Raw genomic sequence first — 40415 nt, forward strand, 5'->3', positions numbered from 1 at the left:
TGCAAAAGTCGCGAGGCGGTGGATACCCTGTGCAACCTGGCCCGGCAGGAGGGTTGCCTACTGCAAGATCCGCAAGATTCTGGCTACCCGGTGGGCTACTGGGCCTTTTTGCGCGACCCCGATGGCCACACGTTGGAACTCTCCTATGGGCAAGAGGTTGGGCTAACCGTGGAGAGTAGCTGACGCAACCTTAGGCTGCTTGGTCTGTAGCTACGGCGGTGGCAGTTAGGGGAATAACCATGGCATCGTTAAGTGGGAGGTTGAAACTATCCCACCGATGCAGATATTGAGTCAGGTGATGGTCGCCTTGGGCAATGCGATCGCCCACCATTCGCCGCACCCGCTCTTCTTCCTCCATGAACTGCTCCTCGTTAAAGAACCCAGCGAACCGCGCCGTCCGCAGCCATAGCAGATAGGTACTCAGCGCATCGAACTGACTCTGCGCCGCGATCGCTCGCAAATCCCCCTCAACCCACCAATCCACCACATCATGGGGTTGCGCCCCCACCTGGCCCGGAATCCCCATCGCCGCCGCTAGTTCGTGCAGAGTAGGTGTAGCAATCCCCCAGCCGCTGAGAATACTTTTCAAATCAATATGGGCATCGCCGTGGCGGCTAAAGTAGTCGCTGCCCCAGCCCTTATCGGCCCGGCGGCAAAACTCTGCTGCCGAGACACCTGCCACCAGTCCACGCTGAAGCAAGATTGGCAGGTCAGCGGTTTGAGAATTAAAGCCCACCAGCTGAGGATGGTGCTGCCCCAAATAGCCCAGAAAAGTAGAAATCAGTTCGCCTTCATCCATCAAGCGATCGATCTGTCTGGGCAAAGTGGTTAACCGCAGGCTAATCTCCCCGTTGTTTTGCTGCTCTCGCACCACCGCCGAGACAGCGACCACACGGCACAGTGCCGTTTTAAGATGAGGCCGAGGTTTTTCTGCCGTAGCTCCAGCCTTAGCCCACATCACCTCAAACACCTCAACATCCGGTAGCGCTGCGGGCAGGCCATACACTCGCCGCCCCGATGTCGGGTCAGGCACCCACTCCAAGTCAAAGGCGCACACGTGCCGACTGACGGATTTAAACATGGCTGCTCCCTGGGCTGCGTTAAAGACTTACCTAGGCCGCTGCCCAGGCGCTTCTTTAAGCATTCCCAGCGCAATTAGATAAGCAGCTAGGGCACCTGCCAGGCCCGCTGATGGTAATCGTCGGGTTCGGGAAAGAGATCTACGGGTTCGCCATGGTGGTGATGTCCGTGATCGTGAGCCTGTCCGTGGTCATGGCCATGCCCGTGATCGTGAGCGTGTCCGTGATCGTGGCCGTGCTGACCACCCCCGGCAGCCAGGCGGAATTTACACATTTCGCAGTTCATTGCTACCTGGCCCAGGTGGGTTTCAATTTCGCGATCGCGCAAAATCTGCATCAACTGAGGATGGCTACCCATCTCCGGCAGGTAGCTCACCAGCTGTTCTGGATGGGCCGCCTGCTCCTGCTCACAGATGCCCATGATTTTCTTGATCAGCACCCCCGTAAAGAGGAAGTAGGGCAGCACAATCATGCGTTTTGGCTCATACATCCTGGCGCGGCGAAATCCCTCTTCTAGGCGGGGATGAGTAATGCCAATAAAGCAAATCTCAACTGTTTTGTAGCGGCTGCCTTCCCACACAATGCGAGCCAATTTATAGACATCGCCATTAGCATCGGGGTCGCTGGCTCCTCGACCCACAAACAGCAGCACCGTGTCTTCGCGAGCAATATTGTTGGGATTGAATCGAGGCGTATCTAGCTCCGCCAGCCGCTCCTGCCAAAGCTGAATAATGGCTGGGGTAATGCCAAAGTGGCGACCGTAGTGAAAGGTTACCTGAGGGTGACGCTGGCGAGCCCGATCCAGTTCGTTGGTGACATCAAACTTGTTGTGGCGAGCGGCAAAGAGCAAAATTGGCAGCACCGAAATATCGGTGTAGCCCTTCTCCACACACAGATCTACCCCGTCTTGAATCGTCGGTTCTGTTAACTCTAAAAAGCAGGGAATTACGGGGCGAGAAGTGTCGAGTTTTTGGTAGGCAGCGGCAAATTCTAGAACGCGATCGCGCCCCTCCGTGTCTCGACTACCATGACCCACCAGCAACAGCGGTCGCTGGGTCGGTAGCGGCGACCAAGTGCCCGTCGCGCTGGGCGAAAAATCGTTGGGGGTAGTAATAATTGGTGCGATCGCCATAGGTGCTCAAAGTGCCGCAGTGATACTAAATCTAACCCTCAGTCCAGCTTAACGATATCACTGGTGAAAATTTGGCCCACAGCGGCCTAGGAGCAAACGCTAACCTAGACCCAGTTCATCCCTCAAAGCCAAATTGACCGTTGGATAATTTAAAGCCAGGGCAAGATAGCTATAAAATCGCAGCCAGATAAAAATCAGTCTGCCTGGTTATCTTAGCCCAGGCCAGAGCATAGAACCATCCTGGGGGTGGGCATTAACACGATGGCAGAAACTACCGATGAAAAGCAGGAAGCCCAGCACGAGGGTCAGGGACCGGCACTGCGCGAACGCCTGCGCGGCCACCTAGACACCACCGACACGATGCCTGGTCGGATAGTCAACGGCGCGATCGTGCTGCTGATCTTTACGTCGGCCGCCATTTTTGTGATCAAAAGCTACCCCATCTCTCCTGCCCTAGATGAATGGCTGGACTGGCTCGACTGGCTGATCGTGCTGGCCTTTACCCTCGAGTATGGTTTGCGCCTCTGGACAGCCCCGCGCCCCTGGCAGTACGCCTTTAGCCTCTACGGCCTGATCGACCTGATTGCCATTTTGCCTTCTTGGATTGGCGTCTTTGACATTCGCTTTTTGCGCTTTTTTAGATCGCTGCGAATTTTGCGCTTAGTGCGAATCTTCAACGACCGGCTCTGGTTTGGCCAAGTAACCAGCACAGACAGCCTCATCTTAATTCGTATTTTGCTGACGTTAGGAACAATTGTTTTTATCTACTCCGGCCTGATCTTTCAAGTTGAGCATCCCAGCAACCCCGAAGAATTCGGCACCTTTTTAGACGCGCTCTATTTCGCTGTGGTCACCATGACCACGGTAGGCTACGGCGATGTCACCCCCATTTCTGAAGCCGGGCGGGGGCTCACAGTGATGATGATTCTTACCGGCATCGCGCTCATTCCTACTCAAGTCAGCAGCCTAATTCGCCAACTGGGCCAAGTCGGTCAACACCGCCCCTGCGCCAGCTGCGGCCTAACTCTGCACGACAACGATGCCCAATTTTGCAAACGTTGCGGTACTCTTCTAGAGCCCTAGTTAGGCAAGCCCTTCAGCCGCGCTGTTGCCTCAGTAACGAAACATAACGATTATTGAAAAAACAAATATGCCTTTTGCCGGATACGGTCTTTCCGGTACAATGACCACCCAAAAGCCCCGTCAGCTCTGTCCTCGGTGCTGGCTGCGCAGTTCATACGTTTTTGTCAGCCTCACCCCTGAGCCTGTCTAGCCCATCTCAGTTAGGACGCTCCATGACTTCTGTGCTCCATCGCCCCACCGACGACGCCAAGCTGTCCGGTCTTCCCGAAGACGTCAAGGCTAGACTACAAGACCGCTTCAAACTTGTAGTGCCCGCCCGTTCCGCCGCCGACCCTTCTCCTGCCCCCGTGCTCGACGCTGCTCCTCCCCAAGACACCTCTGTTCAGCCCATCGTTTCCCTCAACAACGTTGAGAAGGTCTATGCCAACGGCAGCAAGGCGCTGGCTGGCGTCAATCTAACAGTCAATCCCGGCGATTTTCTCTTCGTCACCGGCCCGTCGGGCTCGGGCAAATCAACCCTACTCAAACTGCTCTACGGCTACGAGCGCCCCACCAGCGGCAACATTCTTGTAGGCGATGAACCGATTTCTGACCTGCGGGGCAACCGCCTAGCGATGATGCGCCGCCGCATCGGTGTCGTATTCCAAGATTACAAGCTGATTCCTAAGCGCACTGTGGCCGAGAACGTAGCCTTTGTGCTGTGGGCCCAGGGTTTTACCCGCAAAGAGATTCATCGCCGCCTCTGGCCGACTCTCAAAATGGTGGGTCTTCAGGGCAAAGCCCAGTGCTTCCCCGACGAACTCTCTGGCGGTGAGCAACAGCGAGTGAGCATCGCCCGCGCCGTAGTCAGCACCCCACCCCTGCTGCTGGCCGACGAGCCCACCGGCAACCTAGATGCGGAGAACTCCCTTCAGGTAATCAAGATCCTCAAAAAGCTCAACTCCATCGGCATCACTGTCATCGTCACCACCCACGACGAGCACCTGGTGCGCATTTCTAACCATCCCGTCGTGCAGATTAAGAATGGCCGTCTGCATCACCTGCGCCGGTAGTTTACTTTCCTTAACATCAACAGGTGTGCCTTATCCAATCAATAGGATAATGATCAGAGCTAACATTCAGGCGGTTTCAATCTAGGCCGCCGAATGACTTTGGACTCTGAGAGGAACGTGCTTTGGTCAGTACAGCCCCGTTTAAAACAGCAAAATCACAAGAAATTTTTTCCGCTGCCCAAAACCTCATGCCGGGCGGCGTTAACTCTCCGGTACGGGCCTTCAAATCAGTGGGTGGGCAGCCCATCGTATTTGACCGCGTCAAGGGCGCCTACATTTGGGATGTCGACGGTAACCAGTACATCGACTACGTCGGCACCTGGGGGCCTGCTATCTGCGGCCACGCCCACCCCGAAGTGCTGGCAGCTCTAGCAGCGGCTTTAGAAAAGGGCACCAGTTTTGGCGCACCCTGCTACCTTGAGAACGTGCTGGCCGAAATGGTGATTCAGGCCGTGCCCAGCATCGAGATGGTGCGCTTTGTGAACTCTGGCACTGAAGCCTGTATGGCCGTGTTGCGGCTAATGCGGGCCTACACCGGTCGCAACAAAATCATTAAATTCTCAGGTTGCTATCACGGCCACGCCGACATGTTCTTAGTGCAGGCAGGTTCTGGGGTTGCAACCTTAGGCTTGCCTGATTCTCCAGGGGTGCCCAAATCAGCCACCAGCGACACCCTGACCGCCCCCTACAATGATCTTGAAGCGGTCAAGGCCCTCTTTGCCCAAAACCCTGGGGAAATTGCTGGGGTGATTCTAGAGCCGGTGGTAGGTAACGCCGGGTTTATCACTCCTGATGGCGGCTTTCTAGAAGGGTTGCGAGAAATCACCCGCGAAAACGATGCGCTGCTGGTGTTCGACGAAGTGATGACTGGCTTCCGCATTGCCTACGGTGGCGCCCAGGCCAAGTTCAACGTCACCCCGGACCTCACCACCTTAGGTAAGGTGATTGGCGGTGGCTTGCCCGTAGGCGCCTACGGCGGTCGCCGCGACATCATGGAAATGATTGCTCCCGCGGGTCCGGTCTACCAGGCGGGCACCCTGTCGGGGAATCCCTTAGCCATGACTGCCGGCATCAAAACCCTGGAGTTGCTCCAACGCCCTGGCACCTACGACGAGCTCGATCGCCTGACGAAGAAGCTGATTGAAGGTCTACTTCAGGTGGCTCGAGATGCAGGCCATGAGGTGTATGGTGGCCACATCAGCGCTATGTTTGGCATGTTCTTCCATGCGGGGCCGATCAGCAACTTTGAAGACGCCAAGGGAGCTGATCTGGAGAAGTTTAGCCGCTTCCACCGGGGCATGCTGGAGCGCGGCGTCTACTTGGCACCGTCGCAGTTTGAGGCCGGATTTACTTCCTTAGCCCACACCGATGCCGATATTGACGCTACGATCGCAGCCGCCCGCGACGTGCTGGCAACCCTGTAACTCGTTCAGTCGGTGCGTCACCGCTCGGGGTGACGCACCCCAGGACAGTTAGCCTACCTAAAGCAAAACCCCGGATTCTTGAGGAATCCGGGGTTTTTAGATTGCTCTAAAGCTACGACATCGCTTGGATGATGTAGTCAAAGTAGGGCTGAGCTTCGGCGGCGTCTTCGTCAGACAGCAGATTCAGAGAAGCCTCTTTTAGGCAGCGGATGGCTTCAGCCATGCCGGGTACGGGCACGTCAAGAGCGTTGTACATTTCGCGGACGCCCACAATGCCAATGGCCTCAATGGGAGTCTGGTCACCAGCCAGCACGCCGTAGGTGACCAGGCGCAGGTACCAGCCGTAGTCACGAATGCAGAGAGAACGCTGCTTTTGACCATAGGCATTGCCGCCGGGGGCGATGAAGTCGGGTCGTCGCCGCCATAGCTCTCTGCTGGCCTGGTCAACAATCTTTTTCTCGTTTTCAGACAAAGTAGCGGCAATGCGGGTGCGCTGCTCGCCAGTCTTCAAAAATTCTTCAATGGCCTTGAGCTCGCCGGTGGTTGGGTAGCGCAGCTCGTCGTCGGCATTCAAAATAACTTGGCTAACAACAGACATAGTTAAAAATGACGGGATGACCTTTTTCCATAGCTAGTTTAGCGACTTGGGGGCCATCAGGGAAAGCTAAATTCTCATTTAGTTGTCGATGCTAACGGCGCTCTGAGTGGGTTTGCTGTGGCGAGAACTAGGCTAAAACGTCCATTCTATAGGGAATTCTTAGGGGTTACGCAATATTCTTCTGGTGAGAAAACAGGGGGATTTCGTAACGCTTTTGCAACAATCGACTAGGTGAAAAGGTCAGCGCGGGGGCGAAAGCGTTCGGTTTGGCGGAGCTCTTCGTAGAGGGCTTTTTCGCGATCGCTTAGCCCCGTCGGCACTACCACCTCTAGCTCCACAATCTGGTCGCCCCGGCTTTCTCGGCCAATGGGGTACCCCCGCCCTGGCAGCTGAATAATTTGTCCGGTTTGCGCTCCTTGGGGTAGGGGGGTGCGCAAGGGACCATCCAGCGTGGGGATATCGATGGTGCTGCCCAGGGCAGCTTCACTGGGGGTGATGGGCACACGGCAATACACATCGTTTCCCCGGAGGGTGTAGAAGGGATGGGGGTCAACCTGAATGCGCAGGTACAGGTTGCCACCACCCACGCCCTGGCCCCGCAGGCGAATGCGCTGACCGGTGACCATGCCAGCGGGCATATTGACCTCTAGCGATCGCCCATCCTCTAGGCGAATGCGCTCGCGCCCTCCCCGAAAGGCTTTTTTTAGGGGAACGGTGAGGTCGGCCTCGGCATCGCGGCGGCCGGTAGTAGTGGATGGGCTATAGGTAGCGGTGTTGGTCGCATAGCCATCGTCATCGCTAGCGCTACGGCGAGCTGGGCGACGGTTGAGGAGCTGATCGACGAAAACATTGAAGTCAGGAAATTCGCCAAACCCGAAGTCTTCTAAGGAAATTCGCCCACCAAAGAAATCGCTGACGGCAGATTTACCCTGGCCTTTCTTAAAGCCCTCCTGCTGCCAGTACTCGCTGAATTTCTCGTACTGGGCGCGCTTTTCGTCGTCGGAGAGCACAGTGTAGGCTTCGCTGATCAGCTTGAACTGATCCTCTGCTGCTTGGTCGCCAGGGTTGAGGTCGGGGTGGTACTGTCGGGCGAGCTTGCGGTAGGCCTGCTTGATGTCACTAAACGTTGCTTCTCTGGAAACCCCCAGAATGTCGTAGTAGTTCCGAAAGTTCTCCATGCAGGGTGGATAGGTGGGCGGGTAAGGGGGTGGGGGAGTGGGCGGGTGGATGGGTAGGGGAGTGGATGGTTCTGTTGGCCGGTTCGCTCCCCTAGCTGGCAGGGCGAAGTGAAGGGTGGGTTAGAGCCACTCGTCGCGATCGCTCCAGTTGTCGCCGTCGTAGCGGGGGGCAGGGCGGCGATTGTCTTGGCGAGGGGGTACCGATCTCGCAGCATCAGCGCCGCGTTCGGCGGGTGCAGGCCGCGCGCGCGTCTCTGGAGCCGGGTTTTCAGCGGGACGGTTCGCCGATGCGGGCTGCCCCCAGGGGTCGTCTTCCCAACTGTTGTCTCGGCGAGGAGCGGCGGAGGCGGTATTGGGTCGATCTGCTGGAGACGCATCGCGAGCGTAAGGGTCATAGCCCTGATCATCGTAACCACGGTTTCCAGAGCGCTCTGTTTCAGCGTCGCGATAGTCGGCATCGCCGTAGCCTGGCTCAGGGGCGCTAGGCCGGTCGTAGCGTGGGTCATCGTAGGTCGATTGACCGTAACCCGCATCGCCATAGCTAGGGCGGGCGGGCTCAGAATTTTGCGTTCTTGGGGCGTCTTGACCGTAGTCTTGGCGGCCATAGCTGGGCTGATCATAGCTACGATAGTCGTCGGCAGCGGATGGGGTATCGGTCGACGGTCTGTAGTCTTGGCGATCGTAATCCTGGCGATCGTAGCCAGGTTGCCCATAGTCCTGGCGGCCATAGTCTTGACGGCCATAGTCCGATGTGGGCGGCTGGGGACGGTTGGGTTCTTGGGGGCGGTCGTAGCCATTGCCATAGCCCTGGTCATAGCCAGAGTTGCCGTAGCTAGAGCCGCCGCTGGGACGCTCACTGTACCCCTGATTGCCGTAGCCCTGATCGCTGTATCCTGGGCTGTTGTAGTTCGGGTTGTTATAACCCTGGCCATTGTAACCGGCCGTCCCGTAGGCGCGGTTGTCGTAGGCTGGGCTATTGTAGCGCTGGCCACCCGCTCCGCCACGATTGTCGTAGTCCCAGTCGTCGTCCCAGTTCCCCCAAGTGGTAGATCCCTGGTAGCCGTAGTTGGGCCGCGCATCCAGGTCATCATCGAAGGAGAAGGTTTTCTTTAGGGTATTACCGATCTGGCCGAGGATGCCGCCTTCGGGAGCATCCTCAGCTTCGTAGAGGTAGGCCTCGCGATTGAGGTCGTAGAGTTCGTCTTGCAGCTCGGCCTGAGCAATGTCGATGCCCCGCTCGTCGCTCTTCTCTAGGTAGTCGCGTAGCTCTTGCACCAACCCTTCGATGCGGCGACGGCGATCGCGGGCAAACTGCATGCCAAAATCGAGGGCTACCTCCCGCAGCAGTCGCTCGGCTTGGAAAGTCAGCGCTTCAGCCCGGTTGCGCTTTTCGACTCGCTCACGCTGGAGGCGATCGGTTTCGGCAAACTCCTCCGCCTCGCGGATCATGCGCTGTACTTCGCCTTCTTCGAGATTAGAAGCGCCCTGGACAGTCAAACTCTGCTCGCGCCCGGTGGTCTTATCCATGGCCGACACTTGCAGAATGCCGTTGGCGTCGATATCAAAAGACACCAGCACCTGGGGTACGCCGCGCGGTGCGGGGGGAATGCCCATCAGCTTGAAGCGACCCAGGGATTTGTTGTCGGCCCCCATTTCGCGCTCGCCCTGGAGCACATGCACTTCTACTGATGTCTGGTTATTCTCCGAGGTGGAGAAGATATCCGATCGCCGCACCGGAATCGTGGTGTTGCGAGGAATTACCTTCTTCATCACGCCGCCGATAGTCTCCAGTCCCAAGGACAGAGACGTGACATCTAGCAGCATGATGTCCTGCACTTCCTGGGTGATGATGCCTGCCTGCACGGCGGCACCCACAGCCACGGCTTCATCAGGGTTCACGTTTTGGCTGGGTTCGAGGCCAATCAGACCGCGCACCAAGTCCTGCACCATGGGCATGCGGCTGCCGCCGCCCACCAGCACGACTTCGTCAACATCATTGGGGGTGAGGCCCGCATCGCTGAGGGCCTGCTTGAGGGGCGCGCGTAGGGCGCTGACCAGGTCGCCGCAGAGGCCTTCGAACTGCGATCGGCTCAGGCGCGTCTCAATATGCTTAGGGCCTTCAGGGCTCGCGGTGATAAACGGCAGGCTGATTTCGGTACTGGCTACGCCAGAAAGCTCGATCTTGGCTTTCTCGGCCGCCTCAGTTAGTCGTTGTAGAGCCTGGCGATCTTTGCGCAGGTCAATGCCCTCTTTTTCGAGGAATTCATCGGCCAGCCAGTCAACAATTTTGGTGTCGAAGTTGGTGCCGCCCAGCTGAGTATCGCCCGAGGTCGATCGCACCTCAAACACCCCATCGCCCACGTCGAGAATCGACACGTCAAAGGTGCCGCCCCCCAAGTCAAACACCAGAATGGTTTCGTTCTGCACCTGGTCGAGACCGTAAGCCAACGCTGCCGCCGTGGGCTCGTTCAAAATGCGCTTGACTTCCAGCCCGGCGATCCGCCCGGCGTTGCGGGTGGCCTGGCGCTGGGCGTCGTTAAAGTAGGCGGGCACGGTGATCACCGCCCCGGTCACTGGCTGGCCCAGGTAGCGACTGGCCTCATCCGCCAGCTTGCGCAGCACGATGGCCGAAATTTCTTCGGGGGCAAAATCTTTTTCAAGGCGGGGGCAGCGAATTTTGACGTTGCCTAAATCATCGCGGCGAATCGTGTAGGGCACCCGCTTAGAGGATGGGTCGAGCTCGGCGTAGCGACGACCCATATAGCGCTTGACACTATAAAAGGTGTTTTGGGGATTGAGCACCGCCTGCCTGCGGGCCATCTGCCCCACCAGCCGCTCGCCCTCTTTGCTAAACGCCACTACCGAGGGCGTAGTCCGCATCCCTTCGGCGTTGGCAATCACTACCGGCTTGCCGCCCTCCATTACAGAGACCACGGAGTTGGTCGTACCCAGGTCGATGCCAACTACTTTTCCCATGCGCTCTGGCGTCTCCTTATCTGTCGGACTGCGTGCTCAATGAAGGTTAGCACCGAGGGGGCATCGCTTCTGCCAACCTACTTACATCAACTTTCTTAATGATAGTCTGTCACAGGCTGGCCTAGATTCTACCGCACGGCTTTTGGAGGCTTAGTAAAGGTTGAAAGAGAGAGGATAAAGGTGATTGGCTTAGCAGTATCTCTGAGCCTACGAATGGCCTAGACTGGAGCTATCTTGAGAGCGCTTAGCCTTCTTTGGTTTATGGTGCAGACGCAGCCCAGGTTCTATAGCTTTGAAGAGTATCTGGCCTACGACGACGGCACGGAACATTTTTACGAGCTATTTAATGGAGAACTGATTGCGGTGCCGCCAGAGTCGGGGCAAAACGTACAAATTGCCAATCGCCTGCTGCTAGTCTTTGCGCTGCTATTAGGAATAGACCGGGTGCGGGGGCATGGCCTGGAGCTAGAAGTCAGGGGTGAACCAAAAAATCGTTATCCTGACCTGACGGTAATTCAGCCTGAACACATCGAGCTGTTGGCGAAGCGCAACACCATTCGCCTGACGATGCCGCCCCCAGCGCTGGTGGTCGAGGTAGTTAGCCCTGGAGAATTGCAGTGGGAGCGCGACTACGTAGCTAAGCGTGCCCAGTATGAAGACTTAGGCATTCCTGAATACTGGATCATCAACCCCCAAGATCGCACGGTGCTGGTGCTAGCGCAGCAGGGTCGGGGGTTTGACCCGGTAGGAACCTTTGCCGGAGAGCAACGCATAGAGTCGGCCCAGTTCGCCGATCTTACGCTGACCGCCGCTCAACTTTTTGCGGCGGGGTTGCCGGAATAGAACGCCATAGTAGGGGTGCAGTTTTATTGACCGCGATCGCACCCTGCCTGCAGACTTTCAAAGACAATCCTTAGGGTAACCACCCTCTATGCGCATCAATCTGAATATTCCTGATGAAGTTGCCCAGTGCCCAACCTTTTCTAGGTCCGACTGGCTGCGGGAAATGGCGATTTCCTTGTTTGAGCAGGAGCGGGTTACCTTGGGCATCGCCAGCCAGATTGCAGGCATCCACCTAATGGAGTTTCAAAGAATCATCGGCAGTCGCGGCGTTTGTGCCCACTACGATGCCGAAGAGTTTGTTAACGACATTGAAAACCTGCGCAGCCGGGGTTGGCTATGACCATTGTGAGCGATGCTTCATCTCTGGGCAGCTTGGCCCTGATTGACTGCCTCTGGCTGCTGGAAGCGCTCTACGGCACTGTGGTGATTTCAGACGTGGTGGCGAGGGAGCTAGCAACAGCTAAGAATGCTCGCATTCAGGCGGTGTTATCGGTCAGTTGGGTCAAGGTGCGGGTGCCGACGGAGAGTGCGATCGCAACCATTCAGCAGCAAGGCCAGCAGCTCGACCTGGGCGAAACTCAAACCCTGGCCCTGGCCCTCCAGCTCAACGCCGACGAACTGCTGATCAACGAGCGCAGAGGACGGCAGGTCGCCCAAGCGCTGGGTCTGTCGGCGATCGGCATCGTTGGCATTGTCATCGTCGCCAAGCAGCGGGCGCTGATTCCCAGCGTGCGACGGGTGATGGATGCCCTGGTGGAGCTGGCTGGCTTTCGCATCAGCCACCAGCTTTACCAAAAGATTCTTAAGTTTGTCGATGAAATCTAAGGTCTCAGCGAACGGGGTTCAGGGTTTAAGGTTCAGGGTTCAGGGCTGCACCTTAAACCCTAAACCCTAGACCTAATACCTCAAACCCGTTAGCCCTTGATACCCAGCAACTCCCCAGGTTCACCATCAAAATGACAGGATCCCTAGGTACACTGTCTTTAATGCAATAGTCCCCGCGCTCCAGGTTTTGTGATGACGGCCACCGTTCCCGCTCTCTCCGCCCAGTACGACCCCACGCAGACCGAAACCAAGTGGCAGGCTCAGTGGGAAGAGAACCAGGTCTTTAAAGCCGACCCCGACCACCCCGGCGAACCCTACTGCGTGGTGATTCCGCCGCCGAACGTGACCGGCAGTCTGCACATGGGCCACGCCTTTGAGAATGCGCTGATCGACACTCTGGTGCGCTACCAACGTATGGCTGGGCGCAACACCCTGTGGCTGCCGGGCACCGACCACGCCAGCATTGCGGTGAGCACGATTTTAGATCGGCAGTTCCAAGATGAGGGGTTGAAGAAGGAGGATGTGGGGCGCGATCGCTACCTGGATCGCGCCTGGGAATGGAAGGCTGAGTCGGGTGGCACCATCGTCAACCAGCTGCGTAAGCTGGGCGTCTCGGTGGACTGGAGCCGCGAGCGCTTCACCATGGATGAAGGGCTCAACACTGCGGTGCTAACCGCCTTTACCCAGCTCTACGACGAGGGGCTGATCTACCGGGGCAACTACATGGTCAACTGGTGCCCCGCCAGCCAATCGGCGGTGTCTGACCTAGAGGTGGAGCAGCGGGAGGTAGACGGCCATCTGTGGCACTTCCGCTACCCCTTTACCGACGGTTCAGGCTACCTGGAAGTCGCTACCACCCGCCCCGAAACCATGCTGGGCGACACGGCAGTGGCAGTGAACCCCAACGACGATCGCTACCGCGACATGGTGGGCAAAACCTTGACACTGCCAATTGTGAACCGCGAAATTCCTGTCATCGCCGATGACTATGTCGATGCGGAGTTTGGCACCGGCTGCGTCAAAGTCACCCCTGCCCACGACCCCAACGACTTTGCCATGGGCCAGCGCCACAACCTGCCCATGGTCACCGTCATGAACAAAGACGGCACCATGAATGAAAACACTGCCCATTTTCAGGGGCTAGACCGTTTTGAAGCCCGCAGTGCAGTGGTGCGTCAGCTCGATAACGAAGGCTTTCTAGTGCGCATCGAGGACTACCGCCACACGGTGCCCTACAGCGATCGCGGCAAGGTGCCCATCGAGCCACTGCTCTCCACCCAGTGGTTCGTCAAAATTCGGCCTTTGGCAGACAAAGCGTTGGACTATCTCGACAACCGCCAAGAGCCCAAGTTTGTGCCCGAGCGCTGGACGAAGGTGTACCGCGACTGGCTGGTCAACCTCAAAGACTGGTGCATCTCGCGCCAACTGTGGTGGGGCCACCAAATTCCGGCTTGGTACGCCGTTAGCGAAACCAACGGCGAAATCACTGACGACACTCCCTTTTTCGTGGCAGCCACCGAAGCAGAGGCTAGGGAAAAGGCCACCGATCGCTATGGTGAATGGGTGGAACTGGTGCGCGACCCCGACGTACTCGACACCTGGTTTTCGTCAGGCCTGTGGCCCTTCTCAACCATGGGCTGGCCCGATGAATCGGCTCAGGACTTCCAGACCTACTACCCCACGACCACCCTGGTTACCGGCTTCGACATCATCTTCTTCTGGGTGGCCCGCATGACTCTGATGGCGGGGCACTTCACCGACACCATGCCCTTTGAGACCGTCTATATTCACGGTCTGGTGCGCGATGAAAACAACAAAAAGATGTCGAAGTCGGCCAATAACGGCATCGACCCCCTGGTGCTGATCAACAAGTACGGCACCGACGCCCTGCGCTACACCCTGATTCGCGAAGTTACCGGGGCGGGCCAAGACATTCGCCTGGAGTACGATCGCAACACCGACGAATCCGTCTCGGTGGAAGCTTCTCGCAACTTCACCAACAAGCTGTGGAACGCCTCCCGCTTTGTAATGATGAACCTGGGCGGGCAATCTCCCGACAGCCTAGGTGTGCCCGATGTAGCGGGGCTGGAGCTGGCTGATCGCTGGATTTTGTCTCGCTTTAACCGAGTTGTGCAGAGCGTGCGCGACAACCTAGACCAGTACGGCATGGGCGAAGCCGCCAAAGACCTTTACGAATTTGTGTGGGGCGACTTCTGCGACTGGTACATCGAGCTGGTCAAGCCCCGCCTCCAAGGGGAAGGCTCGTCGAAGTTCACTGCAGCTCAGCAAACCCTAGCCTTTGTGCTCGACGGCATTCTCAAACTGCTGCACCCGTTTATGCCCCACATTACCGAGGAGCTGTGGCACACCCTCAACCAGGTGGGCAACGACCAGTTTTTGGCTGTGCAGCCCTACCCTACGGTGCAGCCTGACCTCATTGACGATGCCCTAGAGCAGCAGTTTGCTCTGGTGTTTAACACCGTGCGCACTGTGCGCAACCTACGGGCTGAGGCCGGTATTAAACCCAGCCTGCGCATTGAGACCATTCTCGAAAGCGAGAGTGCTGACGAGCGCCATATTCTGCAAGCCACCGCCGACTACATCAAAGACCTGGGCAAAATCGATACCCTGGTGATTCTCGGTGGCAAGCAGCCGGTCTCTACAGCCCACAGCGGTGAAACGAGCGCTACATCGCTGAATTCCTCAACGGAGCTGAGCGACAACCCGGTGGTGGCCGAAGTGCAAGGCTTCTGGCACAACCTGCTGCCCCTGCTTGACGACCCTCTGCACTACGGCGACTTGTTTTTTACCGCTTTGCGCCGTCCCGCTTTTACCATGCTGTGGATTTTGGTGGGTCTGGTGGCCCTCAAGTTTACGGGGGCGTTGGTGAGCGCGGTTGACAGCACCCCCATCTTTGGTGCCCTGATGGAGCTGGTGGGGCTGTGGGTGACGGTTAACTTTGTGCGGCAGAACTTGCTCAGCGGGGGCGATCGCGCCCGCCTCAATCAGACCTACCAGCAGTGGCGGCACAAGGTGCTTGACCCCGATATCGCAGCGCCAGCTCCCACCCCGGGCCTGCTGCCTGCGCCCGTGCCCCAAGAAGGCAGCGATGACGGTGCCCCCACCCCCCACGATGAGGGCCACGATACGGTTAGAGGGGATGGGGAGCCGAATCAAAAGCTGTTTGCTGGGGTCACCGGCACCGTGCAGGTACTCATTCCTTTGACGGGCGTGGTAGATGTCGATGCCCTCAGAGCCAAGGTGGAAAAAGACCTGGGCAAGGTGGAGGCGGAGATCAAGTCGCTCTCGGGGCGGCTGAGCAACCCCGGCTTTGTGGACAAAGCCCCCGCCGATGTGGTGCAGGGAGCCCGCGATTCCCTGGCCGAGGCCGAAGCTCAGGCGACCATTCTCAAGGCGCGGCTGGCAATGCTTTAAGGGGCAACAGGCGCCAATTCTCTGACGGCGAAATCTCGAAAGACTTCCCCTACCCACTGAGCAAGGGATTTCCCCCTTGCAGGAATCCGCAATCGTCTACAAAAGGGGGTATGGGTAAGGACTTTACAGCTAAGGATTAGGATCAACTGAGCTACGGGGCATTCACTAAACTGGGCTCGATCTTTGAATGCGTACACAGAGTAGATCCGTTGCCCAAATCAAAACTGGCTCAGAGGTGCGAGCATTTTTAGCCCTGGCGGTGCCCCTGGCCGGGGCTCAAGTGGCCCAGGCTGCTGTTGGTTTTGTCGACACCCTAATGATGGGGCGACTGGGGGCCGAAACCTTGGCGGCGGGTGGCCTAGCGGCCATTAGCTTTCAGCTACTGCTGGCGGTGATCGGCGGGTTTGTGATGACCGTGGGGCCGCTGGTGGCCCAGGCCTTTGGGGCGGGGCAAAGGGAGCAGGTTGAGGCGATCGCTCGGCAGGGGTTTTGGCTCTCGCTAGGGCTGAGTCTGCCAATGATGGCGGTGCTGAGCCAGCTCGATCGGATGCTGCTGGGGCTGGGGCAGCCCGAGGCGATCGCCGCCCTCACCACCCCCTACTTTCAGGGGATTTTGTGGGGCGCATTTCCGGCCCTGGCCTTTGCCATGCTGAGGGGCTACGCGGCGGCCCTAGCTGAGGCCCAGGTAGTGATTGTGATTGTGCTGGTGGGCACAGTCTTCAACATTGTGGGCAACTATGCCCTGGGGTTTGGCAAATGGGGCTTCCCGGCCCTGGGGCTGGGGGGGCTGGGGCTATCTAGCGGGCTGAGCTACTGGCTGATGTTTGGGCTATTTTTGCTCTACACCCTCAAACACCCCAATTTGAAGGAATACCGCTTTTGGCGCGGCTGGCACCGATTGCAGCCCCGGTTGGTCGGTCGGCTGCTGGGCATGGGGGGCGAGATCGCCGTTACCATCGCCCTAGAATTTAGCCTGTTTGCCGTGGTCACGTTTTTGATGGGTATCCTTGGCCCTGAGGTGCTGGCCGCCCACCAAACCGTATACCAAACGATTTACCTGATTTTTATGGTGCCCTTGGGTATGTCCTACGCGGCGACGGCGCGGGTGGGACTGGCTTTTGGTCAGCAGGATATGGGCGCGGCGCGACGGGCAGGGTATATGGCGATGGCGATCGCCGCTGCCTTTATGCTCCTGGCCACCCTTGGGCTGCTGCTGTTTCGCCAGTCCATCATTGGCCTGTATCTAGATCTGCGCGACTCGACCAATGATCCGGTGGTCGCCCTGGCTCTGCCGATGCTTTTTGTGGCGGCACTGGCCCAACTTACCGACGGCGTTCAGCGAGTCGCTTCAGGGGCGCTCTACGGGCTGCAAGATACCCGCATGCCCATGGTGCTCAGCGGGCTAGCCTTCTGGGGCGTAGGGCTGACTACGGGCTATCTCCTAGGCTTTTGGCTTGGCCTCGACGGGGTTGGGCTGTGGATTGGCCAATCTATTGGGGTAGCCACCGCCGGAATAATTTTTGTGATCCGGTTCCATCGCTTGACCCGCCCCGGTCGGGCAGTCTGACAGCAGCGCACAAGCTCCAGGGCCATGGTGAGCCAGGGTAGTTTATGGACGCACGGTTTCGTAGCGAATGAGGCGACGAATGGTGTCTGTAGAAACATTCAGCCGCTGCGCCATTTCGGCCTCAATGGCCGCTGGTGATCGCATCGGTAGGTAAAAGTCGAGGGTGCGAGGCACCGGCTTCACCACAATCACCTCAACCCGAGTTGCCCGGCGATCGCCCCCAGCAGCCGGAGCCTGACCCTCGTTGTCAATGACCGCGCGAATGCTGAGAATGCCTTCGTCCTGCGCCGCCGTATTGGTCGCTAAAACCAGAGGTGCGATCGCCCGGCCCGCCACCCCCAGGTAGTGATGAGTCCAGCCGTAGCCAGCCAGCCAAAATGCGGCCCCCAACAGCCCCAGGGGTAGCCAAAACTCAAGGCCAGAGTGAGTAAGGAGACGTTTGAGCGCAGGCATAGGCGATGGGGAAAGTTGGGAAGTGGGTAATGTAGGGGATGATTCTCAAGCTTAACGTCACCAGCATCACATCCACCCATCCACCCACCCACTCATCCACCCATCCACCCGCCCACCCATCCACCCCTCTCCTCTTCACACTTCCCTTGGGTAAACTAATTAATGGTAAACAGCAGGTTAAGCTAGCAAAGCGAGAGTTGTAGCCTTGAGAACACTTGCTGCGTCATCCCAATCGGATGCAACCCACAGCCAGCTAGAACAAGCCCTGTAGGCCCTGGGCACCGAGCCCTGACAATGCCCTCGCTAAGCTCGTGCAACATCTGGCTCGCACCCATCGATGGCAGAGGCGATCGCTTCAGCATTCGCGAACTCTGTGCCTAAGCCCGTCTGATCCCATCCACTCACCTCCCATCCCCTCGTCTCCCCATCTCCCCATGTTTACCCGCAGCCGCAAACACCTCACCCAGTGGCTCATGCTGACCATGGGCAGCGTTTTTGTGGTGTTTGGCGGGTTGCTCTACGTCATTGAAGTGGAGCGGGAGCTAAACAAACTCGACCAGCAGCTCTACCGCGAAGCGGAGCTGATGATTAGCAGCGGCGGCGCTGACTCGTCGCCCAATCCGACCTACCCCGTGCAGTTTCAGATCAAAACGGTGCCGCTGCTGGGGGGCAGCACCCTCAGCGTTAGCTCAGATCTGGTCTACGCCCGCTGGTACGACACCAACAACCACCTGCTGATGTTTTTTGGGCCGCTGTCGGGCGATCAGCGCGACATTCAGCCTGGTTACAGAACTCTGACCTATGAGGGCCAACGCCTGCGCCAGATGACGGTGCCCATTGAGTCGGAGGGGCAAACCCTGGGGCACCTAGAACTGGCCACTACCCTGGTACCGGTGGAAACTGCCCTCAACCAAGTTCGACTGGTTTTAAGCCTGGGGCTGCCGGTGGGGGTGGGCCTGATTGGGCTGCTGAGCTGGTGGTTTGCGGGCCAGGTGATGCGGCCCATTCAGTTGTCGTACCAGCGATTAGAACAATTCAGTGCCGATGCTAGCCACGAGCTGAGGACGCCAATGGCCGCCATTCTCAGTCAGGCCGAGCTGGGGCTGATGACAGCTTCGCCCCAAGAGCAGGTGGCGCGGCTTCAGCACATTGCCGGGCTGGCCCAGTCGATGGGTCAGCTGATTAACAGTTTGCTGGTGCTGGTGACAGCCGATCGCTGGTCGGGCACCCAGCAGTGCAACCTCACCCTCTTGGTAAAAGAACTCGCCCGCGAGTATCAGCCTCAAGTCAAGGCTAAGGGGCTTTGGTGGCGGCTAGAGCTGCCCCAGGCCCCCCTCTGGGTGAATGGAGACGCCAATTTGCTCCGACAGGCGATTGCCAACCTGCTCAGCAATGCCTGCCGCTACACCGCTACCGGCGGAGAGGTCGCCCTCTCCCTCAGCCACCGCGTCGACCGAATTATTATTACTGTGCAGGACAGCGGCATCGGCATTCCGGCGGCCGATTTGCCCCGCGTGTTTGACCGCTTTTACCGGGTTGACAAGGCGCGATCGCGCGATACTGGCGGCTTCGGGCTGGGGCTGGCGATCGCCCAGCAAATTGTTCAGGCGCACCAGGGCAAACTTACTGTAGTCAGCACCGAAAACCAGGGGTCAACCTTCACCATTACCCTGCCGTTACTTCTGCCTGCCAATGCCCAGGGGCAACCTGCTCCCCCGCAGACCTCGGGTTACAAGGCAAAGTGCTAGACCAAACACGTCATTGATTTCTCGTCGGCCAGATTACTACGGAAGATGCTTGAAACCCCTCACTCTACCGTTGACCGTCAAAAACTGTCCGGAGTGCTGTTCCGATGATTGTTGAGCGCAAAGTATGGCTAGCAGCGGCTTTGCCCGTGGTTTTGGCGGTAGCGGCCTGCGGTGGCGGCTCTTCTCCCACCGCCGAGACCGACTCCGATGCTTCCCCAGTGTCCGCTGGCAATGGCAGCGGCACCACCATTGCGATCAGTGGCGCTGGGGCGACCTTCCCCGCGCCGATTTTTCAGCGCTGGTTTGACGCCTATACCCGGCAAGTTGACTTCGATGTGCAGGTGAGCTACCAGTCGGTGGGCAGTGGCGCTGGCCTAGAGCAGTACATCGCCGGCACCGTAGACTTTGGCGCGTCTGAGGCCCCAATTACCGATTCCGAAGATCTCACCCAGGCTTTCGTCGACGCCTTTGGTTACGCCCCCATTCAGGTGCCGATCACTGGCGGTTTATTATCGTTCTCCTATAATCTTCCTGGGATTGACGATCTGGAGCTGCGCCTTTCCCGCGATGTCTACTGCGGCATCGTCACGGGCGAAATTACCCAGTGGAGCGACCCTGCGATCGCAGCGATCAACCCCGATCTAGAGATGCCTGACCTGCCCATCACCTGGGCTCACCGCTCCGACAGTTCGGGCACCACCTTTGTCTTTGTCAACCACATTGACACCGTCTGCGACGGCTGGTCAGGCGGCGTTGGCACCTCCGTTGACTGGCCCGTGGGCATTGGCGGCCAGGGCAATGAGGGGGTAGCCGCTACGATTCAGCAAACCGAAGGCGCGATTGGCTATCTGTCCTACGCCTATGCTGCCCTCATGGACATCGATTCAGCGTTGGTAGAAAACAACGCCGGCAACTACGTCGAGCCCTCCCCTGAAACCGCAGGCAATGCCCTTCTCGATGAAGAAATACCAGACGACTTTGCCCTGCTTGTCCCCGACCCAACTGGCGAAAACTCCTACCCCATCGTCGGTCTAACCTGGGTGATGATCTACAAGAACTACGAAGACGCAGCCAAGTGGAACGCCATGCGCGACGTGTTTGAGTGGTCCCTCGGCTCCGAAGGCCGCGCCATTGCTGAGGAATTGCTCTATGTGCCTCTGCCTGAGCCGCTGGTGGAGCGGATTCAAGAGGTGTTTGATACCGTTAACGCGGGCTAATTTAAACCTCATTGCTCTGGGGTACCTAGTCAAGGCAGGGCGCTCTCGCTAACGTTTGCTGCGGCCTTTTGGCCGCGTGAAACCAGCCCTCGGGAAACTTGGTTAAAGGCTATAGGCCCCATTGCGCTGTGGGCAATTTTGAAGAGTTGTTTCGCCATAAGCGCGCTGGAAGCCTAAGCGCGTTCCTGAATTTGGCTAGGCCACACCAGGGAAGACGGGTTTAAAGCACAATTAAATCTATTCCCCTCCTCCAAGGTCATGGTTCAGAATCTCAAATTTGATGCGGTCAGCGATCGCCTGCCACCCCAAAACATTGAAGCCGAAGAGGCCATTTTGGGCGGTATTTTGCTCGACCCTGAAGCCATTAACCGGGTGATGGAGATTCTCACCCCTGACGCCTTTTACATCGGTGCCCACCGCGATATTTACAAAGGGGCGCTGGCCCTCCACGCCAAGGGGCAGCCCGCCGATCTAATGACCATCGCCGTCTGGCTAAAGGACAACGGCAAGCTCGAACAGGTGGGTGGTCAAACCCGCTTGGCTCAACTGGTCGATCGCACCATTAGCGCCGCCAACATCGACCAGTACGCCACTCTGGTGATGGATAAATACACCCGCCGCCTGCTGATTCAAACCGGCGGCGAGATCTCTCAGCTGGGCTACGACACGACCTTGCCCATTGAGAATGTGATGGATCAGTCGGAGCAACGGCTGTTTGGCATTACCCAGTCGCGACCCCAGGGAGGCTTGACCTCAACCTCCGATATTTTGATTGAGACGTTTTCGGAGATTGAGCAGCGATCGCTCGGCGTCGTGCTGCCCGGCATCCCCTGCGGCTTCTACGACTTAGATGCCATGACCCAGGGTTTTCAGCGCTCAGACCTGATTATCGCCGCTGCTCGTCCGTCAATGGGCAAGACCAGCTTTGTGCTCAATATAGCTCGCAACATTGCTGCTTTACAGAAGCTTCCTGTAGCTATTTATAGCTTGGAAATGTCGAAGGTGCAGTTGGTCTATCGCCTGCTCTCCAGCGAAGTGGAGATGGAAAGCAGCCGCCTGCGCACCGGACGCATTGCCCAGAACGAGTGGGAAAAACTGGGCCACGCCATCAGCATTCTCTCCCAGATGCCAATTTTCATCGACGACACTCCCAGCATTTCGGTGACCGAGATTCGCTCTCGCTGCCGCCGCCTCCAGGCCGAGCAGGGTGGAGCCCTAGGGCTGATTTTGATCGACTATCTGCAACTGATGGAGGGCGGCGGCGACAACCGGGTGCAGGAACTGTCGAAGATGACGCGATCGCTCAAGGGTCTCGCCCGCGAACTCAACGTGCCGATCATCGCCCTCTCCCAGCTCAGCCGGGGTGTCGAATCGCGCACCAACAAGCGCCCGATGATGAGTGATCTACGTGAATCTGGAGCGATCGAGCAGGACGCTGACTTGATCATGATGCTCTACCGCGAAGAGTACTACGACCCCGACACCCCCGATCGCGGCATTGCTGAAATCATCATCACTAAACACCGCAACGGCCCTACCGGCACCGTCAAACTGCTGTTCGAGCCGCAGTTTACCCGCTTCCGCAACCTGGCTACTCCGGGGATGTAGCGATCGCCGTTAGGCTCAACCGAAACCGCTGGAGAGCACTGGTCGTAACCCCTAGAGGGCTGCAACTCAACCTCCAGCGCTTAGATTTTGCTCCTTTGAGAGGTAATCTAGCGTTAACGCAGCCTCTCCTTTGGAGAAGCGCGACTCAACCTCAGGAGACCTCCCATGGGCGACATGATTAGCTTTAAGCGACCCGATGGCCAATCGTGCCAGGGCTACTACGTCGAGCCAGCCAGCGGCAGCACTGCCCCTGGCATTGTCGTGATTCAAGAGTGGTGGGGCCTCAACAACCAGATCAAGGGCGTGGCCGATCAGCTGGTTCAGCAGGGCTACCGAGTGCTGGTGCCCGACCTCTACAAGGGCGAAGTCACCGTCGAAACTGCCGAGGCCGAGCACCTGATGGGCGAGCTCGACTTTGGCGATGCTGCCACCCAAAACATTCGCGGCGCGGTGCAGCACCTCAAGGCCACCAGCCCCAAGGTGGCGGTGATGGGCTACTGCATGGGCGGGGCGCTGACGGTACTGGCCGCCGTGTACGCTCCCGAGACTGACGTGGCCATCAGCTGGTACGGGGTGCCTCCGGCAGAAGCTGCCGATGTCAGCACGATCGCAATTCCGTTCCAAGGGCACTTTGCCCAGCAAGACGAGTTCTTTTCGCCAGACGCGGTGAAGGCGTTTGAAGCGCGGCTCCAGGAGGGCGGCGTGAACTACGAATCCTACTGGTACGACGCTCACCACGCCTTTGGTAACGAAAACAACGACATCCACGACCCCGAAGCTACCCAGCTAGCTTGGGAGCGATCGCTCACCTTCCTCGCCACTCACTTGGCCTAGACCCTAGCCATAATGGCTAGCGCAAACCGGCAAGGTTTAGAGCTTGCCGTAGGGCTGAGTGGTGCGAATTGACAGCTCACCATTGTCTGCCGCTGAAAGAAACTCCATAACCACCGCTACGGGGTCGCCTTCCAAGTGGGGGGTGTAGCTGCGGCGCACTAGCTCTGGAGGGTAGGGGTTGACCCGAGGCACGTGGAACCAGTCGGGTGCCTTGACCACAATCTCACCGTCCATTCTGACTACCAGACCAAAGTTGGAGCCAATCAACATCTCAGGCCGAATTCGCTGAGCCGCGCCTAGGGCATCGGTAAGGGCGGCGGCTAGGAGCGGCTGTTGAATGTTTTCCACTGGGTCATCGGGCAGCTGAAAGTCATCGGGCAGCTGCTCCCAGGTAATGGTAGGGCCAGTGCGGGGCTGAGCTTGAACCATAGTCGCTCCTCAAGCAAAACCGTTTGCGGCTGTTGTCTGTCTCTATCCTAATCCGTCACTTCTCTGCCGCTGGATGCAGGCTGATGCAGGCATACGAAATCAATTGGTAAACCCCGATTCCTGATCAGGAACTCCGTAGGTTTGCATGCTATGCCCCTACAAACCGAGGGTATTTATTCGGGATTTCGCATCAGACCGGCTATTCCATAAGCTATTCCATAATCAGGATTACGCCCTGCACCTGCTTTTTGGCGTTTACCAAGGGGGTGCAGGTGATGTGGCAGCTCAGGCTGCGGCCCTTGCGGTTGACGGCCTCGATGGTCAGCTCGACGGAGCCGACGCCGGCTGAGGCTAGGCAGTCGCGAATGGGCTGGCGCAGCTGCTCTACCGGCAGACCCATATCTAGGTTGAGGAAATATTGGCCGACAACTTCTTCGGGGCGCAGGCCCCAGAGGTCTTCGGCTTTGTTGTTCCAAATTTGCACTTGCAGGTCGCGGTTGACTACTGCCACGCCGCCTTTGAGACTGGCGAACACGCATTCTAGAAACGTGTTGCTTTGATTGAGGTCGCCGCTGCTGCGCTGGAGTTCTTCGTTGAGGGTTTGGAGTTCTTCGTTGGCCGATTGCAGTTCTTCGTTCATGGTTTCCAACTCTTCGTTGGTGGACTGCAATTCTTCGTTGGTGGTTTCTAGTTCTTCATTGGTGGACTGCAATTCTTCGTTGGTGGTTTCTAGTTCTTCGTTGGTGGATTGCAATTCTTCGTAGGCCATCTCTAGCTCTTGGTTGGCGTGCTCTAGCTCGGCCTGCAACCGTTTGAACTGGGTGATATCGACAAAGCTAATGCTGGCTCCGAGAATGGCGCTGTCGCTGCCAAACAGCGGGGTGATCTGCACCTCGAAGAAAACGGAATCACCCCGAGGATTTTGCCAGGCGACATCGGGCAGGTTGATGGTGCGGCGGCGTTCGTAGATTTCTTCCAGGCAAGAGCGCAGCTCTACGGGGCGGTAGGAAAGTTCTAAATCTTGCAGGGGGCGACCGATATCCTGCTGGGAGAGACCAAAGAGCACCTTGACGCGCTGGTTGGCCAAAACCAACACGCCGTTGTGCTTGAGCACAATGCGGGCCACCGGGCTGACATCAAAGGCAGTCTCTAGCAGGCGGAGCTGGTCGGTCAGGTCATCGGCAGTGGCTTCGTGACCGGTTTGAGCCATAATCAGCAGGCGATCGCGCCCGCTCAACTGAGGCACCTTGGTAAAGATGCGCCCCTTTAGCTGCACCGGGCTAAAGAGTTTGCTGTGGGTGAGCAGCATTTCGGCTTTGCCCAAGAACAGATAGCCGTTGTCATTGAGGGCAAAGTGAAACCGGGTCAAGATTCGGCTCTGGGTTTCAGCGTTGAAATACATCAACGTGTTGCGGCACAGCAGCAGGTCAATCTTGGAGATCGGGGCATCTTGAACCAGGTCGTGGCGACCAAAAATGACCGATCGCCGCAGCTCTTTGCTAAAGGTGTAAATTTCGTCTTTGTGGTCAAAAAATGTGCTGAGCTGGGTTTCTGATAGACCGTCTATTTTGTGGCTAGAGTAGATGGCCTGGCGCGCCGTTGCCAGAGCGTCTTCGTCGAGATCGGTGGCATAGATTTTGACTCTGGCCTGAAACTGCTCAAGGCCCAGCAGCTCTGCCAGCAGCATGGCAATGGAGTAGGTTTCTTCGCCGGAGGCGCAGCCAGCGCTCCAAATTCGGATGGGTTCGGTGCTTGCTTTGGAGCGAAAAATTGTCGGTAAGACGTCGGTGCGCAGGGCATCCCAGCTGGTGGAATCGCGAAAAAATGCGGTGACGTTGATCAGCAGTGTGTTGAACAACTGCTGAAATTCATCGGGATGCACCTCTAAATAGTCGATGTATTCGCTAAAACTGGTGACACCGACCGTCTGCATGCGGCGGGTGACCCGCCGCATGAGGCTGGGCTGTTTGTAGCCGGTAAAGTCAAACCCCCGGTTGCTGCGAACGTAGTCTAATAGAGTTCTAAAGGCAGCATCGTCAGAACTTTCTAGATTTGAGGCCACAGACTATATCCTTGCTTGCTGCACCAGGTTGATCAGGGTTTGGGGAATTGTCTCTAGGGGCAAAACCCAGTCTACCTGGCCGGTATCAATGGCCATCTGGGGCATGCTGGCCACATTGGCGGTGGCCGGATCTTGGACAATCACCCGACCGCCGTGCTGCTTGATGGCCTTGATGCCGGCAGCGCCATCCCGACCATAGCCGGTTAGAACGACGGCGATCGCCCGCTCCCCAAAGCGCTCTGCCACCGATACTAGGGTACAGTCGGCGGCGGGCCGAGAGTAGTTTACTTTGGCGGTGTGGGTCAGGCGCAGGGTGCGACCGGCCCCAATCAGCAGGTGGTGGTCTGGGGGGGCTGTATAAATCGTCCCAGCCTGCAACAACTCTCCGGTTTTGGCGTCTTTGACGGGCAGCGCCGTCATAGGCTTTAAGACTTGGGGCAGCAGGCTAGCCATGTTGGGGTCAAGGTGAATCACCAGGACAATGGCGGCGGCAAAATCGGCGGGCAGCTGGGGCAGCAGTTGCGCCAACGCTTTGATGCCCCCAGCGGAGGCCGCGATCGCCACGATGTCAAACCGCGCCGCTGAAGATAGCACTGAGGACGGCGAAGCGTTCATAGGGTTTTAGGCCAATAGCCCGGTGTCTGGTCTAGCATGACGGCGAAATGACGACCTAGGCCTAACCAGGGCAAACAATAGACTGTGGTGAGGCACGGCTCAACTTCGAAAGGGTTGGAGCGCGATCGCCAGCTCCGCCAAACAGCTAGAAAAGGGGTACAGACGCCCATCTCTGAATCAGTTTAGACTCGTTCTGCCGCCAGAGGCAGCGCTCTAATTTTAGTTAATTAAATGAAATAAACAGTCACGTTGATTTCGTCTCTCTTCTACCCAGAGATTGATGATTTCAGCGGCTGATTTAGAAAAAGTTCTGCTTCCCAAACGAAAGTAAAGATTCCCTTAATCTCTCTTAAAAGAAAGACTTTTACCCATCTTTTTGACAGGAGCAGGAAAAATCAGCTGGCAGCTAAAGCTACAGCAAATCGCTTTTCAAACGCCCGCATAGATCTTTAAAGACGTGCTTACCCCGTCTACAGACGCTCAGGAACGGTGTCTCCTTGAAGATGAATTTCTTTCTGATTGAGAATTAGCTGCCTGACGAGGCGAGCGTTTTCTTCGGCCTCCCGAGCCCGCTTCGAAAACTGTTCGGCTGATTGGGTTCGATTTTGCTGATAGGCGTAGGCCATCAGTCGGCGAGACAGGGCGGCTCGCTCTTCGATCGCCCGCACCGCCGTCCACAGGGCGCGCTCTAGGTTTTCACCGTGGAGCGACATCAAACTGTCGAGGGAGTAGGCGTGGCCGATATGGCAGCGAAATCGCAGCAGATTGTAGGCGTCTCGCACTTCCCACAGCACGCCACCACAGTCGGGGCAGGTGAATGGGGAGGCGGCGTTGGGTCGCTGGCCTTCTTCAGCGGCGGCTTTCTCTTCGGCAACAATTTTCTCTTCGGGTACGAGTGGATTACTGGTCATAGGAGATTCCTGAGTAATAGGAGATTCCTGAGTAATAGGAGATTCCTGAGTAATAGGAGATTCCTGAGTAATAGGAGATTCCTGAGTAATAGGAGATTCCTGAGTAATAGGAGATTCCTGAGTAATAGGAGATTCCTGAGTAATAGGAGATTCCTGAGTAATAGGAGATTCCTGAGTAATAGGAGATTCCTGCGTGGCGTCTGCCACTAAATCCACAATGTGACTAGCTAGAGCGGTAATTGGCAGCACTTGATCGACGGCGACATGGGCGATCGCATTTTCAGGCATGCTTCTAAACATGGCCTCATTAGGGTCTTGCACCAGGGCGACTCCGCCCTCGGCCTTAATCACCTGTAGACCATTGGTGCCGTCGTCTAACATGCCCGTGAGCACCACCCCCACAGCGTAGGGACCGTGGGCCTGGGCCGCCGAACGAAACAGCACGTCGATGGCGGGGCGATGGCCGTTTTCTCTGGGGCCTCGGCTCAGCTCTATGGTGCCGCGATGAACCAGCAGGTGATAGTCGGGCGGGGCCACATAGATGCGCCCTGGCTGAATGGTTTCGCCACTGTAGGGGTGGGCGGCGGGCAGGGTTCTGGCACGGCTGAGAATATCGGGCAAAAAGCTGACGCTACCGGCTGGGAAATGGACTGCCACAAAAACCGCGGCGTTGAGCTGAGGGGGTAGTTGTTCAACGAGCTGAGTCAACGCTTCAACTCCACCGGCTGAAGCACCAATGACAACGACACGACAATTGGTCATAATCTGCTCCTGCCAGCGGCGTCCACAAAACAACTAGTTCAACAGTTTCTCCAAATTCAAAGCTTAACTAAAGCGTCAAAGATCAACATCCCCCCAGGCTTATATATGGTTAGACCGCTAGCCTTTGAGGGCTAGGGCGGTGGCCGCCGTTTTGCTTAGGGTGGAGAGGGTTGGCGCGATCGCCCAAAATCACCCTCCAGAGAGATAAAAATTGTCAACCCATGCCCGCAGCATTAGCATTAACAGGAGCGAGCAACCTTGACCTGACGCGCTAAAACGCCGAAATTTGGAGAATTTATGAAAGTTTTGGTCGTCTACTATTCCATGTATGGCCACACCCTGAAGCTGGCCCAGGCGGTGGCCGAGGGCGCGGGGCAAGTGGCTGGGGTAGAGGTGGTGTTGCGCCGGGTGCAGGAGTTCGACGCCGTCAACCAAATCATTGACCAAAACGAGGCTGCCCGCGCGGTGCGGGAGCAGCAGCAGGAGATTCCGGTCTGCACCGTAGACGACCTCAAACAGGCTGACGGCGTGGTGTTTGGCTCGCCCACCCGCTACGGCAACATGACCGCCCAAATGAAGCAGCTGTTTGACTCAACCGCCAGCCTTTGGCTCAACGGCGACATGGAAGGCAAACCAGCGGGGGTCTTTACCGCCACCGCCTCTACCCACGGCGGCCAAGAGACCACCCTGCTCACCATGATGGTGCCCCTGCTGCACCTCGGCATGCTCGTCGTGGGGGTGCCCTACTCAACTGCCGGCATGATTCACACCGAGGCCCGAGGCGGCACCCCCTATGGGGCCAGCACCATCACCGGTGGCCAGGGCGAACTCCAGCCCCAGCCAGAAGATTTGGCGATCGCCCGCACCCTAGGACAGCGCGTAGCCGAAGTCACCACAAAAGTGCGCGGCTAGCGCTCAGCGGCAGATGGCGGGGGGCTCTTGGCTGGGGCTCACGCTCTGCGGTAGTTCAATGGTAAATTCACTGCCCCGGTCTAGCTCACTGTTGACGGTAATCGTGCCCTGCATGACCTGCACCAGCGCATAGACAATGGCCAGCCCCAGGCCGGTGCCTTTGGCAGCGCTGCGAGCGTCGTGCACCTGCCAAAACTCTTGAAAAATGTGGGGCTGATCGTCTCGGCTAATGCCGCAGCCCGTGTCTTTGACCTGGAGCAGCAGTCGGTCGGCGGGTAGGGGGTCTAGGCTCACCACAATCCGCCCGGCATCGGTAAACTTGATGGCGTTGGAGATCAGGTTGGTCAAAATTTGCCGCAGCCGGTTGCGATCGTTGACCACTACCACGGGGCGATCGGGCAGGTCTGCCTCTAGAGTCAGGGCCTTTTGGTCGGCCAATGTGCCCAGTTCGTCTATGGTGGTCACAATCAGGTCGGTCAGGTCAAAGCGTTCGAGCTTCAGCTCGACTTGGTCTGCCCGCAGCCGCGAAAAATTGAGCATGTCTTCAATCATGCCGAGCAGGTGCTGCCCGTTGTGAAAGATGCGCTGCACCATCCTGACCGTCTTAGAGTCGCGCTGGGGGTCAAACTGCGCCATCAACACCTGAGAAAACCCCAAAATGGCGTTCATCGGCGTTTTGAGCTCGTGGGAAACCGTGGCTAGCAGCTGCGCTCTCAGGCGATCGGCCTCTAACAGTTCTAAATTCTCAACTTGCAGCTGGCGCAGGGTGGCTTCGGCTTTTTTGCGATCGCTAATATCTCGCATTTGCCATCGCAGCCCAACCCCATTGCCTTCGATATCTTTGACGATCTCAACCGTTGTCGAGACGGTGATGGTGGCGGCTTTCCGCCTCTGTATCGTCAGCTCCCAGCCCTCAATGCGATGCGATGTCACAATTTGGTTGAGCAGCGTGCGAAAGGACACCCGTTCAGCTGGGGGCACATGGGAGACTAGGGGTTTGCCAATCAGGTAGGGCTGCTCCAGGTTCAACAGCGCAACGGCAGCATGATTTGCCTCCTGCACCACCCCGTTCATATCGGTTACGAGGTAGCCATCGGGGGCAAAGTTAAACAGATCTTGGTAGCGCTGGCGCTCGGCCTCAGCAATGTAGTTAGCGGCAGCGAGCTGTTCGTTTTGGGCCAACAGCTCTTCTTCGGCAATGTGGAGTTCTTCTACCGCTAGGCCCAGTTCTTCTAATAGAGCTGTGGTCAATTGCTGAGATTCGTCTGAGGGAAGTTGTCGGGTCTCTTCATAGAGCGCCGTCACCCGAGTCTGAACGTTCTCAATATAGCGAGTCAATACCTCGTCCCTTGCCACACTCACAAAGCCCTCTCCCAGCTATTCGCTCAGTCTGTCGCCATTGCCCTATCACCGCATCCACCCCACGAAATATCAGCTGAGGGCTCGAGGGGCAGAGCGCAGACGCACCTTAAGTTTTAGTTCGAAACAAGAGGGCTGGTCTAGGCTATTGACAGTCTCTAGCAATAGCATTACATATTTTCACTGAGGTCAAGGTTATTGCCTTGACCTCAGTTGACAGATTAGCGCCGGCGTCTACTGCACCGCTGCCGAGACTCGCACCCGTTGCAGGCTCTCGGCCAGCTGGCGCACTACGGCGACCATAGCCAGAGAGTTGTCGAGCCGGTTGACGGCAGAACCCACGCCAACGCCAGCCGCTCCAGCGGCGATCGCCATCGGAGCCGTCACATCTGACAAGCCCGACGCGCAGAGCACTGGCACCGACACAGCCCGAGCGATCGCGTGGGCGGCAGCCAGCGTCGGCGCCGCCTTCTCAATCAACCCCAGGGTGCCGGGGTGAGTCGGCTGGCTAGAGGTGCCCCCCTCAGTCTGAATAATGTCGGCCCCAGCGGCCACCAGAGCTTCGGCCAGGCTCACCTGCTCATCCAACGCCAAAATGTGGGGCACCGTGACCGACAGCGTGATCTGGGGCAGCAGGGCGCGGGTGCGGCGGGTCAGTTCGAGCACCTCGGGCGCTTCAAACCGCCGACCCTGGGCGTAGAAAGCATCAAAGTTACCAATTTCGATCAGGTCGGCCCCAGCGGCCACGGGGGCAAGAAACGCCTCGGCCTCGACGGCAGAAACACAGATGGGCAGAGTCGTGGCGGCCTTAGCCAAGCGGACCAACTCGGCATCGGCGGCGATATCCACAAAGGTGGCACCGCCCTGGTCGGCGGCCTTCACCACGGCCACCACCCGCTGGGGGTCAAAGTTGGTAAGACCGCTGATGATTTTGAGGGCGCTGCGGGTATCGAGGGCGCGTTGTAAGTCAGAGCGCATAGGTCTATCTCTCAAGATTGGGCAGTGACCCGCCCAACATAGCTGGGCGGGCGCTAGTTTGACCTATTGTTGCACTGTTGGCCGAATTGCGGATAGCCCCATGTTTTGAGTTTTGAGTTCTCAGTTATGAGTTTTGAGTTAACCCCCAAACTCAAAATTCAAAACTCAAAATTTAGAACTCCACCGCCGCCACCGCTGCCGCCACAGCCGCTGGGTAATGTAAAACGGGCTGATCAGACTGTAGAGATAGAGTCGCATTTCGCAGGCGGTCACCGTATCGCTGACCACCTCGCCCTGGTATTTGACCAAGTGGCGCACAATCTTGCGAATATCGTTGATTAGATAAGCGTGGGCCGCCAGCGGGCGCTGCCACAGAGGCATGCTGAGCATGCGCGTGCGATGGCGGCTGAGGCCAATGCCCCGAAACATTTGCAGCAGATAGTCGCGCTCAAACCGACTGGCCGGAATCTCGTGCTGCATGCGCATGGCCGGGTTATACCAGATCTCCCAACCGTGGCGCTGCATGTGGAGCACCACCTCCAGATCTTCCCCCGCCGCCCGAAACCCAATGGCATCGGCCAGCGACAGCTGCTCGGGCACGCTGCCCAGCCAGGCCTGCCGCCGCACCACCAACCCCGCCGCTGGCGGCAGCACCTTTTGTTTGGGTGCATAGAGCAGGGGAGCAGACCCGCGCTCGGTCAACGCCAGCAATGACCCAATGCGGCCAAAGTTTGGCGGTGGGGTCACTTCAAAATCTCCCCGGATGCGGCTGCCATAGGCCCCCGCCTGGGGGTGGGCCTGGCCAAATCGATGGGCTGCCACTACCCAGCCCAAGGCCGGGTGGTTGTCGTCGTCTAAAAATCCGATTAGGGGGCTGCGGGCTAAGGTAATGGCGGATTGGCGAGCATAGCCAGCCCCCTGGCGGGGCTCAAAGGCATAGCGCAGGGGAATATCTTGGGGCCACTGCTGCTGATAGGTTTCGAACACCTGGGCGGTGCCGTCGGTGCTGTTGTTGTCAACTACAATCACCTCCCAGGCCAGGTGCTCGGTGCCCAGCTGGGCGAGCAGACAGTCGAGCACCTTGGGCAGGCGGTGCTCACCGTTGTAGGTGCAGATCACCACCGATAGGTCGAGAACTTCTTTGCCGGGGGCAGCATTGGCCAGCTTCAGCCGCAGGCGCCGCAGCAGGCGTTGGGTATAGCTGGGCAGCGGTCGGTTGGCCATCGCCCGCCGTTGCGGGTCTAGGGCGATCGGTCTTTTAGAAGGTGGAGAGCCTACCCCAGCAGAGAACGATTCAGCTACCGCCAAAAAAGACTCAGCCATAGGTACCAAACCCTTTGCGCTACTGGGTGACGCTCCCCAGTGTGCCCGTGGGGAAAGGCCCAATATCTCGGCTGGTGGCTGAGTCTGGCCGCAATGGCCGCTGGCTTAGTGCAGCCCCGGCTCGATCTGGCTGATGGGGACAAAGCACTCAGTGGGCAGCAGCACAGGGCGATCGCCAAAGATCAGCTTGCCGCGATGGGTCTTAGTGCTAATGGCAATGCCGATGGGGCGCTGCACATCCTCAGGATGCACTTCGTAATAAGTGCGGTAAATTTGCCGGGCCGACTTAAGTAGGGCCGGGTTAAGCGCCATGGGCAGGGCACCAGCCCCCGATAGCTGACTGGGCAATGGGCTAGAAGAAGGGGGTTGCTGTAGACCGTACACGGCTCACCTGTGCGCTTATGAACAGACTTTAACTCGACTTTTCAGGGGCAGCACATTCTAGAAAGACTTCTAGAAAGAACTTTATGACAGGGCATTCAACAGGGCTTCGCCCATGGCCTTGCAACCCACCTGGGTCATAGTCTCAGACATGATATCGCCAGTTCGATAACCCTGATCTAAAACTGTGGTTACGGCTTGCTCAATGCGATCGGCGGCGGCAGGCTGATCGAGGGCATAGCGCAGCATCATGGCGGCACTCAGCACCTGGGCCAGGGGGTTAGCCTTGTCTTGACCAGCAATGTCGGGGGCCGAACCGTGGACGGGCTCGTAGACCCCCGGCCCACTGGCCCCCAAGCTGGCCGAGGGCAGCATGCCAATGCTGCCCGTGAGCATCGCCGCCGCATCGGAGAGAATGTCGCCGAACAGGTTGCCGGTCACGATCGTGTCAAACTGCTTCGGCCAGCGGATCAGCTGCATGGCCGCGTTGTCCACATACATATGCGTCAGGGCGACGTCGGGGTAGTCGGCAGAGAGGGCGGTGATGCGATCGCGCCACAGCTGCGACACCTCCAGCACGTTGGCCTTATCGACCGAGCACAGCTGGCCTTTACGCTTTTGGGCAGTCTCAAAGGCGACCTTGCCGATGCGATCGATTTCGCGATCGGTATAGGCCATCGTGTTGACCCCCCGCTTTTCCCCCGTCTCAGTCTCAAACACCCCCTTGGGGCTGCCAAAGTAGATGCCCCCAGTCAGTTCCCGCACCACCATAATATCGACCCCTTCCACCACCTCTCGCTTGAGCGAAGAAGCGTCGATTAGCTGCGGCAAGATGGTAGCCGGGCGCAGATTGGCGAAAAGTTCTAACCCCGATCGCAGACCCAGCAGCCCTGTCTCAGGCCGCTGATGGCGAGGCAATGTATCCCACTTGTAGCCCCCGATCGCCGCCAGCAGCACCGCATCGCTGGCTTTGCAGGTCTTCAGCGTTTCCTCTGGCAGCGGCTCCCCAGTGGCGTCGATCGCCGCCCCACCAATCAACGCCTCCTCAAACTCGAAAGCCAGATCCATCTGGCCACCCACAGTCTTGAGCACATCCACCGCCACCGCCATAATCTCAGGGCCAATACCATCACCGGGCAGCAGCGTAATGCGATAGGTCGAAGTCATAGCGTTTGAAGAAAGTGAATCGAACGTAGAGTAGGCACTGCTTACCAGCTTGGGAAGCACACCGATTCAATATCATACCCCCAGGGGTTTCCCCCTTTACCGACTCACCCACCCATCCACCCGCCCACCCGCCCACTCACTCCCCCCATGCCCCAATACCTCTACCTCCACGGCTTCGCCTCCAGCCCCAAGTCGGCCAAAGCCCAAGCCATGCAGGCCCGCTTCTCAACGCTGGGCCTCGACCTCATCATTCCTGACCTCAACCAGAACGACTTTGCCCACCTCACCCTCAGCCGCCAAATTCAGCAGATCAGCGCCCTGATTTTGGCCCAGAGCGAACCTACCGTTCTGATCGGCTCTAGCCTAGGGGGCCTCACTGCCGCCTGGGTTGCCCAACAAGCCGCCATTACAGACCGCATCGAAAAACTGGTGCTCCTAGCCCCCGCCTTTGACTTTCTCGCTCAGTGGTTGCCCCGCCTCGGCCTTGACCAACTCGAAGCCTGGCGCACTGAGGGCACCTTCCCCATCTACCACTACACCGAGCAGCGCACCCTACCGCTACACTACGACTTCATCGCCGACGCTCACGGCTACAGCGACGATGGCCTAAAAGCCCAGATCCCAACCCTGATTCTCCACGGCACTAATGACGAGACTATATCTATAGAAGCCAGTCGGGCCTACGCAGCCCCCCGCCCCTGGGTGCGATTGGTAGAACTCTTCAGCGACCATGCTCTAACAGATGTGGAGAAAGATATTTGGCAGCACACCCACGATTTTCTGGATCTTGGAACCTAGGGAAGTGCTTTAGCTGTCGAGTTGGGCCGTTGTTGCGTCACTAGGTTCTTGCGGTTGCGGTTTGTGGCCGCGCTGGGTCTGTGTGACGGTAGTTTCCCAACCCGTTTCAAGAACTGCAACCCCCATGCCACAATTAGCCCAATCCTCTACGTTAGTAACAGGGCAGCCCGGTGGAACCGTCTTCCCTCAGTGCGTCAAACAGTGAGCCCAATCCAGTTCAGCCGCAGGGGCCACCAACCCCACGGCAGTTGAGCAGCATCAAAGCTCAGCTCGACCTGGTGCTACTAGCCCTAGAAGCCCTCACCGGCCTGGGGTCAGACGCCATGCTGGCGGCGGCCAACGATTTGGGGGTATCGGATTTGCTGAGCGATCGCGTCAACCTATGGCGACTGCGCCAGGCCAGCCCGCTGCGCAAGGGGCAGGGCCGCAAAAAGCTCGATGTTGACGAAGCCCGCGCCCTGGTGCTGGTGAGTTGTCATTTAGCGATCGCCCATCGCGATCCCATTCGGCAGGCCGTGGCGCGGCTAGAGAAGGCCCTCGAACAGGGGCAGCCTCCACACCGCACCGCGCAGCTAGGCGACTACCTCGACGCCTTTAGCAATGCCTACCAAGACCGCATGGAGGGCGATCAAACCGCCACCACCGACGAGATCAATGCCCTGGGGCTGAAGCTGCTGGTCGATCTGCTGTTCTACAGTGGCTCCGGCGGCAGCCGTAAGCTGTGGGTGGCGCTGCTTGAGCGGGCTGGCCAGTGAGAAGTTTGAATTTTGGTTGGATTGGTTAAGGTGTTCTTGAGCTGAGTGCTATGGCTGCGATCGCCACTGTCACCTCCTACGAATATGCGGCGGGCACCTGTACTCTGCGACTGGTGGGAGAGCTTTCGCCCTTGAGTCAGATTACGGGCCGCCCGGTGCTGGGGCGATCGCGGTTTCACCTGCAAGTGCAGGGTGACGATGCGCCCAGAGAAGCCAGAACCCTCGCTAGCCGGGCCATGATTCTGGAGATTGGTGGCCGAGAGCCGCAGTTTTCATCCCTGGCAGATCTGGTGCAAACCTACGTCCAAAATTATCTCAATGCCGATGCGATCGCCGCTGGAGGAGCGGTTGCCCGGGGGGAAAATTCGCTTCAGCCCGTCGGGCTAACTCGCCATCGGCTCACCCTGGCTGTGCCCCCAGAGCCACCTAGAGTAGTTGAACTCTCTACCCTACAACTGTCTGACCTGGCCGATGCCCTAGAGCAGGCCGACAGCAACCTTCAGATTCTGCCCGATGCGGCAATGCCTAAGACTCGCCGTGTGCGCCCCAAACTGCCGCTTTGGCTAGGGTCTGTGGCGGCGGTGGGCATTGCCGCGCTGCTGGGCAACCAGCTACTCACTACCGCCCCTAGCTCCGTAGTGCTTTCCCCCAGCGAGTCTCAATCAACTGGTGAGGCAACGCCTCAGCCTTCTGCTGATAACCCACAGCTGACCCCAGCAGCACCTGCGCCCCCCGCCGCCAATACTCCTACTGCGGTAGACTCCGCCCCCGCTGCCACAGGCGAGGCTCTGCCAGCGCCCATCACGACAGCGCCGACCAGTCCAGCGGTCCCCTCTGGCACTGCACCTGAGCCTGGAACGCCCAAGGCATCGCCCCCGCTTGCCGACGCTGACCCAGCCTCAGCTCAACCATCCCAAAGCGAGCCCGCTCTAGCCCCTACCCCCCTAACCCAGGACGAGGCACGCGCCGGGGGGCAAGCCGCGTCTGAGGCACGCATAGCCACTGAACCGGCACCGAATGCTGCCCAGCCCGAAGCCCTAACGGCCCCGGCCAGCCCCGAAGCCTTTGACACTGGCCCCAGCATTGCCGCCACTACCGCCCCAAACTCTGCGATCGCCTGGATTAGCAACCTCACCCAAGCCCTTGAGCAGCAGTGGCGGCCCCCAGCCAACCTAGCTGCGCCCCTGCGCTACCGCTTGATCCTTGAGCCAGATGGCACCGTAACTGCCCTAGAGCCTCTGAATGACTTCTCGGCTAATTACCAAACCAATTCTACCCTGCCTCAGCCCGGTGACATCATCCCTGGCGTTGTCAGAGACGCACCCATCACGGTAGAGGTGCAGTTTTTGCCCACCGGAGCAGTCGTTGTGGTGCCGCCAGAAGGTTCGGCCCCATAGGGCTAGAGGTCTGCCCCCTTAGGAACCTGTCTCAGATCGGCGCTGGCTCCGGCGCTTGGCCTTGCGCATTTGTAGGGTTGACATGGCTTTGTCCACCGGGAAGCCAGCGACCGGAATGACCTGGTGCTTGCGATCGCGCTCCAACTGCTTCAACTCTGTATAGTCAATCCAGTGGATGCAATCCACCGGGCAGGTGTCGATCGCCTCTTGAATGAGCTCCTCAGAGTCGCCATCCTGGCGGTAAACGCGCGATCGGCCGTGGTCAGGCTCAATATAAAAGGTGTTGCGGGCCACGTGGGCGCAGTGCTTGCAGCCAATGCAGGTAATTTCGTCGACATAGACGCCCTTCTGGCGCAGCTGACCGCCCAGCTCGGGTTCAAAGCCAGTGCGATCTTCTGCCTGGCGCAGCTGACCGCCTAGCTCGGGCTCAAAGCCGGTCGCGCTGGGTTGCCCATCAAACTGTGTCATTGTAGTTGCTACTCGTGCTTTAGAACGCCCAAATGCTGGGCCAATACAAAGAAAGGGGCCAAATAGCCCCTCTCCAAGATTCAAAAGGTCGATGGGTTAGCCATTCCAGCGCTGCACTACCAGCCGCACAGAACCATCTTCCCGTACCTGCTCTTCAGACAACTGAAAGCCCTGACGAGAGGTCTCAGCTACTACGGTGTTGTAGGCGTAGCGCTGAGTTACCCGGCTGAGAAACCCTTCAACAGTCAACGGTTGCTGCCAATATTGCAAATCAGCCACCAGCTCATAGTCACTGGTTTCGGGATTGCGACGAAAGCCAATATCGTAGCCGTTGTCTTGGGCAATGACCACGTCTGCGGTCTGGGTTTGCCCTTGGTAGCCACGCACATCACAAGGGCCAGACTTCCAGTCAGTGCCCAGGTCATTCAAAGCCAGCTTTAGGGAATCTAGATTGCGAATTTTGGTTTTGATTTGGCTAAAGTGTGACATTTGCTAGGGGTGATAGTAGGGGACTCTATAATCGAAATCGAAAGATTACCACTGACTGTAGGCAGTTTGGGCAGCCACAGTTTCGGTAGCCGTTTGCTCATTCCGCTGAGCGAAATACTCAGAGGTCTGCTGCTGAGCCACCACGGTACCCAGCTGAGCTTCAATAGCCGCGGTTACCTCAGCACAGGAGGCACCCACAATGCCAGTCACTGTCTCTTTAACCCGACCGTCAGGGTAAATAATGAACTCTAACGTTTCCATAAGGATTGCTCGTTTCAACACCATTGATGGTGATACTAGTGACCTTTAAACATCGTGGGTGCTAACAACTTCCCCAGCGGTATGTCAGGTTGGCAGGCGCCAGATTAATAACCCGATCTTAACCGGCAGGGGTGGTGTAGTTCGCCACTGTTCATTACGAAACTCAATCTACCGTATTGATCCCGGATGTGGGCACATCCATTAGACGTAGTGTCGCGTAACTTCTAGAGAGCGTCAAGGCAACTTTTGTTACATATCGCAGCGCTTTTAACGACCTACAACCGCGCAAATGCCCTTTCAGCCGTAGGTCGAGCCTAAAACAATTTAAGAAATATTAAATGCCTCTGCCAAGGGCCTACTCAACCTGGGAAACACTGATTGGCAACACAAGTTGTCTTCTGCTCGAGACTTTAGACTTTGCTTCGTTGAGGTTGCCTGACTCAGTACTATGGCAGGCATCGTCGGAGAGTCATGTTTTTCCGTTGTGGCCTTACGAATGCGAGACGTATCCTCCATCTCACCCCAAATGACATCAAGAATCGAGTACAGCTGATTCTCCACCAGGAGTAGGTGCTCTGTCGGGGAAAATCATCCGTCGCAAAACGTAATATCCCACGACAAGCATTTAGATTGAAGGGATATCATTTTTGTCAAGGCTGTAAGTGTCCAATTTAGCCCCGTGGACTCAGGACGTTCTCCTGTTTCCTTGGCAATATGACGGGTAGCTATTGCCAACGGATACCAAATTCTGAGCGTATTGGCATAGGTTGGCATCGTTGAGTCTGATCAGGCTTTTCTAGCACTGCTCATCCTAGGAGAAAGACTATGTCCTCTTCTTTGCACTTCGACCTCAACCCCATCACCTTCGCAACCGCTAAAGATGACAGACTGAGGCAGCAACTTCTCAACCAAGGCATTCAAGTTCTCACCGAACAAGAAGCCCTACAGGGTTCAAGACCTTGGGATATTATTTGCCAAGACGACCAGCGCGAAACAGTTCTTCACCAGCTCAAAACCTTCAAGACCCTAGGGTTGGGCAATACCTACATTCAAGGATTGTGGCGTTGCGATCGGATCGATCTGCTCTCCGAACGTCTTTTTGCTCTGAATCCAGCGGCTAAAACCAATGCTCTGCTTTTTGATCTACCCAATTCTCCCTATCTAGTTATAGAACAGCTTCTGTACAAGTTTTTTAACCTTTCCCTTATCCGACAGAACGATGTAGCTAAGTTACATTACGATCTGCCCACGGAACTGTATGAAGGCTTTCTGGGAGAGTCAATGAAATACACTACCGGGGATTGGACGGGGTTAGATCCAGTCCCGGAAAACCTTACCGCTGCCCAGTACCAGAATCTAGATTACTGGTGTAATGAGCTAGAGATTACCGATGGCGACATCATTTTAGACTGTGGTTGTGGCTGGGGAACCCTACTTGACTATTTAAGCCCTCGTGTCAATGTCACCTACATCGGCATAACCATTTCAGAGGTGCAACTCGACTATTGCCGTAGCACTTTCCGAGAATTTGAGAACGCCTATTTCTACAACCATAGCTACCACAACCGATATCAGGATATTCTGGCCGCATCCGGTGTAGATCACATCACAAAATGCATCTTCCTGGAAACTATTGAACATGGCGGCACCAGAAATTGGCCAAATATTCTCAAAAATGTCCGGGAAGTGATTAGTCCCGACGGTCTCTTGGGAATCCAAACGATTGGCGCTGATCATCCCAATTTGGTCTGCGATCCCTATATCAATCGCTATATTTTTCCCCACGCTTCTCTCGGTTCCCCCTCAGAACTAGGGCGAGCCATTGAGAGCGACCGCCAATTCGTCAAATGCAAAGAACACAATATTGCCCATCACTATCCAGCCACACTACGGGCCTGGAATCACCTTTTCCAACAAAACTGGGAAGAGATTCAGCCTCATATCCAATCCATCCTTAACTTGACTCCGTTTCAAACGCTAGATGAATGGAAGCGCCATTGGGAATTTTACCTCTTACTCTGTGCAGGAGCTTTCGTGGCCGGAACCTATCCTCAGGTCTATCAACTGACGGCAAAACCCAATTTCTTTAGCAAGTTCTAGGCGTTTCGCCAGGGAAGCTCCAGAGACTAGCAAAACGCAACAGCGCTCCCCGCATGGGGAGCGCTGTTGTTCTAGTCAATCAATGGGGTAGTCGTTGCAGACTAGCCGATGATTTCAGGCGCCTCAGCGGTAGCGAGGTCGAGGGGGAAGTTGTGAGCATTGCGCTCGTGCATCACTTCCATACCCAGGTTCGCCC

At 57.5% G+C, this 40415-nt stretch carries 35 protein-coding genes and 1 pseudogene (1 of these 36 running past the window's edge); 18 read left to right on the top strand and 18 right to left on the bottom strand.

Annotated elements, in window-relative coordinates; translation table 11 throughout:
• Positions 1-183: the 3' portion of a VOC family protein gene (locus H6F59_RS22185; protein WP_190705802.1), read on the top strand. The gene continues 231 nt to the left of window position 1, outside the view; only the last 183 of its 414 coding nucleotides appear in the window; the start codon falls outside the window, past its left edge; the stop codon is at positions 181-183.
• 7 nt (positions 184-190) lie between these two features.
• Here H6F59_RS22185 and H6F59_RS22190 read toward each other — a convergent pair whose 3' ends face one another.
• Both H6F59_RS22190 and H6F59_RS22195 read right to left on the bottom strand, forming a co-directional pair.
• Positions 191-1081 carry a hypothetical protein gene (locus H6F59_RS22190; RefSeq protein WP_190705805.1) on the bottom strand — a complete coding sequence of 297 codons (891 nt, stop codon included), beginning with the start codon at positions 1079-1081 and terminating at the stop codon, positions 191-193.
• Positions 1082-1167: 86 nt separating this feature from the next.
• Positions 1168-2211, bottom strand: a complete 1044-nt coding sequence (locus H6F59_RS22195) for a sirohydrochlorin chelatase (RefSeq protein WP_190705807.1) — start codon at positions 2209-2211, stop codon at positions 1168-1170.
• A 261-nt stretch (positions 2212-2472) separates the two neighbouring features.
• On the opposite strand from H6F59_RS22195, the gene H6F59_RS22200 reads away from it, so the two are divergent.
• From H6F59_RS22200 to hemL, 3 genes are all read left to right on the top strand, one after another.
• Positions 2473-3294, top strand: a complete 822-nt coding sequence (locus H6F59_RS22200; protein WP_190705809.1) for an ion transporter — start codon at positions 2473-2475, stop codon at positions 3292-3294.
• A 212-nt stretch (positions 3295-3506) separates the two neighbouring features.
• Positions 3507-4346, top strand: a complete 840-nt coding sequence (ftsE, locus tag H6F59_RS22205) for a cell division ATP-binding protein FtsE (RefSeq protein ID WP_190705811.1) — start codon at positions 3507-3509, stop codon at positions 4344-4346.
• 122 nt (positions 4347-4468) lie between these two features.
• Positions 4469-5770 carry a glutamate-1-semialdehyde 2,1-aminomutase gene (gene hemL / locus H6F59_RS22210; RefSeq protein WP_190705813.1) on the top strand — a complete coding sequence of 434 codons (1302 nt, stop codon included), beginning with the start codon at positions 4469-4471 and terminating at the stop codon, positions 5768-5770.
• Positions 5771-5882: 112 nt separating this feature from the next.
• Here hemL and H6F59_RS22215 read toward each other — a convergent pair whose 3' ends face one another.
• From H6F59_RS22215 to dnaK, 3 genes are all read right to left on the bottom strand, one after another.
• Positions 5883-6368, bottom strand: coding sequence for an allophycocyanin subunit alpha-B (locus H6F59_RS22215; protein ID WP_190519569.1), 486 nt, complete (start codon positions 6366-6368; stop codon positions 5883-5885).
• A 227-nt stretch (positions 6369-6595) separates the two neighbouring features.
• On the bottom strand, positions 6596-7546 hold the full coding sequence (locus H6F59_RS22220; RefSeq protein WP_190705815.1) for a DnaJ C-terminal domain-containing protein: 951 nt from the start codon (positions 7544-7546) through the stop codon (positions 6596-6598).
• 120 nt (positions 7547-7666) lie between these two features.
• Positions 7667-10522 carry a molecular chaperone DnaK gene (gene dnaK / locus H6F59_RS22225; RefSeq protein ID WP_190705823.1) on the bottom strand — a complete coding sequence of 952 codons (2856 nt, stop codon included), beginning with the start codon at positions 10520-10522 and terminating at the stop codon, positions 7667-7669.
• Positions 10523-10783: 261 nt separating this feature from the next.
• Here dnaK and H6F59_RS22230 point away from each other — a divergent pair, with 261 nt between their 5' ends.
• The 5 genes from H6F59_RS22230 (at position 10784) to H6F59_RS22250 (ending at position 17192) form a co-directional block, all read left to right on the top strand.
• The gene (locus H6F59_RS22230; RefSeq protein ID WP_190705825.1) at positions 10784-11365 is read left to right on the top strand and encodes a Uma2 family endonuclease; all 582 of its coding nucleotides are present in this window, start codon (positions 10784-10786) and stop codon (positions 11363-11365) included.
• Positions 11366-11453: 88 nt separating this feature from the next.
• Positions 11454-11705, top strand: coding sequence for a UPF0175 family protein (locus H6F59_RS22235; RefSeq protein ID WP_190705828.1), 252 nt, complete (start codon positions 11454-11456; stop codon positions 11703-11705).
• Positions 11702-12190, top strand: a complete 489-nt coding sequence (locus H6F59_RS22240) for a DUF3368 domain-containing protein (RefSeq protein ID WP_190705831.1) — start codon at positions 11702-11704, stop codon at positions 12188-12190. The genes H6F59_RS22235 and H6F59_RS22240 overlap by 4 nt, the downstream gene beginning before the upstream one ends.
• Before the next feature lie 192 nt (positions 12191-12382).
• Complete coding sequence (locus H6F59_RS22245) at positions 12383-15625, top strand: valine--tRNA ligase (protein WP_190705845.1); 3243 nt, start codon at positions 12383-12385, stop codon at positions 15623-15625.
• Between the two features lie 187 nt (positions 15626-15812).
• Positions 15813-17192: an MATE family efflux transporter gene (locus H6F59_RS22250; protein WP_190705848.1), complete on the top strand. Its 1380-nt coding sequence runs from the start codon at positions 15813-15815 to the stop codon at positions 17190-17192.
• A gap of 42 nt (positions 17193-17234) precedes the next feature.
• Here H6F59_RS22250 and H6F59_RS22255 read toward each other — a convergent pair whose 3' ends face one another.
• Entirely contained in the window at positions 17235-17645 is a 411-nt protein-coding gene (locus tag H6F59_RS22255) for a hypothetical protein (RefSeq protein ID WP_190705851.1), read from the bottom strand.
• A gap of 434 nt (positions 17646-18079) precedes the next feature.
• Here H6F59_RS22255 and H6F59_RS22260 point away from each other — a divergent pair, with 434 nt between their 5' ends.
• From H6F59_RS22260 to H6F59_RS22275, 4 genes are all read left to right on the top strand, one after another.
• The gene (locus H6F59_RS22260; protein ID WP_190705855.1) at positions 18080-19393 is read left to right on the top strand and encodes a cell wall metabolism sensor histidine kinase WalK; all 1314 of its coding nucleotides are present in this window, start codon (positions 18080-18082) and stop codon (positions 19391-19393) included.
• Positions 19394-19497: 104 nt separating this feature from the next.
• The gene (gene pstS, locus H6F59_RS22265; protein ID WP_190705859.1) at positions 19498-20610 is read left to right on the top strand and encodes a phosphate ABC transporter substrate-binding protein PstS; all 1113 of its coding nucleotides are present in this window, start codon (positions 19498-19500) and stop codon (positions 20608-20610) included.
• 258 nt (positions 20611-20868) lie between these two features.
• Entirely contained in the window at positions 20869-22218 is a 1350-nt protein-coding gene (gene dnaB, locus H6F59_RS22270; protein WP_190705863.1) for a replicative DNA helicase, read from the top strand.
• Positions 22219-22383: 165 nt separating this feature from the next.
• Positions 22384-23052, top strand: coding sequence for a dienelactone hydrolase family protein (locus tag H6F59_RS22275; RefSeq protein WP_190705866.1), 669 nt, complete (start codon positions 22384-22386; stop codon positions 23050-23052).
• A gap of 39 nt (positions 23053-23091) precedes the next feature.
• Here the strand turns inward: H6F59_RS22275 and H6F59_RS22280 are convergent.
• From H6F59_RS22280 to H6F59_RS22295, 4 genes and pseudogenes are all read right to left on the bottom strand, one after another.
• A pseudogene (locus tag H6F59_RS22280) lies at positions 23092-23481 on the bottom strand (hypothetical protein); the annotation flags it as partial.
• Positions 23482-23692: 211 nt separating this feature from the next.
• Entirely contained in the window at positions 23693-25543 is a 1851-nt protein-coding gene (locus H6F59_RS27155; protein ID WP_190705869.1) for a CheR family methyltransferase, read from the bottom strand.
• A gap of 3 nt (positions 25544-25546) precedes the next feature.
• Positions 25547-26158 carry a chemotaxis protein CheB gene (locus H6F59_RS22290; RefSeq protein WP_190705872.1) on the bottom strand — a complete coding sequence of 204 codons (612 nt, stop codon included), beginning with the start codon at positions 26156-26158 and terminating at the stop codon, positions 25547-25549.
• A 470-nt stretch (positions 26159-26628) separates the two neighbouring features.
• Positions 26629-27831, bottom strand: a complete 1203-nt coding sequence (locus H6F59_RS22295; RefSeq protein ID WP_190705876.1) for a chemotaxis protein CheB — start codon at positions 27829-27831, stop codon at positions 26629-26631.
• A 297-nt stretch (positions 27832-28128) separates the two neighbouring features.
• Here H6F59_RS22295 and wrbA point away from each other — a divergent pair, with 297 nt between their 5' ends.
• The gene (gene wrbA, locus H6F59_RS22300) at positions 28129-28743 is read left to right on the top strand and encodes an NAD(P)H:quinone oxidoreductase (RefSeq protein ID WP_190705880.1); all 615 of its coding nucleotides are present in this window, start codon (positions 28129-28131) and stop codon (positions 28741-28743) included.
• A gap of 3 nt (positions 28744-28746) precedes the next feature.
• Here wrbA and H6F59_RS22305 read toward each other — a convergent pair whose 3' ends face one another.
• The 5 genes from H6F59_RS22305 to leuB all read right to left on the bottom strand — a co-directional run bounded on the left by H6F59_RS22305 (position 28747) and on the right by leuB (position 33951).
• A complete protein-coding gene (locus H6F59_RS22305; protein WP_313887287.1) occupies positions 28747-30105 on the bottom strand; it encodes an ATP-binding protein in 1359 nt (452 codons plus the stop codon).
• Positions 30106-30336: 231 nt separating this feature from the next.
• Positions 30337-31080: a DUF561 domain-containing protein gene (locus H6F59_RS22310; protein WP_190705884.1), complete on the bottom strand. Its 744-nt coding sequence runs from the start codon at positions 31078-31080 to the stop codon at positions 30337-30339.
• 165 nt (positions 31081-31245) lie between these two features.
• On the bottom strand, positions 31246-32403 hold the full coding sequence (gene hpsE, locus H6F59_RS22315; protein ID WP_206755225.1) for a hormogonium polysaccharide biosynthesis glycosyltransferase HpsE: 1158 nt from the start codon (positions 32401-32403) through the stop codon (positions 31246-31248).
• 105 nt (positions 32404-32508) lie between these two features.
• Complete coding sequence (locus H6F59_RS22320) at positions 32509-32787, bottom strand: hypothetical protein (protein WP_397194433.1); 279 nt, start codon at positions 32785-32787, stop codon at positions 32509-32511.
• An 81-nt stretch (positions 32788-32868) separates the two neighbouring features.
• On the bottom strand, positions 32869-33951 hold the full coding sequence (gene leuB, locus H6F59_RS22325) for a 3-isopropylmalate dehydrogenase (protein WP_190705887.1): 1083 nt from the start codon (positions 33949-33951) through the stop codon (positions 32869-32871).
• A gap of 147 nt (positions 33952-34098) precedes the next feature.
• Between leuB and H6F59_RS22330 the strand changes: the two genes are divergently transcribed.
• From H6F59_RS22330 to H6F59_RS22340, 3 genes are all read left to right on the top strand, one after another.
• Complete coding sequence (locus H6F59_RS22330; protein WP_190705890.1) at positions 34099-34749, top strand: YqiA/YcfP family alpha/beta fold hydrolase; 651 nt, start codon at positions 34099-34101, stop codon at positions 34747-34749.
• A 170-nt stretch (positions 34750-34919) separates the two neighbouring features.
• Positions 34920-35504: a DUF3038 domain-containing protein gene (locus H6F59_RS22335; protein ID WP_073608763.1), complete on the top strand. Its 585-nt coding sequence runs from the start codon at positions 34920-34922 to the stop codon at positions 35502-35504.
• 50 nt (positions 35505-35554) lie between these two features.
• Complete coding sequence (locus H6F59_RS22340) at positions 35555-36901, top strand: DUF4335 domain-containing protein (RefSeq protein ID WP_190705894.1); 1347 nt, start codon at positions 35555-35557, stop codon at positions 36899-36901.
• Between the two features lie 18 nt (positions 36902-36919).
• Here H6F59_RS22340 and H6F59_RS22345 read toward each other — a convergent pair whose 3' ends face one another.
• The 3 genes from H6F59_RS22345 to H6F59_RS22355 all read right to left on the bottom strand — a co-directional run bounded on the left by H6F59_RS22345 (position 36920) and on the right by H6F59_RS22355 (position 38119).
• Positions 36920-37369, bottom strand: coding sequence for a ferredoxin (locus H6F59_RS22345; protein WP_190705897.1), 450 nt, complete (start codon positions 37367-37369; stop codon positions 36920-36922).
• Between the two features lie 96 nt (positions 37370-37465).
• Complete coding sequence (locus tag H6F59_RS22350; protein WP_073608766.1) at positions 37466-37858, bottom strand: DUF1257 domain-containing protein; 393 nt, start codon at positions 37856-37858, stop codon at positions 37466-37468.
• A gap of 45 nt (positions 37859-37903) precedes the next feature.
• Positions 37904-38119 carry a DUF2997 domain-containing protein gene (locus H6F59_RS22355; protein WP_190519618.1) on the bottom strand — a complete coding sequence of 72 codons (216 nt, stop codon included), beginning with the start codon at positions 38117-38119 and terminating at the stop codon, positions 37904-37906.
• Positions 38120-38944: 825 nt separating this feature from the next.
• On the opposite strand from H6F59_RS22355, the gene H6F59_RS22360 reads away from it, so the two are divergent.
• Positions 38945-40219 (top strand): class I SAM-dependent methyltransferase, encoded by a 1275-nt coding sequence (locus H6F59_RS22360; protein ID WP_190705900.1) that lies wholly within the window; start codon positions 38945-38947, stop codon positions 40217-40219.
• Positions 40220-40415 lie beyond the last annotated feature (196 nt).

The organism is Nodosilinea sp. FACHB-141 (assembly GCF_014696135.1).
Taxonomy (GTDB): Bacteria; Cyanobacteriota; Cyanobacteriia; order Phormidesmidales; family Phormidesmidaceae; genus Nodosilinea.

Coding starts and splice junctions, on each gene's coding strand:
- H6F59_RS22190 (WP_190705805.1), bottom strand. CDS start 1,081: ATGTTTAAATCCGTCAGTCGGCACGTGTGCGCCTTTGACTTGGAGTGG.
- H6F59_RS22195 (WP_190705807.1), bottom strand. CDS start 2,211: ATGGCGATCGCACCAATTATTACTACCCCCAACGATTTTTCGCCCAGC.
- H6F59_RS22200 (WP_190705809.1), top strand. CDS start 2,473: ATGGCAGAAACTACCGATGAAAAGCAGGAAGCCCAGCACGAGGGTCAG.
- ftsE (WP_190705811.1), top strand. CDS start 3,507: ATGACTTCTGTGCTCCATCGCCCCACCGACGACGCCAAGCTGTCCGGT.
- H6F59_RS22215 (WP_190519569.1), bottom strand. CDS start 6,368: ATGTCTGTTGTTAGCCAAGTTATTTTGAATGCCGACGACGAGCTGCGC.
- H6F59_RS22220 (WP_190705815.1), bottom strand. CDS start 7,546: ATGGAGAACTTTCGGAACTACTACGACATTCTGGGGGTTTCCAGAGAA.
- dnaK (WP_190705823.1), bottom strand. CDS start 10,522: ATGGGAAAAGTAGTTGGCATCGACCTGGGTACGACCAACTCCGTGGTC.
- H6F59_RS22230 (WP_190705825.1), top strand. CDS start 10,784: ATGGTGCAGACGCAGCCCAGGTTCTATAGCTTTGAAGAGTATCTGGCC.
- H6F59_RS22235 (WP_190705828.1), top strand. CDS start 11,454: ATGCGCATCAATCTGAATATTCCTGATGAAGTTGCCCAGTGCCCAACC.
- H6F59_RS22240 (WP_190705831.1), top strand. CDS start 11,702: ATGACCATTGTGAGCGATGCTTCATCTCTGGGCAGCTTGGCCCTGATT.
- H6F59_RS22245 (WP_190705845.1), top strand. CDS start 12,383: ATGACGGCCACCGTTCCCGCTCTCTCCGCCCAGTACGACCCCACGCAG.
- H6F59_RS22250 (WP_190705848.1), top strand. CDS start 15,813: ATGCGTACACAGAGTAGATCCGTTGCCCAAATCAAAACTGGCTCAGAG.
- H6F59_RS22255 (WP_190705851.1), bottom strand. CDS start 17,645: ATGCCTGCGCTCAAACGTCTCCTTACTCACTCTGGCCTTGAGTTTTGG.
- H6F59_RS22260 (WP_190705855.1), top strand. CDS start 18,080: ATGTTTACCCGCAGCCGCAAACACCTCACCCAGTGGCTCATGCTGACC.
- pstS (WP_190705859.1), top strand. CDS start 19,498: ATGATTGTTGAGCGCAAAGTATGGCTAGCAGCGGCTTTGCCCGTGGTT.
- dnaB (WP_190705863.1), top strand. CDS start 20,869: ATGGTTCAGAATCTCAAATTTGATGCGGTCAGCGATCGCCTGCCACCC.
- H6F59_RS22275 (WP_190705866.1), top strand. CDS start 22,384: ATGGGCGACATGATTAGCTTTAAGCGACCCGATGGCCAATCGTGCCAG.
- H6F59_RS22290 (WP_190705872.1), bottom strand. CDS start 26,158: ATGAACGCTTCGCCGTCCTCAGTGCTATCTTCAGCGGCGCGGTTTGAC.
- H6F59_RS22295 (WP_190705876.1), bottom strand. CDS start 27,831: ATGACCAATTGTCGTGTCGTTGTCATTGGTGCTTCAGCCGGTGGAGTT.
- wrbA (WP_190705880.1), top strand. CDS start 28,129: ATGAAAGTTTTGGTCGTCTACTATTCCATGTATGGCCACACCCTGAAG.
- H6F59_RS22310 (WP_190705884.1), bottom strand. CDS start 31,080: ATGCGCTCTGACTTACAACGCGCCCTCGATACCCGCAGCGCCCTCAAA.
- hpsE (WP_206755225.1), bottom strand. CDS start 32,403: ATGGCTGAGTCTTTTTTGGCGGTAGCTGAATCGTTCTCTGCTGGGGTA.
- leuB (WP_190705887.1), bottom strand. CDS start 33,951: ATGACTTCGACCTATCGCATTACGCTGCTGCCCGGTGATGGTATTGGC.
- H6F59_RS22330 (WP_190705890.1), top strand. CDS start 34,099: ATGCCCCAATACCTCTACCTCCACGGCTTCGCCTCCAGCCCCAAGTCG.
- H6F59_RS22340 (WP_190705894.1), top strand. CDS start 35,555: ATGGCTGCGATCGCCACTGTCACCTCCTACGAATATGCGGCGGGCACC.
- H6F59_RS22345 (WP_190705897.1), bottom strand. CDS start 37,369: ATGACACAGTTTGATGGGCAACCCAGCGCGACCGGCTTTGAGCCCGAG.
- H6F59_RS22350 (WP_073608766.1), bottom strand. CDS start 37,858: ATGTCACACTTTAGCCAAATCAAAACCAAAATTCGCAATCTAGATTCC.
- H6F59_RS22355 (WP_190519618.1), bottom strand. CDS start 38,119: ATGGAAACGTTAGAGTTCATTATTTACCCTGACGGTCGGGTTAAAGAG.
- H6F59_RS22360 (WP_190705900.1), top strand. CDS start 38,945: ATGTCCTCTTCTTTGCACTTCGACCTCAACCCCATCACCTTCGCAACC.